Genomic DNA, 57,671 nt, shown 5'->3' on the forward strand with positions numbered 1-57,671 from the left:
GCCCAGCTGCGGGCCATCCGGTCGACCACCGCACCGAGTGTCTCGGTGTGCAGGGCGGCGTCCGGGCGATGGGCGGGTACCTCGTGGGCGATCCACTCGTCGATATCGTCCACGAGTTCTGTGCGCCTACAGTCGATTTCGGCCACCAACCGGACGTCGGCCAGTTCCGCGCGACGGGCGTGCAGCTCGGCGAGCGCGTGGGCGGACCGCAGCAGTTCACGATCCTCGTAACGCCGCCCCTGGAAGGCGCACAGCAGCTGCGGGGCCGTCGGCAGGGCCCCTACCGTCGGCGCGCTCATCCGATCACTCCGACGCCGGCTGTGAACGTTGCAAAAACCACCATGATCGGTCTCGATTCGATTGTTTCCGTGCCCTCGATGTCGGGGGGTCACCTCCCCGACAGCTGGATCATGCGCGTGCAGATGCAAGGACGCAACGCCGAACGCAATAGTGCGTTCTATCTAGTGCGCGTTGCTGGCACATTGCCAATTTCGAATACCGGGGCCACCCTGCGCGGACGTGTCCCCGATCACGATTCGATACAGGAAGCCATGTGTAAGTGGGCTTTCCAAGAACTTGACGAAATGGTTCATCCGCGCTGCGCGGTGTGCAGCCGGGCCGCGGCCACCGCGCGCCGCCCGTCATCCGCGGCGAGCAATTCGAGCGCGTGCTCGTGGACCTCGATGTCGGCGGGCACGCGCTCGCCGTACCGCAGAGCGTGCTCGGGGTCCGGGCTCGACAGCACCGCCGTGCGCACCCCCACTGCCAGGTGCTCACGCCATTCGGCCACCCCCGGCGCCTGCGAACCGGGCAGCAGCGGCCCCTGGTACAGCCGCACAGCCGTGTCGACGTCGCCGGATCCCAGTGCCGCGAGCAACTCGACAGCATCACAGGACAGCGGCGCAGCCAGCTGGTAGACGCGGCTGGTGATCGTCTCGCCGGTGACCCGGCGCAGATGCGAGACATCGGCTTTGACGGTGGTCAGCGACGCGGGCCGATCGCCGTAGATAGCCCATTGCAGGCGTTCCGGGGTGAACCCGTCCGGCTCGAGTGCCAGCAGGGCCAGGATCTCCACCTGCCGTGGCCGCAATCGCACCGGCTGCCCCGCCCGCACCAGCCGCCCGCCGCCCAGACAGGTCAGCCGCACCGCGTCCGCCGCGGCGGGGGCGGGCAGCCGGGCCTCCACGGCGCTGACCAAGGTACGCACCGTCGAGAGCACCAGCGGGTGGGCGCGGTCCCAGGTCGAGGACAGGTCGAGCACGCCGAGCGGACGCCCGTCCGGGCGGCGGATCGGGGCGCTGTAACAGACCCAGCCGTGCAGGGCCGCCACCAGGTGCTCGGCGGAGAACACCGTGCTCGGGCGACCGGTGCGCAGCGACAACGACAGCGCGTTGGTGCCCATGTGCGTCTCGTCCCATCGGCCGCCGGGAGCGAAATTCACCCGTTCGGCGCGCCTGCGCATCACCGGCCCCCCGTAGGACCACAGGATGGTGCCGTCTTCGTCGGTCACCGCCGCGACGAAGCCGGCGTCGTGGGCGATGTCGTGCAACTGGTCGGCCAAGCCGATCAGGGGCGCGCGCAGCGGAGAGTCGCGCCAGCGCGCGCCGATGTCGTCGCCGCCCACGTGGGGCGCGCTGTCCCGCGCGGGGTCGACGGTGGCCAGCGAGCGCCGCCACGACTCGGCGACCTCGGCACGGACGGCGGGCGGTTCGGAGGCCGACGGCCCCGGCACACGGCGTGCCCACTCCTGTTCCAGCGCGCTTCTGCGCTGGGAAAGAGTGTCAGCCGGCGCCTCGCGCGCCGTCGTCTGCCCGGATCGTCTCACTTTCCTGGTCTTTCTCGTCACCCCCGTGCGAAATCTCATCATGCCTCACCGACACGGTGAGCGGTTCGGGTTCCGGCAGCAGGCGTTCGCCCGCACGTTGTCCCCGCCGTGCCCGTGGGCAAATGTCGGGCACTCCGCCGCGTCGCGGCGTTCTGTTCCGGCCCGGCCCGAAGCCGCTGTCGGACAGGTAATCTGCCCCGAAACAGGCACTACCCGAGTACCGCCTCGCGGGGGCGACGGCCCGAGGCAAGGGAATCACCGGGGTGGTGCGAACGCAGGGGTGAAAGGAAATCCGGTCATGGCTGGCAAGCGCACCGTGCTCACGGCGGGCCTGCGACGGCTCGCGGCGTTGTTGTCCGAGATGCGCGAGAACGTCGGGCTGAGCAAGGAAGAGGTGAGCGGGCGCACCGGTATCAACGTCACCACGCTCTACCGGATCGAGGCGGCCCAGGCCCGCCCGCAGCGGCGCACCCTGATGGCGTTGCTGGAGCTCTACGCGGTGGACGACGAGCGCCGCAAGTACGCCCTCGACCTGCTCATCGACGCCCAGAAACCCGGTATGTCCAGGCCGTGGGAGGCCAACCTCACCGAGGTCTACGCCGCCTACATCAATTTCGAGTCCGAGGCGCTTTCGGCCAGGCACTACCAGACCTCGTTCATCCCCGGCCTGCTGCAGACCCCGCAGTACGCGATGGCGGTGATCGATACGTCCATGCCGAAGGTCGAGGCGGCGGTGATGGAGTCGCGCGCCCAGGCCAGGATGAACCGGGCCGCGGTGCTGACCAAGCACGAACCGCTCGAACTGTGGGTGGTGATGGACGAGGCCGCGATCCGGCGCGTGGTCGGCGGCCCGGAGACCATGGGCGGGCAGCTGGAGAAGCTGCTCGAGATGAACAAACTCAAGAACGTGATCCTGCAGATCCTGCCGTTCGACGCGGGCGCTCATCCGGGCATGGCAGGCTCGTTCACGCTGCTGGATTTCGCCGACCCCAACGATCCCGAACTGGTCTACGTGGAGGGCATCGCAGGCGACGAGCTCGTGGAAGGGCACGCGGAGGTGCGCCGGTTCGGGATCATCTTCGATCAGTTGCGCGCGATGGCGCTGAGCCCCCGCGATTCGATCGCCTTGATCGAGTCGGCCGCCGAAAGCATGCGCGCCCGTCGCTGATCGAGCGCGTAGGCAGACGAGCGCAGCGGGACACCGGAGCTCGGTATGTCGCGATAGCTACTGGTGAGGCGCTCGCACCCGATCGCGTGGACGCGAAAACCCGCGCGGGCGAGCACATCACGGCGACCGCCCGATCGCCGGGGACGTGACGGCGGGCAGGCGCATCGGTAGAGTGTGCGCCGATGACCAGCATGGAAGCCCGCCTCGGCGACGCGACCCGGACGGTGCCGCTGCCCGGTCCGTGGGATGTCAACGAGTACCTGGCAAGAGTGGCAGCGCATCGCGGACGCTCGATCTCGGTACGCGCGGTGCCCGCCGACATGCTCATCGAGAACGGTTGCCGGGGTGCGGGTCTGTGGGTCGCCCGCCGCTACGACGACATGATCGTCTTCGACTCCGAGGCCACCGGACGCAATGCCGACCACATCATCCTGCACGAGGTCGGTCACATGCTGCTCGGGCACGGTCCCTCCGACGCCGACATCGCCGACGGCCTGCTGCCCAGCCCGCTGCCGCCCGACCTGGCCGCGCTGCTCCCCGCCGTGGCGGGTCAGCATGTGCTGGGACACGCGCAATTCGGTCCGGAACGTGAGCAGGAAGCCCAGGTGTTCGCGGACATGATGATGGTTTATGCGACCCTGCCGCGCCGCAAGAGCCGCGGCATCAGATTCTTCGGCCGCGGTCGCTAGCTCGCCAGGCCGACGCGGCGCCCGCCGGGAACGGGCTCAGGCCGCGGGCGGTCTGCGGATGCCGGTGCGCAGTTCGTCGAGCAGGGCTTGATAGCAGTCGGCGAGGGCGACCATTCGCGGCGAGGACGGATAGGCGGGGTCGTCCGGGAGATAGGCCAGCACCGTGTGGTGGGCCAGCCGGTCCACCAGATGGCCGATCGTCTCCTCCTCCGGAAGGGCCTGCTCCCCCGGCACGGGCGTGGCCAGGGTGACCCAGCGGTCGATCGCCCGGACCAACTGGACCCGGCGCCGGTCCAGCGGGCCGGTCCTGCCCGAAGGCGTGCGTTCCCGGGTCGCGTGCAGGCGGGCGAGTTCACCGGCCGCCGCGAGCATCGGATGCCCGGCCGACGGACGGCCCCGGCAGGCCGCCAGCAGCGACCCCTTGCCGGGCAGCATCCAGTCGTCGATCGTGTCGGTCATCCGCCTCACCAGCCCTTCGCGCCCGATCATCTTCCATGCCCGAGCCCGGCAGGGGAAGACGGCGGACCCGGACATCCGGACCGCCGCCTTCGCCGCCCGGCTCCGCCCGCGTATTCTGTCCGCCGTGGTCGAATCATCGCCGCCCGTCCCCGTCCATCCCGATATCGCCGCGCTCGCGCCACTGCTCGGTACCTGGCGCGGAGCCGGGCACGGCGAGTATCCGACCATCGACTCGTTCGACTATCTCGAGGAAGTCCGGTTCGGACACCTCGGCAGGCCGTTCCTCACCTATCGGCAGCGCACCCGCGCCGCCGACGGCAGCAGGCCGATGCACGCCGAGACGGGCTATCTGCGCTGCCCACGGCCCGACCACGTCGAACTGGTGCTCGCCCATCCGACCGGGATCACCGAGATCTGCGAGGGCTCGCTCAGCGTCGCCGACGGCGAACTGCGCATGGAATTCAGCTCGACCACCATCGGCCGGACCAGCACCGCGAAGCTGGTCACCGCCCTCGGACGCTCGTTCCACCTGCACGGCGACACCCTCGACTACACGCTGCGCATGGCGGCCGTCGGCGAACCGCTGACCCATCATCTGGCCGCGAGCCTGCACCGCGTCGCCGAACTGCGTCCCGCCTGAGAACCACCGCCCCCGTGAGGGTGGTCAGTACTCCGGCGGCAGCACCGCGAACATGTCGCGGGTGACCGCGACCGCGTTGTCCGAGCTACCCCCCTTGACGAGCAGCGTCGCGAAGGCGATGTCTCCGCGGTAGCCGACGAACCAGGAGTGCGAACCGCCTTCGACCTCCGCCTCACCGGTCTTGCCGTAGACCTCGCCCTGGTCGATGATGCGGGTGGCTGTGCCGCCGGTGATCACCTTGCGCATCATCAGCCGCAAACCGTCGATCACCTCGGGGGCGATGGCCGGGCGCTCGCCGTCCACCACGGTCTCGCGCCCGGCGATCAGCCACGGTACCGGCGCACTGCCGTGGGCCACCGTGGCCGCCATCAGGGCCATGCCGAACGGGCTGACCACCACCTTGCCCTGGCCGATACCGTCCTCGGCCCGCTGGACCAGATTGTCGGCGGGCGGCACCGAACCCGAGGCCGTCGGCAGCCCGACCACGGTGTAGTCCGGGCCGACGCCCAGGCTCGCGGCGGTCAGGTGCAGCGCGTCGGTGGACAGTTCACTGGCCAGCTTGGCGAACGAGGTATTGCACGAGCGTTCGTAGGCGGTGGCCATCGGCACGCTGCCCACGCTGAACATGTTGTAGTTGGGGATGGTGCGTTCGCCGACCACGATCTGACTCGGGCAGGGCACGATGGTGTCCGGTGTCGCCGCTCCGGCAGCCATGGCCGCCGCCGCGGTCACCGTCTTGAAGATCGAGCCGGGCGGATACTGTCCGATGGTGGCCATCGGCCCGTCCCGGTCGGTCGCCTCGTTCTGCGCCACCGCGAGGATCGCGCCCGTGGACGGGCGGATCACCACCATCATGGTCTGCTCTTTCGGCACGTTCACCGCCTGCTGCGCGGCGTTCTGCACGTATCGGTCGATGCTGAGCGAGAACGACGGGGCGGGTTGGGCGGGCACCTCGGTGAGTACCCCGGTGTCGGCGCCATTGGTGTTCATGGTGACCACGCTCCAGCCCGCTTTGCCGTCGACCTCGGCGATGACGGTCCGGCGGATCTGGGTCATCAGGTCGGGCGCGAAAGCGCGGTCCGCGGCGACCATGTCCCACTCCTGGTTGAACCCGACCCCGGGCAAGCCGATCAACATGGCGCCGACCTGCTCGTATTCGAGTTCACTGAGCAGCAGCACGGTGTAGGGGCCGCCGGCCTCGCGGGCCGCTCTCAGAATCGCGTCCGGGGTGAGGCGCTTGTCGAAACGGATCAGCGCCGCCGACAGCGAACTCGCCACCTCGGCCGGATCGGTGGCAGCGGAGGCACTGAAGGTCACCCGGGTCACCTTGCCCGGAACCAGGACGTCGCTGCCGGACTGCTCGTTGACGCGGGCGCGCGGGGCGGGGGTGGCGCGCAGGGCCAGCGTCTGGGTGTCACCGAGCCGAGGATGGATGTTCGCCGAGGTCCAGCGCACCATCCAGCGACCGTCTGTGCGCCCCATCTGCAACTGCCCGGTGTAGGACCAGACCCGGTCCTTGGGCAGCCGCCATTCGTAGCTGTAGTCGACGGTCGCGGTATCGCCGGTGACCCTGGCCGCGCCCGCCTGCGCGGACAGTTCCTCGGCCTGCAGGTTCTCCCACACCGAAGCCAGTGCGGCGCTTGCCTTGTCGGGCCTGCTGGTGAACTCGGCGGCCCGGTCGAGATCTCCGGCGGCGAAGGCGGCCAGGAAGGCCTCCGCCAATCCCACCGGCCCCTTGGGCTCCGACGAGCACCCCACGACGGCCGCCGCGACCAAGAGCGCGACGACCACCGGGGTCAGCAGACGTCTCATCGCTGCCGATGGTAATGGCCACCATTCGGCAAGCGGATGCGGCGCACCGGAAAATCCCCTCGGACAACCGATTCCGCCTGCGTGTCGCGGCGGCGCGGCGAAAGAGCTCAGTCCAGCAGTACCGTGGCGAACGTGGCGACCTGCCGGAATCCGACCCGGCTGTAGGCGCGCCGGGCCGCGGCGTTGTAGTCGTTGACGTAGAGACTGGCAACGCGACCGGAGGCCACCACGGCATCGGCGACGGCCGCCGTGCCCGCCGTGCCCAGCCCGCGACCGCGCCGGTCGGGATGCACCCACACACCCTGGATCTGGCCGGTGTGCCTGGACAGCGAACCGATCTCGGCCTTGTACACCACCCGGCCGTCCTCGAAACGCGCCCAGGCACGGCCGGATTCGATGAGGCTGCGGATACGACGCCGGTAGGCGCGACCGCCGTCGCCTGCGCGCGGGTCGACCCCGACCTCCTCGATGAACATGGCGATGGCCGCCTCGAGGTAGCGGTCCAGCTCGGCGGGGACGGCGCGGCGAACCTCGGGATCGGCCCGGACCGCGGGCGTCTGGCTCAGCGCGAGCAGCGGTTGGGTGGCACGCAGATCCCGCGGTGCGCCCCAGTGATCGCTGAGCATCTCCCACAGCGGCAGCGCGAGTTCTCGCCTGCCGACGATCGAGGAACAGATCCGCGGCCATCGCCCGGCCCGGTCGGCGAAGGCGCGCAGCGCGTCCCGGTCGCCGAGCAGCGGGACCAGGTTGGCGCCGGAAAAGCACAGCGACTCCGCAGGACCCCGGCGAGTCCACATCTCGCCGAAGCCGTCGCGCGCGTCGAGACCGAACTCCTGCACGCGCGCGGCCACCATGCACGAGGCGACCGGATCGGCGTCGAGTACCCGAAGCACCTGAGCCAGTTCCCGGTTCGCCAGCGGACGCGCGGCAACTACCTTCGCCCGACGCGTCGGCTCCCGCAGACTCCGCACACCCAACAGCCTGCCACGAACCGGACCCGGACGGGACAAATCACCGGAAAGGCCAGGTCAGCCTACGGTGACCACCGGCTCACCCGAAGCAGTGGCCTCACCGCTCTCACCGATCTCCTCGGCGATGCGCATCGCCTCTTCGATCAGCGTCTCCACGATGAGATGTTCCGGCACGGTCTTGATGACCTCGCCCTTGACGAAGATCTGGCCCTTGCCGTTGCCGGAGGCCACGCCGAGGTCGGCTTCCCTGGCCTCGCCGGGACCGTTCACCACACAGCCCATCACAGCCACCCGCAACGGGACCTCCATGCCCTCGAGTCCGGCGCTGACCGCGTTGGCGAGGGTGTACACATCGACCTGGGCGCGACCGCAGGACGGGCAGGACACGATCTCCAGCTTGCGGGGCCGCAGGTTCAGCGACTGCAGGATCTGCCCGCCGACCTTGACCTCCTCGGCGGGCGGCGCGGACAACGAGACCCGGATGGTGTCGCCGATGCCCTCGCTCAGCAGCGCGCCGAAGGCCACCGCGGACTTGATGGTGCCCTGGAAGGCCGGGCCCGCCTCGGTGACGCCGAGATGCAGGGGGTAGTCGCACTGCGCGGCGAGCTGCCGGTAGGCCTCCACCATGATCACCGGGTCGTTGTGCTTGACCGAGATCTTGATGTCGCCGAAGCCGTGTTCCTCGAACAGGCCCGCCTCCCACAGCGCCGACTCGACCAGCGCCTCCGGGGTGGCCTTGCCGTACTTCTCCAGCATCCGCTTGTCCAGCGAACCGGCGTTCACGCCGATGCGGATGGGGATACCGGCCGCGCCGGCCGCCTTGGCGACCTCTTTGACGCGGCCGTCGAACTCCTTGATGTTGCCGGGGTTCACGCGCACGGCCGCGCAGCCCGCGTCGATGGCGGCGAAGATGTAGCGGGGCTGGAAGTGGATGTCGGCGATGACCGGGATCTGGCTCTTCTTCGCGATCGTCGCCAGCGCGTCGGCGTCTTCCTGGCGCGGGCACGCCACGCGCACGATGTCGCAGCCCGAGGCGGTGAGCTCGGCGATCTGCTGCAAGGTGGCGTTGACGTCGTGGGTCTTGGTGGTGGTCATCGACTGCACGGAGATCGGGGAATCGCTGCCCACGCCGACATTGCCCACCGTCAACTGGCGGGTCTTGCGGCGCGGAGCGAGCACGGCGGCCGGCGCCGCAGGCATCCCCAATCCGATGGTGCTGGTCACTGTCGCCTGCCTACTTTCGGTGCGTTCGTGCTGGCCGTATCGTCTCCGAGCTTAGTCACCGACGCGGGGCACCGTTGAGTGCGTGAGGTCGATGACACACCGCACGGTACCCGGGCCGGGGGAACCCGGCGGAACAGGAGTGCCCGGTGTGGCGGATGTGGCCGGTCGGCACCGGGTCGCGGGGCGATCGCGGTCAGGGGAACAGGCGGATGGGATTGATGATGTCGGCCGCCAGGGTCAGCACCATGTACGAGCCGCCGATCATGACCGCCACGTAGGTCAACGGCAGCAATTTCAGGAAGTCGACCGGACCGCCCGGGCTCAGCCCGCGCCAGCCGCGCACGGTGTTGCGTACCTTCTCGTAGAGCACGACGGCGATGTGACCGCCGTCCAGGGGCAGCAGCGGCAGGATGTTGAACGCGCCGAGGAAGAAGTTCAGGCTCGCCAGCATCAGCACGAAGACCTCCCACAGGCCCGCCTCCGCGCTCTCACCGCCGATCCGGCTGGCTCCGTAGATGCTGACCGGGGTCTCGGGATCCCGCTCACCGCCGGTCACCGCATCCCACAGCGCGGCCACCTTCGCGGGCATCTCGGCCAAGGCCTCGAAGGTGCGCACGAACAGCTCACCGGTGAAAGACACGGCGGCGGGGACGGCGGCGACCGGGCCGTACTCGGTCACCGCGGGAGGCGCGTCGAGGGTGATGCCGATCGCGCTCACCTGCATCGTCGACCCGTCGGTGGCATAGCGCAGGACCTGCTGCGGTTCCACCGTCACCTGCACGGACTCACCGGCACGGTCGACGGTGTAGGTGATCGGCCCGGTCTTCTCACGGGTCTTCTCGGTGAACTCCGCCCAGGTCGCGACGGCGGCGCCGTCGACCTCGGTGACCAGATCGCCCGGCAGCAGCCCGCCGCGCTCGGCGGGACCGGCGCCCGTGCATGCCTGCAGCGTGCCGTCGGGATTGGCATCGGCGACACACGCCAGGCTGCCGACGACGGGCTCGGGCTCGTCGAGGTTGGGCAGACCCCAGCCGATGGCGAGCACGACGATCAGTACGAAGCCGAGCACGAAGTTCATCACGATGCCGCCGACCATCACGACCAGGCGCTTCCAGGTCGCCTGCCGGTACATGGCGCGTTCGACTTCTTCGGGCGCGATCTCGTCGAGGGCGGTCATGCCGACGATGTCGCAGAACCCGCCCAGCGGCACGGCCTTGACGCCGTATTCGGTCTCACCCCGGTGGAAGGACCACAGCGTCGGCCCGAAGCCGATGAAATAGCGGCGGACCTTCATGCCGGTCGCCTGCGCGGCCCACATGTGTCCGCATTCGTGCAGCGCGACCGAGATCAGGATGCCGAGCGCGAACAGCGCGAACCCGACGGCGAACACCATTAGCTCTCCAGCCCTCCTGCGTTGCGCAGTTCAACGTCATTCCACGCACGCGCGCCCTTCGGGCCGCGAGCACTCGACCACACTAACGGTCCACTCCCCCGGCCCTCGTCCAGTCTGCCAGTGCCCGCCGCCGCTCGCGTGGCGATCCCGGCGCACGATCTCAGGCGCCGACCAGTCCGGCGGCGTAGGCGCGGGCCCACCGGTCGGCGGCGAGCACGTCCTCGACGGTCTCCGGCTCGGCGGTCCACCGGTCGGCGGCCTCGACCGCGCGGGCCACCGTGCGCACGATCTCGGGGAAACGGATGCGCCCGGCGAGGAAGCCGTCCACGGCCACTTCGTTGGCGGCGTTGTAGACCGCGGTCACGCTGCCGCCTGCCTGCCCCGCCTGCCGCGCCAGCTCGACGGCGGGGAAGACCTCGTTGTCCACCGGCTCGAAGGTCCAGGTCGACGCTGCGCCGAAATCGCAGGCCGCGGCGGCGCCGGGCACCCGGTCCGGCCAGCCGAGCGCCAGCGCGATCGGCAGTTTCATGTCCGGCGGGGAGGCCTGCGCCAAAGTCGAGCCGTCGACGAAGGTGACCATCGAGTGCACGATCGACTGCGGATGCACGGTCACGTCGATGCGGTCGTAGCCGATGCCGAACAACAGGTGCGTCTCGATCAGTTCCAGGCCCTTGTTCACCAGCGAGGCCGAGTTGAGCGTGTTCATCAGGCCCATCGACCAGGTCGGGTGCGCCTTGGCCTGGGCGGGGTCGACCGATTCGAGCTGCTCGGCGGTCCAGCCACGGAACGGGCCGCCGGAGGCGGTCAGGATCAACCGGTCCACCTCCTCGGCCCGGCCGCCGCGCAGGCACTGCGCCAGCGCGGAATGCTCCGAGTCCACCGGAACGATCTGACCGGGCGCGGCGGCTCGGGTCACCAGGGATCCGCCGGCCACCAGGGATTCCTTGTTCGCCAGCGCCAGCCGGGTCCCCCCGGCCAGCACCGCCAGGGTCGGCTCCAAACCCAGCGAGCCGACCAGTGCGTTGAGCACCACGTCGGCCTCGGTGCGGCGCACCAACTCGGTGACCGCGTCCGGCCCGGCCAAGGAGATATCCAGCGCCGCGCCCGCGGCGGGATCGGCGACGGCGACATTGCGGGTGCCGGTGGCGGCCATCTGCTCGGCGAGCAGCGCCGGATTGCCGCCGCGCGCGGCCAGACCGACGACCTCGAACTTGTCGGGGTTGGCGGCGATGACCTCGAGCGCCTGCGTACCAATCGATCCGGTGCTGCCGAGCAGCAGGACTCTCACAATGTCGGACACACCGCCATTGTGGCGCATGGCCCGACTTCCAACGACGCGGCGTCGTATGTCACGATATCGGTCAGCAAGCCGACTGCGTACCGTCCCTTCGGTACCCCACACAGCTGAGGAGCGATCGTGGCCGCCACGGAGATCGAACCCGCCAAGACCGAGCGCGCCGTCGTCACTCACGTCGACACCGCAGAGGTTCCCTCGGCCGAATGGGGCTGGAGCGGGGAATCGCCGCGCACCTTCCGCGCCGCCGCCATCGTCGTCGCGCTGATCCTGCTGGCCATGTTGATCGGCAACCACAGCGGCAACGTCGAGAACCTCTTCCTGATCGGCTTCGCCGCAACGCTTTTCGCGGCCGTGGGCTACGACTGGATCTACCGTCGCAAGCCGCGCTAGAGGCTCGCTGACCGACTGCTTCGCTGTCGGCGCCTCGGCGCGCGTATGGCTCACCGTCCCCGGCGTTTGACGTTCTTCCCGCCGGATCGGCCACCCGCGCGCGCCGAGGCGTTCTTCGGCTGAGCGCCCTTCGCCCCGGCGGTACCGCCCTTCTTCGCAGCCGTCGATTTCCGCTGCGCCCCGGAGACACTCGCCGCACTTTTCCCCGCCGAGGGAGATCGCGTGCTGCGAGCGGTCCGTCCGCGCACCACGCCGATGAACTCCTCGACCAGATCACTCGCCGTCGCCATCGGCCAGGCCAACGCGATCTCCGTGTCCGGGTGATCGGAGACCGTCCGATACACCAGATCGCGACGGGCATGCAGGCGCGCGATCGAATGCGGCACCACGGCCAATCCGACACCCGCGGCCACCATCTCGAACACCACGGCGGCCTGATCGAGATCGGATGCGTCCTGTAGCCGTTCGGCGGCCAACTCGGCGGCGCTCACCTGCTCGAACACCGAGATTTCGTGATCCTTGGGCACCACGACCACCGGAACCTCACGGTAGAGCGGAATAACTCCCAGGCCGTCCCGATCGATCGGCAGACGCACGAAACACATGTCGACCCGGCACTCGGCCAGCGCGGTGTGCTGGTCGGCCGCCGCGAGCGCGATCATCTCCAGCGGTGTCTCCGGGAAGCGCTCCCGCCAGATCCGCTCCCACTTCGACACCGTCACCCCCGGCACGAAACCCACCCGCAGCCCGGTGGTTTCCGGCGAGCCCGATTCGGGTTCGGCTGGGCGGGAAAGGATGTCGCGAGCCGCATGCAGCAGCCGCGTGCCCGTTTCGGTCAGCTGCGTGGACTCGGCGCCCGGCACGAACAGTTTCTCACCGAGTTCGGCTTCGAGGTCGATGACGGCGGCACTGAGCCGCTGCCGGGAAATGCCCAGCGACCGGGCCGCGCGCGCGAAGTGCAATTGCTCGGCCACCTCGGCGAACCAGCGCAGCCTGGTGGGGTCGATCGACTCGAACTGGCTCATTCCAGCAAGCGTATTGCACCGCCGACGGCGATCGAGCCGAGCCCGCCCGCTAGGCTGTCGCGGTGAGTCCGGACAAGAAATCGCAGATGATGAAGCCGCTGACGGCTGCCAACAAGCTCGGCATCTACCTGCCGGCCGCGCCCGCGCAATTCCGCGACTCGCCCATCTCCTTCGCCGAACTCGAGCGGCTGCGCGCCGATCCGCCGGAGTGGCTGACCGAACTGCGCCGCACCGGCCCCTTCCCGCGTGATATCACCGCTCGCAAACTCGGCGTCTCCAACAGCGGCCTGGCTCGCGCCGAGGTCTCCGACGCGCTCACCACCGACGAGATCGCCGCACTGCTGGCCGACCCGCCGGAGTGGCTGGTCCGCGAACGCGAGAACTACGCGCAGGTGCAGCGCGAGAACGAGCGGATCGCAACCAAGCGCGCCGAGCATCGGGCCGCGACCAACCGGCCGGCCAAGAACCGCTTCGGCACCGGCCGCGAGAGCTGAGCGCGGCTCCGGCTCGGGCCGAACCACCGGACGCCCCCGGCGGCGGCGTCAGCGGCGCCGCGCGCCGTTGGACCGGGCGTGGACCCTGCCTGGCTCGGCTAGCGAGTGGTCGGCCTGCCGAGCGTGCGCCGGCGATGGTCGCCGACGGACAGTGGGAGGTCGTGACGGTACGCGCCGTCGGCAGACCTTCCCCTACAGCGGAGCGCTGCGCACCGCGGCGACCAACTCCTCCAATTCGCTTTCACCGCCTGTGCGGTCGAAGACCAGAACCCATCGCTCCCGGCCGCGGTCGCTGAACGTCGAGACCACGATTGCCGATTCCGAACCGACCCGGTCCTCCGCGACGAACTTCCGGTCGGTGCGGGAGCCGACGGTGTCCGAACCGTGGTCCTCGCCGCGCGTGGCGAGCGCGGCCGCCGCACGCCCGGCCTCGGCCGCGCTCGGGTAGCTGTAGAAGGTGTAGGACATCGGACCGTCGAACCCGCCGACGCAATGCACCTTCGCCTGCCAGGGATCGAACACCGACTCGTAGCCCTCCGACTCGAGGAAGTCGTACCACCGGGAATAGGGAAAGCACGTCGCGCCCTGATAGCCGTCGCCTGATTCCGTCCCCGCGGGCAGCATCCCGGGAAACGCGGTGCGCATCGCCGCCAGATCCTCATCGCCCCGGGAGCGCCCGGTGGCCGCCCGCACGGCGTCGCTGTTCCAGGCCAGCACCGCCACTCCCGCGACCAGCAACAGAACCAGCCCGATGATCGCCGTCGCGATCTTCGCGCCCGAACCCTTGCGCCGTGCGGCCGGGGCTCGATTCGGCGGCGGATAGGCGGGTCTCGGGGTCGCCGGCCCCGCGACCCACCCCGGTCGCTGCTGTCCGTGCGGCCGGTACGGCGCCACCGGCGGCCGTGCCACGTGCTGGGCGGGGGCACGCGGGGTCACGGCAGGCGCGGGGACCTGGTTCACGAAGGATTGCGCCGGAGCCTGGGGCGTGGCGGGTGCGCTCATCGGCGCACGCTGCACCTGGGCGAGATGCGGTGCCGAGAGCCCCATCGCCTGCCGGACCGCGGTCGCGAACTCGACGCAGGAGTCGAACCGCTCGTCGATGCGCTTGGACAACGCCCGGTTCAGCACAGCGTCCAGCGCCGGCGGCATGCCGGGACGCACCGTGCTCAACAACGGCGGTCGCTCGCGCAGATGACCGTGGATCACCGCCACCGGCTGGGTGGCGGCGAAGGGAACCCGCCCGGTCAGCAACCAGAACAGCGTGCACGCCAGCGCGTACTGGTCTGTCCGGTGGTCCATGTATCCACCGGTGAGTTGCTCCGGGGAGGCGTAGGCCAGCGTCGCGGTCACCGTCCCGGTCTTGGTCAGGTGGGTGGTGTCCTCCTGCGGGCGGGCGATACCGAAATCGGTGAGGAACACTCGCTCCTGGCCCGCCGCCCGCGACAGCATGATGTTGGCGGGCTTGACGTCACGGTGCAGCACACCCATCCGGTGCGCGTAGTCCAGGGCGGTGGCTGTCTCGGCGACGATCTGCGCGGCGCGCTGCGGCGGCAGCGTCTGCGGGTCCAGCGACGAACCGTCCACACCGTCGACATACTGCATGGAGATCCACAACTGCTCGCCCTCGACACCACGGTCGTAGACCGACACGATGTTCGGATGGTCGAGCTGGGCGACCAGATTTCCTTCCCGCTCGAACCGCGCGCGCAGTTCGGGATCGGCGAAGGCTTCCCGGTTGAGCAGCTTCAGTGCCGTGCGCCGAGGCAGGCGGGGATGACGGGCCAGATACACCGCGCCCATCCCGCCTCTGCCGAGCAGCTTCTCCACGGTGTAGCCGGCGAAGACGGCACCCGGTTGCAGCACTGGTCCCCCGAATCATCGCGATCGCGTCGTTCAGTTCTCCGCCGCCAGCTGACCACAGGCAGCGGCGATCTCCTGACCCCTGGTGTCACGGACGGTACACGGCACGCCCTGGGCATTCACCCGGCGGACGAACTCCTGCTCGACCGGCTTCGGACTGGCATCCCACTGGCTACCCGGCGTCGGATTCAGCGGGATCACGTTCACGTGCACCCGCGACCCGAGCGCCTTGTGCAGTTTCGCGCCGAGCATGTCCGCTCGCCACGGCTGATCGTTGATGTCGCGGATGAGCGCGTACTCCACCGAGACCCGGCGACCGGTCTTGTCGGCGTAGTACCGTGCCGCCTCGAGCACCTCGGCGACCGGCCAGCGATTGTTCACCGGCACCAGGGTGTCGCGCAGTTCGTCGTCGGGGGTGTGCAGGGAGACCGCCAGCGTGACCGAGAGCCCCTCGTCGGCGAGCTTGCGAATGGCCGGCGCCAGGCCGACCGTGGAGACCACCACATTGCGTTGGGAGATGCCGAGCCCGTCGGGTGCGGGCGAGGTGATCCGGCGGACCGCCGCCACCACACGCTTGTAGTTGGCCAGCGGCTCGCCCATGCCCATGAACACGATGTTCGACAGCCGCCCGGCGCCGCCTGCCACCTCGCCGTCGCGCAAGGCCGCGGCCGCCGCGCGCACCTGGTCGACGATCTCGGCGGTGGACAGGTTGCGATCGAGCCCGCCCTGACCGGTCGCGCAGAACGGGCAGGCCATACCGCAACCGGCCTGGCTGGAGATGCACAGGGTGTTGCGGTCGGAGTAGCGCATCAGCACGCTCTCCAGCAGGGTGCCGTCACCAGCGCGCCAGAGCGTCTTACGGGTACTGCCGTCGTCGCAGGTCACATGCTTGACCACGCTCAACAGCGGCGGGAACAGCGCCTCGCCGACCTTCTCGCGCACCGGGGCGGGCAGATCGGTCATCTGCGCCGGATCGGCCTGCAGGCGGCCGTAGTACTGGCGGGCGATCTGGTCGGCCCGGAACTTTGGCAGTCCCAGTTCCTCCACCGCCGCTCGCCTGCCGTCCGCGTCGAGGTCGGCGAGGTGGCGCGGCGGCATACCACGGCGTGGAGCATCGAAAACGAGGGGCAGGGAGACGGCCATAATTTCTCCAGTGTCCCATCCGCTCGCAATGCCCGCCGACCCAGGTCAGGGGTCGCTCAATGTTTGGCCACCCGGCGCAACTGCATGATGCGCACCCCGCCCACCAGCGCCATCACCAGCGCGCCGCCGATCACCGACAGCAGCACCGCGACGCCGAGCGGCAGGTTGAACTCCCAGAAGAACAGGCTCACCTCGACCGAGGTCAGGTTCTGCAGGATGAACACCAGCAGCAGGATCAGGATGAGCGCGCCGGCGATCAGGCTCATCCAGGCGTAGCCGGTCCTGGACCTGAGGGACTTCGACTCGCCCGGCACCTCGGGTGCGACGGTGGGCGGCTCGAATTCGTCGTTCGCAGACATGGCTAGATCATGGCCGATGGCTATCGGCCATGACGGAAAATCGGAAACACGGCGCGCCGATCGGCCCGATCGGCGCACCTGACACTTCGTGTGGTGCGCCTCGCCGGCGTGTCTCGTCCGACGTGCCTAGACGAGCGTGCTCAGCACCAGCCAGGAGACGAACGCCGAGGGCAGCATGGAGTCCAGCCGGTCCATGATGCCGCCGTGGCCGGGCAGCAGCGTGCCCATGTCCTTGATGCCGAGCTCGCGTTTGATCTGCGATTCGATCAAATCTCCGACGGTGGCCACCACCACCAGGCCGACGCCGAGCACGACGCCGATCATCGAGTTGGCCTCCAGCAGCAGAGTGACCGTGAGCAGACCGCCGATCACGCTGAACACCAGTGAACCGCCGAAACCCTCCCAGGACTTCTTCGGGCTGATCGAGGGCACCATGGGATGCTTGCCGAACAGCACGCCCGCCACGTAGCCACCGACGTCGGAGCAGACCACCAGGATCATGAAGGTCAGCACCCGCAGGTTGCCGTCCTCCTCGAGCAGCAGCAGCGTGGCGAACGAGGCGAGCAGCGGCACCCAGGCCAGGGTGAACACGGTGATGGCGGTATCGCGCAGGAAGTTGCGCGGCGCGGTGCGCATACCGTGGTCGAACAGGCGCCACACCATGCAGGTCAGCGCGGTGAACGCGAACGCGGCGAGCACGCCCTCGGCGCCGAACGGCCAACCGAGCCAGAACACCGCCTGCCCACCCAGGATCAGCGGGATGCGCGGCACCAGCACATCGGCCTCGCGCAGCCGCTTGGCCACCTCCCAGGTCGCCACCCCGATACCGGTCGCGGCGAACGGGATGAACACCAGTGGCGCGAACAGCAGAATCGCGATGAGGGAGAGCCCGAGCCCGAAGCCGACGGCCAGCGCGGCGGGCAGGTTGCGTCCCGCCTTGGACGGGACCGGAACCGGCGCCCCCGCCGCAGCCCCGTGCGCGTGGATCGTTTCAGGTGTGCCGTAGGCCGGCATCGGCTCGTCGGCCGCACCCTCGGCGGCGGCTTTCTCGGCCACGATTGTCCCGTCGCTCACTCGTGTGTTCCGTTTCGTCCCCCGCCCGGGCGGGCCCTCGAGTCTTCCTCAGACCTCGAGAAGTTCGGCTTCCTTGTGCTTGACCAGTTCGTCGATCTGACCGACGTACTTCGCGGTGGTCTTGTCGAGCTCTTTCTCCGCGCGACCGACCTCGTCCTCACCGGCTTCGCCATCCTTCTGGATCCGCCCGAGCTCTTCCATCGCTTTGCGGCGGACATTGCGGATGGCGACCTTCGCGTCCTCGCCCTTGCCCTTTGCCTGCTTGACCATGTCGCGGCGGCGTTCCTCGGTGAGCTGCGGGATGCTGATCCGCAGGATGTCACCGTTGTTCGTCGGGTTCACGCCCAGATCCGAATTGCGGATCGCGGTTTCGATCGGGCCCAGCTGACCGGCTTCGTAGGGCTTGATCACCACCATCCGCGGCTCGGGCACGGTGATGCTGGACATCTGGGTGATGGGCGTGGGCGAACCGTAGTAGTCCACGACGACCCGGGAGAACATACCCGGATTCGCGCGACCGGTCCGGATGGTCCCGAGATCGTCCTTCGCCACCGAGACGGCCTTCTCCATCTTCTCCTCGGCGTCGAAGAGCGCTTCTTCTATCACGACCATTTCCTCCACAGCGTCGTCATCGTCATGATCCGCGGGGCCGCGGACTCAGGAACGAACCAATGTGCCGATCTTCTCACCGGCGACCGCACGGGCGATATTGCCCTTGACCAACAGATTGAACACCAGGATGGGCATCTGATTGTCCATACAGAGACTGAACGCCGTCGCATCGGCGACTTTGAGACCACGCTCGATCACTTCCTTGTGGGTGATCTCGCTGAACATGGTCGCGGTCTCGACGACCCTGGGGTCGGCGTCGAACACGCCGTCGACCGCCTTGGCCATCAGTACCACGTCCGCGCCGATCTCGAGGGCACGCTGAGCCGCCGTGGTATCGGTGGAGAAGTACGGCATCCCCATGCCTGCGCCGAAGATGACCACGCGCCCCTTCTCCAGGTGGCGCTTGGCACGCAGCGGCAGATACGGCTCGGCGACCTGGCCCATCGTGATGGCGGTCTGCACGCGGGTATCGACCCCCTGCTTCTGCAGAAAGTCCTGCAGCGCAAGGCTGTTCATCACGGTGCCGAGCATGCCCATGTAGTCCGAGCGGGCCCGCTCCATGCCGCGCTCCTCGAGTTCGGCGCCACGGAAGAAGTTGCCGCCGCCGATCACCACCGCCACCTGAGCACCGCCCGCGACGACCTCGGCGATCTGCTCGGCGACAGTCTCCACGACGTCCGGATCGAGTCCGACCTTTCCGCCGCCGAACATCTCACCACCCAGTTTGAGCAGTACCCGGCGGTATCCAGGACGCGCGGTACCCGGGTCGGTCATCGATGTATCTCTCCTTCGGCGATCGGGTCTGCTCACCGTGGGTGAGCCATCGGTCGGCGGGGTTCCGGCAGAGCTTGGAACCGCCCGGCAAAGCCATCTCATCCTGCCTTACGCCGACCCGGTCGAATCCGCAGACCCCCGGGAAAGGCGCCGAGACAGCGAACGGCCCCCCACGCGAGTGTGCTACTCGCGCGGGGGGCCGTCTCGTGGTCAGGTCAGGCCTGGCCGACCTCGAAGCGGGCGAAGCGGGTGATGGTGGCACCGGCCTCCTCCAGCTGCTGCTTCACGGTCTTCTTGCTGTCGGTGACCGACGACTGCTCCAGCAGGACGACGTCCTTGAAGAAGCCGTTGACGCGGCCCTCGGTGATCTTCGGCAGCGCGGCTTCGGGCTTGCCCTCTTCGCGCGCGGTCTGCTCGGCGATGCGACGCTCGTTCTCCACGATGTCGGCCGGAACCTCGTCGCGGCTGACGTACTTGGCCTTGAGCGCGGCGACCTGCATCGCGGCGGCACGCGCGGCCTCGGCCGCGGCGTCGCTCTCGCCCTGGAACTCGACCAGCACGCCGACGGCAGGCGGCAGGTCCGAGGCACGCTTGTGCAGGTAAGTGGCGACCGGGCCGTCCAGCGAGATCACCCGGCGCAGCTCGAGCTTCTCGCCGATCTTGGCGGCCAGCTCCTGCAGGGCGGAATCGGCGGTGCGACCGTCGCCCAGATCAAGCGCCTTGAGGGCGTCCAGATCGGCGGGCTTGGCGGCGGCGGCCGCGGTGACGATCTGGTCGGCGAGCGCCTGGAACTCGGCGTTCTTGGCGACGAAGTCGGTCTCGGAGTTGATCTCGACCATCACGCCTTCTTTGGCCGCGACCAGGCCCTCGGCGGTGGTGCGCTCAGCGCGCTTGCCCACGTCCTTGGCGCCCTTGATGCGCAGCAGCTCGACGGCCTTGTCGAAGTCACCGTCGGTCTCGGCCAGCGCGTTCTTGCAATCCATCATGCCGGAGCCGGTCAGCTCGCGGAGTCGCTTCACATCGGCAGCGGTGTAGTTCGCCATCGGTGGCGAGCCTCCTCGTTTGTCAGGTTCGAGAATGTCTGGGTCGGGTGGGAAAACCACCTTGCCGACCGCTCCTGAACGCAGAAGGGTCGGCAAGGTGAACTATCGGCGCCGTACGGCTCAGAAGTCGGCCGGGGTCTGCGCGGCCGGGGCCTCTTCGGCCGGAGCGGCGGCGTCGGCCTCGGCAGCCTCGGCCGGAGCGGCTTCGGCAGCGGTCTCGGTGGCCGGGCTCGCCTGGGCCAGCAGCTCCTGCTCCCACTCGGCCAGCGGCTCACCCGCGCCCGCTTCGGGCTTGGCGTCACCGGAGGCCAGACCCGCACGAGCCTGCACGCCCTCGGCCACCGCGGAGGCGACGACCTTGGTCAGCAGAGCGGCGGAACGGATGGCGTCGTCGTTACCCGGGATCGGGTAGTCGACCAGGTCGGGATCGCAGTTGGTGTCCAGGATCGCGATGACCGGGATGTTCAGCTTGCGCGCCTCGCCGACGGCGATGTGCTCCTTGTTGGTGTCGACGACCCAGATGGCCGAGGGCACCTTCTGCATGTCGCGGATACCGCCGAGGGTGCGCTCCAGCTTGGTCATCTCACGCGTGAGCATGAGGATTTCCTTCTTGGTGCGACCTTCGAAGCCACCGGTCTGCTCCATCGCCTCGAGCTCCTTGAGGCGCTGCAGACGCTTGTGCACGGTGGAGAAGTTGGTGAGCATGCCGCCCAGCCAGCGCTGGTTCACGTAGGGCATGCCGACGCGGGTGGCCTCGGCCGCGATGGACTCCTGAGCCTGCTTCTTGGTGCCGACGAAAAGGACCGTGCCGCCGTGGGCGACGGTCTCCTTGACGAACTCGTAGGCCTTGTCGATGTAGGTCAGCGTCTGCTGCAGGTCGATGATGTAGATGCCGTTGCGGTCGGTGAAGATGAACCGCTTCATCTTCGGGTTCCAGCGCCGGGTCTGGTGTCCGAAGTGCGCGCCGCTGTCGAGCAGCTGCTTCATTGTTACGACAGCCATGGCTCTCGTATCTCTCTTTCGTTGCCGGTTGCCGCAGGCGGTCGGTGACCGTCTGCCCTGGCGCCGCCGAATCACCGTCAACCCGCTCGAGAATCCGATCGGGACCAGCCGGCGATACCCTGCCCGCGGGCGTCACGCGAAACGAGGACACAGTGTGTGGGCTCGGATTCACGAACGACGCCGGTGACGAACAAGCACGGGTGGCGCGCGAAGTCGGTTCATGCCGAGCACGAACCGCTCGACCAGTCTACGATCCTGGTGGCCTCTGGAACGAATCGGGTCTGTCCACAGGCTCGGAGTTGTCCACAATCGGTCGTTCGGGCATTCCGCGCCCGCCCGGCCGGCGGCAGGCTCGACGACATGTCACGACTGTCTTTCACGATCTCGTTGCCGGTGCCACTGCTGTTCGCATCATCACTGATGGCGGCCTACTTCGCCGCCCCGGCGAGCGCGGTCCGGCCCAGCCCGGGCGTCGAGGTCCCGCGTCCGGCTGTCACCGTATCGGGGGCCTCGATACCCGGCGCGCTCCCGATACGCCTGATTCCTTGGCCGGACACTTCGGGCGGCGTTCCGGCGCCGATCGAAGGGGCCGAGGTCATCGAGTCCTCGACCGAGCCGCCCGGGCATCCCCTTCGCGGGCTGCTACGCAGGGCGCCGCTACCGACCGGGTCGGCGACGGCCGTCTCCGGAGGCGCCGCTGTGGCGCCCGGGTGACCGATGGACCGGCATCGCGCATCCGTGGCCGTCGTCCGATCGCGAATCTGCGTGCTCGTCGTTGTGCTGCTGGTCGCGGTGGCGGCGTTCGCGGGCGGGGCCGGCGCCTTCGCCGCGCCGACCGGGGAGTTCGACTGGCCGCTGCGCCCGCGCCCCGCTGTCGAACGGCGCTTCGACAAGCCCGAACAGGACTGGCTGCCCGGGCACCGCGGCGTCGATCTCGCGGGAACGTCGGGTCAGGCGGTGCTGGCGGCCGGGGAGGGCATCGTCGTGTTCGCCGGAACGGTGGCGGGCAGACCGCTGGTCTCGGTCGACCACGAAGGCGGGCTTCGCACCACCTACGAACCCGTCGAGGCAACGGTGTCCGTCGGCGACCGTGTCGGCCGCGGCGCTGTTCTGGGCACCCTCGACGCCGGTCATGCGGGCTGTGCCGCTGCGGCGTGCCTGCATTGGGGGTTGCGCCGGGAGTCCGGGCACCGCGGCCGTCCGGAGTATCTCGATCCGCTCGGCGCGCTCCGCCTCGCCCCCCTGCGCCTCCTCCCGCTCGAGGACGGGGAGAGCCGCAACAGGTCATCGGCGGGCAGATGAGTGCCCGGCATTCGTCCGTCGCCTCGACTCATCCCCCGATGCGACGATCAGGACACAGGCTCCAGCGACACAGGCTCCAGCTCCGACCGGCGCCACATCCCCGACACCAGCCACCAGCCCCGACACACCGACAGGCCCCGACACCGCCGACCAGCTCAGGAGAACGACATGGGAGCGTCCGCGCCGCTGCTGGAAGTGCTCGTGCGATCCGTCGACACCCTCATCGGCGATTTCGATGTCGTGGAACTCGCGCAGCAACTGGTCGACTCCTGCGTCGCACTCACCGGCGGGACCGATGCCGGCCTGTTCGTCGGCAATCATCTCGGCGAGCTGCGCATGCTCGCCGCCACCGACGAGCGGGCCCGCGCTCTGGTCGAGGCGCTCGACGGTCCCGCTCGGCACACCTACTCCACCGGCGCACCCGCTGTGATCGACGACATCGCCGCAGCGGGGCTCGTCTGGCCGGACTTCGCCACCCACGCGGGCAACCGGGGTTACCGCTCCGCCTACGCGCTGCCGTTGCGCCTGCGCAGCGACACCCTCGGCGCTCTCGCCGTCCTCGGCGACGGCCCGAAGACCCTCAACCGCGCGCAACTACGTGTAGGCCAGACTCTCGCCGACATCGCCGCCATCGGGGTCGCCCAGCATGTCCTGCGCCCCCGCGTCGAACCGATTCAGGACCGCTTGCCGGTCGCTCTCAACGACAGGGCCACCGTCGAACACGCCAAAGCCGTTCTCGCCGAGCACGGCGGCCTCGACCACGCCGAGGCCTTCGCGTGCTTACGCGCCCACGCGTTGCGGACCGGACGCCGACTCGCCGAACTCGCCGGCGGCATCGTCTCCGGCAGCATCGACGCGGGCACCGTCCTCACGGTCCCGGCCCGTGGCTGAGCGTTTCCGCGTCGGGCGTCCGTGGCGGTGTCTGTCCTCGAACCGCGGTCCCCGAAGCCGCTAGGGGGTGACGATCGCGAAGTTCGGGTCGGGGGTGTCGAGGACTGCGACCAGTGAGGCGAGTTTGGTGGGATCGCCGTCGATGGCGATCTCACCCGCGCCGACCACGACGCCGAAGTCCTCCCCCGCCAGCAAGACCCGCACCAGGGCCGCACGGGAGAGGGTGAAGGTCGCGTCCGCGTCGGGCAGCGCGCGGTCAGCGGGGCGCTCGTAGTGGGTGAGCACGCCGTTGCGTAGTTCGACCCGATGGATACGGTCGGTGTCGATGATCTGCCAGTCGGTGACCAAGTGCTGGTCCCAGGCCTTCGGGCCGTCCACCCGGAGCGCGACCGAGTCGAGAATCTGTTCGACGGACATGGTGATCGGCGCGACCGGGGAGCCGGCGGCAGTCGGGGTGCCGAAGATGCCGTAGCGCAGTTCGTAGGCGCCGCTGAGATAGATATTGCGCCGGGTGGCTTCCGCAGAGCCGTAGGCGAGTTGCTCGAAGGCGCTCGCCTGCAGGTGTCTGGCCTCCTCGTCGGCCGGGTCGGCGAAGACCACGTAACCGGCGACCTGGGCCACCCAGCGGTAGTCACCGGCTTCGTAGGACTCGCGTGCCTTGCGCAGCACCTCCTCGGCGCCACCCATGAACTCGACGTGCCTGCGCGCCGCCTCGACCGGCGGGTGTTCCCACAGGTGCGCCGGGTTGCCGTCGAACCAGCCGAGGTAGTGCTGGTGGATCGCCTTGACGTGATGACCGAACGCAGCGGAACCGCCGCGCCCAGGGCCGAGGTGCTCGAGGGCGGGCGGTAGTTCGAGCCGTTCGGCGATCTCCGCGCCGACGTATCCGAGATCGAGCAGCCGCACGGTCTGGTCGTGCAGATATCCGTAGAGATCCCGATACAGAGAAAGCGTTTCCGCGACGCGGTCGGCTCCCCAGATCGGCCCGAGATGGGCAGCCAGGAGCACGTCCGAGGAGGTGGCGAACCGGTTGATCGTCTCGGTGAGCCGACGCGCCCGCTCCTTCGGGGCATCGCTGTGTGCGCCGGATGGAGGAAGATCCGTCAGCGGGTGATCGAGGCTTTCGGCCAGATACAACACCCGGTGTCCAGGCAAGTGGATGTTCATCGCGGCGGGCCCGCCGGCACCGGAGACGATCTGGAATACCAACGGCACGCCGTCGAGTACCTCTCGGTGCCCGGTGGTCGCGATCTCGACGGTCGGCGGAAGCAGACCTACGGTGCCCAGCGAAGTGGTCTGGCCGAGCCCGGCTCCGACGCTGCCGAGCGGTCCACGGGGCAGCACCACGCCGTACCCGTAGGCGGCTCGGCGGGCGGCGGCAGTGCCCGCGTATCCGCTCACCGCGGGCGCATGGGTCCGGAAACCGATGGGCGCGAGCACCGGGCAACGGCCCGCGAGCACCTCGTCCTCGGTGACGACGCCCGGCCCGCCACCGAAGTGATCGATCCGCGAGTGCGTGTAGATCAGCCCGGTGACCGGGCGATCACCACGGTGTTCACGGTAGAGCGCGAGCGCCGCGGCGGCGGTCTCCACCGACATCAGCGCATCGATCACCACCACACCGCAGTGCCCTTCGACCAGCGTCATATTGGACAGGTCGAGACCGCGCACCTGGTAGATCCCCTCGGCGACCCGGAACAGTCCCTGCCGACCGGTGAGCCCGGCGTGCCGCCACAACATCGGATGCACCGACGGCGGACACGGTTCCCGCACGAAGCTGTAGGAGTCGCTGTCCCACACGACGGTCCCATCGGCCGTGGTGACCACACCGGGCTCGCGGGCCGCGACGAATCCACGGTCGGCGTCCGCCTCGTCGCGGTGATCGAGGTCGCCGGGGCAGTGCTCGTGGAACGCGGCCGCGGCGGAGGAGGCCGCGCGCCGATTGGCCGCGACGACCGCCGGGCTCGGATCGACCGCTGCGCTCATATCCATCGGTGACCTCCTGGCAACCATGACGGCCTGCGGTGCCGCGTCCCGCTGGCGAGGCCGTTCGCGGCCACGCCAGGGCGCCGGATGACTGCGCCTATCCCATCGGAAGCGGCTGAAAGCTAACTCTCCGCAACGCCAGGCTAGCGGCGGGCGGTGTCGTCGTCCACGAGCCGCGCTGGCTCGATGTCGCGGCTGCGACCCGGTATCTCACGAACGAGTCATGCCACGAAAATCGCCCCGAATCGCTGAACTCAGACGACTACCGCATCCCCGAAGACCATCGCCAGATTCTCCACCGACGAGGTCGAGATCGCGCGACGAGGCAGGCCGAGCGAGGCCAGTTCACCCGCCCACGGGTGATCACCGAGAACCAGATCCGCGCCGCCGAGCCGCGCGCGCATGCCGGTCGGAGCCATCTCCCATCGAGTGCACCTGGTGACGCCCTCGATGTGGGAGTAGGCATCGAACGAGGCGCCCGCGCTGCGGCGCGTCGGCGTCGGCAGGCCCGGCCGCACCGTGAGGTCGACCACCAGGGAATCGTTCTGACGGAGGCTGCCGTGCCGGATTCCCCGGTGGGTGACCTCGAACTCCGCGAGTTCCTTCGGGAAACCCCATATCCCGCGCCCGGCAGCGAGAGTGAACTCCCCGTCCACCGGCAGTCGGTGGATGAACACTCCGGCGGATCCCCCGAGCAGCGAGCGCAGGTCGGTGACCGCCGACCCCGCCTGCGCGGTGTGATGACCGACCATGAACGACACACCGAACTCGTGGTACGGCCCGAGATCGCCGTCCACGTACTGCACGAACACCAGCGTGCACAACGCGCGTCCGCCGGGCAGTCGCAGCACCCGCAGCCCGGAGTAGTCGATCAGCCGCTGCGCCTCGGTCGCGGGCACGAGATAGGTCGCCATGAAAGCGTGCGCCGCCCGGATGCGTACCGGCATCGTGATCCGCGTGCCGAGTACCTCGTGGGCACCCATCGCTCCGGCTGCACCGTGTCCAGCATCCGCCGCCATGCGCCATCCTCCCGAAACTGAAACCTGTTCCAACAAACAGTAGCGCCGGTTATGCGCGTGGGTGGGCCTGATCGTGCACCTTCTTCAAACGCTCGATGGAGACGTGCGTGTAGAGCTGGGTGGTCGCCAGGCTGCTGTGACCGAGCAGCTCCTGCACGACCCTCAGGTCGGCGCCACCTTCCAGCAGGTGGGTGGCCGCGCTGTGGCGCAATCCGTGCGGTCCGAGGTCGGGCGCACCGGGAATCGCGGCGACCACGTCGTGCACGACCGCCCGCGCCTGCCGTGGGTCCAGCCGCCGCCCGCGCCGACCGATCAGCAGAGCCCGACCCGACTCCGCCGTCGCGAATGCCGGCCGACCGCGCCGCAACCACTGTTCGACCGCCAGGTCCGCGGGCACACCGAACGGGGCGGAGCGTTCCCTACCACCCTTACCGAGTACCCGGACCAGCCGCCTTTCCCGGTCGACATCGTCGATGTCCAGGCCACACAATTCGCCCACCCGGATACCGGTGGCGTAGAGCATCTCGACGATCAACCGGTCGCGCAACGCCATCGGATCCTCCTGCCGAGCACCGGATTCCGCGGCGCCCATGACCGCCACCGCCTGCTGTCTGCCCAACACGGCAGGCAATGTCCGATGCGCCTTCGGCGAGGCGAGACGCAGCCCCGGATCGTTGTCCAGGCGCCCGGTCCTGGCCAGCCACGCGGTGAACGTCCGCGCCGAGGACGCCCGCCGCGCCAGCGTCGTCCGTGCCGCGCCATCGGCCGACAGCTCGGCAAGCCACGACCGCAACAAGGTCAGATCCAGCTCCCCGATCGCCGAATCCGCCGACCGCGCGTACAGATGCCCGAGCAGTGCCCGCGCGTCACCCACATAAGCCCGGACCGTGTGCTCCGACCGATTCCGGCCGAGCCGCAGATGCCGCGCGAACTCCTCCAGCAATGCGGACAGGTCCTCCGGCAAATCGTTCATGCCCCCACCGTCGCCCGCTCCGCCCCCTCCCGCAAGTCCCCGCGCCGCCCCGACACCGGCCCGCCCACTGCCGCAACCGCCCGACCGACGACGCCGGGCTGCATGCTCCAGCGTCGCTCTCCCGCTCGCCCCGCCTGTTGCCGCGAGTCGCCGCGCCGCTCCGTCACCCGGCCGCCCCCACCGGCGAGTTCCCGAGCCGCTGGGTTGCCCGACCGTCGATCTGCCCGCAGCACTCCCGATCACCCCACCAGCGAGTTCTCGCGCCGCCGGCTGCTCGACCGCCGATCCGCCCGCAGCACTCCCGATCACCCCACCGGAGCGGGAACACTCGCACACGCGGATCTACCGAACGATGTCGTGCGCGGCCCGGTCTGCGCGCCGTCCGAGTCGCCGTACATGCCTCCACCGTCCGGAGATCGGTGCGGCGTCCGAGCGGTTGCCCGCCGTCACCTGTTCCCAGCAGACGCGGTCCGCACGCCCGGTGACGGCCTCACCTCGACAGCGACCACGGCCGGCGACAGTCCGCACGCCCACCGCGCCGCACGGAGGCGACCGATCCGCCCGCCGCCGTGGCGGAGCCCGACGAAATCGGTTGTCACGACCTGGCAGATCTACGCCATCCGGTGTCCTCGGTGATGGCGAGACCTGCCAGTTCGAGAACGACGAGCACCGCGCGCACCGCCGAGATCGCGAGATCGGTGCGGACAGCGAGTTCGGCGGGTGAGCAGCCGCCAGAGGTGGGCAGTGCGGTGTACACCGTCGCTTCGTCGCCGATGAGCTGGTCTGCGACGACTGTCGCGGCAACGGTTGCGCTCGCCGCCGGAACAGTCGTTGCGGGGGCAGGCAAGCGCAAGGGGCCCGCTTCGGTGATCACCTCCTCGACGCGGGTGACGAGTTGCGCTTCTCCCTCCCGGATCATCTGGTGGCAGCCCGCGGACGCGGCGGAGGAGACCGGGCCGGGCACGGCGAGCGCGGGGCGACCGAGCCTGCGGGCCCACTTGACGGTGTTGCGGGCGCCGCTGCGCATCCCCGCTTCCACGACGAGCACGCCGTCGGCCAGCGCGGCGACCAGGCGGTTGCGGGCGAGGAAGCAGTGTTTGCGGGCGACGGCGCCCGGCGGGTACTCGCTGACCACCAGACCTGTCTCCGCGATCTCGGAGAGCAGCCGGTCGTGCTGGGCCGGATACGGGCGATCCACCCCGCAGGCGAGCACCGCGATGGTGGTACCGCCGACAGCCAGTGCCACCCGATGCGCCATCGCGTCGATGCCGAAGGCGGCGCCCGAGACCACGGTCCATCCCCGCGCGGCCAGGCCGCCGACGATCTCGCCGGTCACGTGATCGCCGTAGCCGGTGCTGCACCGCGCTCCCACCACCGCGAGCGCGCGTTCACTGGCGTCCAGCAACGACCGCGGGCCACGAACCCACAAGGCCAGCGGAACCGCGCTGTCCGGGTCCCGCCCCACCGCCAGTTGCCCCAACCCCAACATCCGCCACGCGGGCCACTCCGCGTCGTCAGGCGTCACGATCCTGCCACCGAGCCGCCGGACGAGATCGAGATCGGCGTCGGCCCGGTCGATATCGCGCCGCGCCCGGACCGCACCGCCGAACGCGTCCGGCAGCTCCCGCTCGCGTACTGCCCGCGCGGCCTCCAGCACACCCACCGACGCGATCAACGCCGACAGCGGCGCACAGGGGCCCTGCACGACGCGTGACAGATATGCCCAGGCCAGCCGCCGCCGCTCGTCGTCGGAGCGCGCCCCGGCATCATGAACCGTATTACGCCGCATATCTTTTCGATGGCGGTCATCGGCCGCGACGACGGCCCCTTCTCCCACCGCGTTGCTCGACGCGAGTTCCGCCGCACAACCCACCGAAGATCCGCCGGTGGCTGTGCCGGGATCGGCATCGGGGTGGCCGGGCTCGACGTCTCCCTGCGCCGCCGAGCCGCGGCCGTATCCCGCTCCCCCACCGGTGACCTCGTTCGCGTCCACCGGCGCCGGAAAACCGGAAACCTCTTGCCCTGGAATCGAATCCCCGACCGCACTCGAACCGTCGACAGCGTCCGCGCCACCGACCACGCCGGAAACACCTACAGCATCTGCATCACCGACAGCATTCGCATCACCACCGGCGGTCGGTCCACCGACCGCACTCGATTCACGAACGACGCTCGGGTCGTCGACAACTCCAGTACCCTCGACTGCGGCCTGGGCGCCCGGCGCGACCTCGATGTCGCTGGGTTCGTGAACTACGCGGCCGTTGCGCACCACGCTCGTTCGACGTGCCGGTGATTCTCCGGGCACATCGGAGATTACCTCGGGCACAGCCGCTCTCGTTTCGATTTCGCCGACATCCGCCGGGATGCCCGGCGTGTCCTTCCCCGGTCGTGTCATTGCGCGCTCCGGCGACGAAAGTTCAACGCCAGCATCACGTCCCGCGCCGACGGCAGCGCGCCGCCGCGCAGATCGCTGATCGTCCAGGCGACGCGGATCGCGCGATCGGCGCCGCGTGCGGAGAGCCTGCCCATCCGGACGGCCGCTTCCAACGGGGCGATGGTGTCCGGTGGCAACGGAAACCTGCGCCGCAGAATATGCCCGGGCACCTCGGCGTTGACGCGCCAGCCGTCGGCGCGCCAGCGCTCGGCGGCGGTCGCTCTGGCCAGGGCGACCCGTTCGCGCACGGCGGCACTGCTCTCGGCCGCCTCGGAGGTCAGCACCGGGCCGGTGTGACCGTGCATCCGCACCCACAGGTCGATGCGATCCATCAGCGGTCCGGACAGTTTGCCCAGATAGCGGCGTCGCGCCAGCGGCGGGCAGACACAATCGATGTCGCGTGCGGGTGCGCACGGGCACGGATTGGCCGCCAGCACCAGCTGGAACCGCGCCGGATAGCGCGCCACCCCGTCGCGCCGGGCGATGCGCACCTCCCCCTCCTCCAGGGGTGTGCGCATGGCTTCGAGCACCTTGGTGCCGACCTCGGCGCACTCGTCGAGGAACAACACACCGCGATGGGCGCGACTGACCGCACCGGGCCGCGCCGTGCCCGATCCGCCCCCGATCATGGCAGTGACCGAGGTGGAGTGGTGCGGTGCGACGAAGGGCGGCGCCGTCACCAATGGATGCTCGCCGGACAGGGCACCCGCCATGGAGTGGATGGCGGTCACCTCCAGCGACTCGACGTCGGTGAGCGGCGGCAGCAGACCGGGAAGCCGTTGGGCCAGCATGGTTTTGCCGATGCCGGGTGGCCCGGTGAGCAGCAAGTGGTGACCGCCCGCGGCGGCGACCTCCAGTGCCCAGCGGGCTTCCTCCTGCCCCACCACGTCGCTCAGATCGCCGGGCGGGACGGTCATGTCCGGCATCAGTCCCTCGGGTTCGGCGAGTGCGCCCTCCCCGCGCAGCCAGGCCACGAATTCGCGCAGGCTGCCCACGCCGAGCACCTCGATGCCCCGCACCAGCCCGGCTTCGGACAGCGCTTCGCGCGGCACCACCACGGTCGCGTAGCCCGCGCTGCGTGCCGTCATCACCGCGGGCAGGATGCCGCGCACCCGGCGCACCCGCCCGTCGAGGGCGAGTTCGCCCAGCAGCACGGTCTTCGCGAGCTTGGTCGCCGGGACCGCGTCGGCGGCGTCCAGGACCGAGGCGGCCAGGGCGAGGTCGTAGACGCTGCCCAGTTTCGGCAGCGTGGCCGGGCTGAGCGCGAGGATGACCCGGCCGTCGGGCCACTTCTCCCCCGAATTCGCGACCGCCGCGCGCACCCTGTCCCTGGACTCGGAGAGCGCGGTGTCGGGCAGGCCGACCAGATGCACCGAGGGCAGTCCCTGACCGATGTCGGCCTCGATCTCGACCAGCTGCCCGTCCACGCCGGCGACCGCGACCGAATGAGCTCGCCCGAGCGCCATCAGAAGACCGCCTCGAGATGGTCGATGATCGGCCGGTGCCCCGGCGTCATCAACACCGACACCACATCGAAGCGGATGTTCCGCCACGGGCCATCCTGCTCGGCCAGCCAGAGCAGGGCGAGCCGACGGATACGCTGCTGTTTGCTGAACGTGACAGCTTCGGCGGGCGTGCCGTAGGCCAACCCGCGGCGGGTCTTCACCTCGACGAAAACGGTGGTCACCGCGTCTCGCGCGATCAGATCCAGCTCGCCGTATCGGCACCGCCAGTTCCGCGCGACGATCTCCAGGCCCGCGTCCTGCAGGAACCGAGCCGCCAGTTCTTCCCCTCGTGCGCCGAGCGCCTGTTTGTCTCCCACGCGGCCCATCGTGGCCGCGTCCGGCGCCGGCGCCCGGAACGCGACCTGGGCTTCCACACCGCCCTGTGGACTACCGGGCGGCTGTGCACAACTACCCGGCTACTCGGGAAGCCGCAGGTCCGGCTTCTCCAGCTCCTCGATGTTGACGTCCTTGAACGTGATCACCCGGACATGCTTGACGAAGCGCGCGGGGCGGTACATGTCCCAGACCCAGGCGTCGCTCATCCGCACTTCGAAGTACACCTCGCCGTCGGCGTTCTGCGGACGCAGCTCGACGGAATTGGCCAGGTAGAAGCGACGCTCGGTCTCCACCACGTACGAGAACTGACCGACGATGTCCTTGTACTCGCGATACAGCGAGAGCTCCATCTCGGTTTCGTACTTCTCGAGGTCCTCGGCACTCATCGGGTGGGACGTCCTCCTTCTCGGCGCACTGCGTCGTATTCCGACATCATCCCGCATGCGCCGATTCGGCAGCCACCCGGCTGTCCTCCTCGGCACCGTCGGCGAGCACCCGACCCGCGTGGTCGACCGCGGCGGCGGGCCGCGGCGATCCCGATTCGTCGCGCACATTGCGCCAGGATCGGCGGTGCTCGGGACAGGGACCGAGCCGCTTCAACGCCGCGATGTGCTCGGATGTGTTGTAGCCCTTGTGGGCCGCGAAACCATACCCCGGATGGCGGCGGTCCAGTTCGACCATGATCCGGTCCCGGGTGACCTTGGCGAGAATACTGGCGGCCGCGATGCAGGCCGCGGTCGCGTCACCGCCGATCACCGGCAGGGAGGGCACCGCGAGCCCGGGTACCCGGAAACCGTCGGTGAGGACATAGCCCGGCCGCTGTCCCAGGCCCGCCACCGCGCGCCGCATGCCCTCGATATTGGCCACGTGGATGCCGATCGCGTCGACCTCCCAGGCCGGGATCACCACGACCTCGTAGGCCAACGCCAGCCTGGTGATCACCGGGAACAGCTGCTCACGCGTCGCCTCGGTGAGCTTCTTGGAGTCGTCGAGATCGGCCAGCCGGTCGTAGGCCTTGGGCGCGAGCAGACAGGAGGCGACCACCAGCGGTCCGGCGCACGGTCCGCGCCCCGCCTCGTCCACCCCGGCCACCGGACCGAGCCCACCGCGGATCAGCGCCGCTTCCAGCGTGCGCAAACCTCCCGCCTTGCGCATCACCATGCGCGGCGGCCACCCCGTTCGTCGTGTCACTCTTCGATCCTCCCCCGCCGATCAGTTCGCCTGCGGGTCCTCGGATCGGATCGGTCCGATCCGGCCGGGCGGCCAGATCTTGAACACCGCTTTGCCGCGCACATTGTCGATCGGCACGGTGCCCTGCCATTCGTCGCCGACGTGGGCGCGCGAGTCCGCGGACTGGTTGCGGTTGTCGCCCATCACCCACAGATGGCCTTCGGGCACGACGACCGGGCCGAAGACACGACCGGAGGGATAAGAGGCGTTCTGCTGGCCGGGAAGCCAGCGGAAATCGTTCTCCACGTACGGCTCGACCAGCGCCTTGCCGTCGACCATCACCCGGCCCTCGGCGTCGCAGCACTGGACGGTCTGACCACCGACCGCGATCACCCGCTTGACCAGGTCGTTCTCGTCCGGCGGGACGAGACCGAAGTAGGACATGAAGTTCTGCAGCCCACGCACCACCGCGTTGTCCGAGCGGATCGACTGGTAGCGGGTGTTCCATGATTCCGGACCGACGAAGACCACCAGATCGCCCGGCTTCGGGTCGCTGCTGTAGTAGCTGATCTTCTGCACGTAGATGCGATCGCCGATCTGCAGCGTCTCCTCCATCGACTGCGAGGGGATCACATACGGACGGCCGACGAAGGTGACCATCAACGCCGCGATCACCGCGGCGATCACGATGAGGACCGGTAGTTCCTGCCAGAAGGGCCGTTGCTGCTTGGCTTTTCGCTTCGCGTTGCGGCGGCCACGGCGCCTGCCGCCCGCGCCTTCATCGTCCGAATCGGACACTCGCACCGATCCACTTTCGTCTGCCACGCCGAACAGACTAGCCCGGCACCGGAACGTACGTCCGATGCCGGGCCAGTCGAAGATCAGATGTGCCCGTCGAGGGCGAGCGCTCAGCGCTTCTCCTTGATCTTGGCAGCCTTGCCGCGCAGGTCGCGCAGGTAGTACAGCTTCGCGCGGCGGACATCACCGCGGGTCACGACGTCGATGTGATCGATGTTGGGGCTGTGCACCGGGAAGGTGCGCTCGACACCGACACCGAAGGACACCTTGCGCACGGTGAAGGTCTCGCGGATGCCACCGCCCTGGCGGCGGATCACGACGCCCTTGAAGACCTGGATGCGCTCCTTCGAGCCTTCGATGACCTTCACGTGCACGTTCAGGGTGTCGCCGGGACGGAAGTCCGGGACATCGCTGCGCAGCGACTTTTCGTCGACGAAGTCAAGGGTGTTCATTTTCATCCTTCTGGAGTTCGCGCGAACAGAGGACCCTGGCGGCACACGTGTGCGCGACCGGTTCATGCTCCGAATTAGGGGATGCCCCCGGGGTCGGGAAAAGCGCCCAGGGCAACCCGAGCATTGTGCCAGATCGCGGGGGCGCGGAGAAAATCGGGTCTCTCCCTCAGGCACAGGGCACAGGGCACAGGGCTTCCCCTACCTCACTGCTCACGGTGGCGTCGTCGACTCGGCGCGCTCCCCTGCCCGCACACCGTCCCCGTTCCCGTCCTCGCCCGGCTCGGGGCGCCGCTCCGGGTCGGGACGGTCCGCGATCCAGGAGAAGTGATGCCGGTGCGGCGAGGGCGGAGCCGGCACCACGGTGCGGCTGAGCTCGGCCTCGGCGGCCGTCCGCACATGCTCGACGTCGGGCTTGCCCGCGACCATATCCTGCACGAAGATCTTCGCCCGGATGACCGGCCGACGGTAGCGACGTTCCCGCACGATCGCCCGCGCCATCAGCCGCCGCCGCTCGCCGTAGCGCCACCGGGCCCACGGCGCGCCCGGCCTGCTCAACCGCAGAGCGCCGACGAACAGCAGCGGCGGGAAGAACATGCCGAACAGGCCGGTCCAGATCTTGCCCTTGGCGATGACGATCGCGGCCATCGCCAGATTGGCCAGCGCGAATCCGACCGCGACCAGGTGTCCCCAGGTGCCCAACGAGTCACGGAAGTCGTTGATCTCGAGCAACGAGAGCGGATGGAAACCCAGCAACAACAGCCCGGTCACGGCCAACGCGACGAAGACCGCATCCACCGAGGTACGGCCCTGCTCTTCCCAATAGACATCGCGCAAGTAGTAGATGAGCGCGAACTCGTCGAGCACCAGCGCCGCGCCGACCCCGAACGCGGCGGCCAGCGCCGCGGCGACCGGGGTGCTCGCGTCGTCGAGGACCGCGACCATGCCGAGCCCGGAACCGAGCACCAGGACCACGCCGAACACCATGTGATGGATGTGCACGTCACCGGCGCGCAGGTTGCCCGGCCACCAGCGCACCTGCGCCCGGATCATCCGCACGCTGAGCCGGATGAACAGAAAGCCGAGTATGAACCCGAACAGGAAGCACAACAGCGGCAATCGGCCGGTCGCGATCACGTCCTCTTCGAGCCACCGTCGCATGACCGCCGATTCCTCCCCTCGTCGCCGGGTTCCCGGCTCGAGATCAGCTCCCGAAGCCGGCGCGGCGCAGAGCGTCTGCCATCGATCCGCTCGGCGCGGACGCGGGCCGCTTGCCCTGATTGCCCTTCTGCTGCCGCCCCTGACCATTCTGCCGTTGTCCGCCGCCCGCAGCTTGCGAACCGCCGCGACGAGCGCCGTCGCGATTGCCGCCGCGCTCGTTCTTGGTGGCGCCCGGCTCGTCGTCCAGGCGCAGCGACAACCCGATCCGCTGGCGTGCGACGTCGACCTCGAGCACCTTGACCTTGACGACGTCGCCGGACTTGACGACCTCGCGCGGATCTTTGACGAACGAGTGCGACATGGCCGAGACGTGTACCAGACCGTCCTGATGCACGCCGACATCGACGAACGCGCCGAAGGCGGCGACGTTGGTGACCACGCCTTCGAGCACCATGCCCGGCAGCAGGTCGGCGACCTTCTCGACTCCCGCGGCGAATTCGGCCGTCTTGAACTCCGGGCGCGGGTCACGTCCCGGCTTCTCGAGTTCGCTGATGATGTCGGTGACCGTCGGAACGCCGAACTTCTCGTCGGTGAAGTCCACGGGCCGCAGCGCGCGCAGGGCGCCGGTGTTGCCGATCAGTTCGCCCACGTCGCGACCGGTGGATTCGATGATGCGCCGCACCACCGGGTAGGCCTCGGGGTGCACCGCGGACGTGTCCAGCGGGTCGTCACCGCCGCGGATGCGCAGGAAGCCCGCGCACTGCTCGAATGCCTTGGGTCCCAGGCGCGGCACGTCGAGCAGCGCTGTCCGGGAACGGAACGGTCCGTTGCCGTCCCGGTGGGCGACGATGCTCTCGGCCACCGAGGTGGCGATGCCCGACACCCGCGACAACAGAGGCACCGAGGCGGTGTTGACGTCGACGCCGACGGCGTTCACCGCGTCCTCGACGACCGCGCCGAGCGAGCGGGCCAGCAGCGTCTCGGACACGTCGTGCTGGTACTGGCCGACACCGATGGACTTCGGGTCGATCTTGACCAGCTCGGCCAACGGGTCCTGCAGACGACGCGCGATGGAGACCGCACCGCGCAGCGAGACGTCGAGTTCGGGCAGTTCCTGGGAGGCGTAGGCCGAGGCCGAATACACCGAAGCGCCCGCCTCGGAAACCACGATCTTCGTCGGCTTCTTCGCGCCTTCGGTCGCGCCGATACGCGAGATGAGTTCGGTGGCCAGAGCGTCGGTCTCGCGCGAAGCGGTCCCGTTGCCGATGGCGATCAGCTCGACGTCGAAGCGCGCCACCAGCGCGCCGAGCACCGCCAGCGATTTCTCGGTCTGGCCCTGCGGTTTGTGCGGGTAGATCACTTCGGTGGCGACGACCTTGCCGGTGGCGTCGACGACGGCGACCTTCACACCGGTGCGGTAACCGGGGTCGAGGCCCATCGTGGTCCTCGTCCCCGCGGGGGCGGCGAGCAGCAGGTCGCGCAGGTTCGCGGCGAAGACGTCGACGGCGTCCTTCTCCGCGGCTTGACGCAGCCGCATCCTGGTGTCGATACCGAGGCTGACCTGCAGCTTGGTGCGCCACGCCCAGCGCACGGTGTCCAGCAGCCAGGAGTCGGCGGGGCGGCCGCGGTCGGCGATACCGAACTTCGCCGCGATGCGCCCCTCGTAGATGCTGCGCCGACCGGGCTCGAGTTCCTCGGTGTCCGGCTCGAGCTGCAGGCTCAGCACATCCTCCTTCTCCCCCCGGAACAGAGCGAGCACACGGTGGGAGGGCAGCGAACTGAACGCTTCGCTGAACTCGAAGTAGTCGGCGAACTTGGCGCCTGCCTCTTCCTTGCCCGGCCGCACCGAGGAGGTGAGCTGTCCGCGGTTCCACATCAGTTCACGCAGTTCGCCGACCAGATCGGCGTCCTCGGCGAATTTCTCGACCAGGATGGCGCGGGCGCCGTCGAGCTGCTCGGCGCTGTACTGTGCCGGATCCGTGGCGGGATCGCCCAGCAGCGCGTCGGCCACGGGTTCGTGGCCGGCTTCGCGGGCGATCTGGGCCTTGGTGCGTCGCTTGGGCTTGTAGGGCAGGTAGATGTCCTCGAGGCGGGCCTTGGTCTCGGCCAGCAGCAGGCTGCGGTGCAGCTCGTCGTCGAGTTTGCCCTGCGCGCGAATGGATTCGATGACGGCGGCGCGGCGCTCGTCGAGCTCGCGCAGATAGTGCAGGCGCTCGTCGAGCTGACGCAGCTGGGCGTCGTCGAGCCCGTCGGTCGCCTCTTTGCGGTACCGGGCGATGAACGGCACGGTCGAGCCGGCGTCGAGCAGTTCCACCGCCGCGCGGACCTGGCTCTCGCGCACGCCGAGTTCCTCGGCGAGGCGTCTGCCGACACTGGCCGGGGCCGCGAGCGTGGCCGTCGGTGCGGCGGCGGTCGTATCGGTGCTGTTCGTCTCTGAACCGGCGATCTCGGGCGCTGTCGTCACGAGCGGCAACACTAGCGGCTCACCCGTCGGCGATCTCGCTCCGCCTCGTGCGGGGTGTTTCCCGCCCGTGCGGGCCCCGGCCGCCAGCGTGGCCGGAACCCCCGGCCACGCTGGCGCGATCCGTCGTGCCCTCGCGGATCAGGTCCTGCCTCAGCGACCCTCGCGCTCGCGCAGAACGAAGCGCTGCACCTTGCCGCTGGGCGTCTTGGGCAGGCCGTCCACGAAATGCACCCGGCGCGGGTAGGCGTGCGCCGCGAACTTGGTCTTCACCAGCCGCTGCAATTCCTCGGCGAGGGCGGCGCTGCCGCTCGCCCCTGTGCGCAGCACTACGAACGCCTCGAGCACCTCGCCGCGCAATTCGTCGGGCAGGCCGACCACCGCCGCCTCGGCGACCTGCTCGTGCATGACGAGCACGCTCTCCACCTCGAAGGGGCCGATGCGGTAGCCGGCCATGATGATGACGTCGTCGTCGCGGGAGGAGAAGTGGTAGAAGCCGTCGGCGTCGCGCGAGCCCGCGTCACCGGTCAGGTACCACCGGCCGTCGGCGGTGAACCGCTGTGCGGTGCGTTCGGGCGCGTCGAGGTAGCCGGCGAACCACATCAGCTGACTGCGCTCGGCATCGATGGCCAGGCGGCCGACCACGCCGGGCCCGACCTCGACATCGGCGTCGTCGGCGAGCACTGAGCAGACCCAGCCGGGCAGCGGTCTGCCCATGGAGCCGATCGGCGCGACGGCGTCGAGTTGCTCGTGCCAGGCATTGCAGATCACCATGCCGTGCTCGGTTTGGCCGTAGTGGTCGCGCACCGGCACACCGAGGGCACGCGCCGACCAGGCCACCACGTCGGGGGTGAGCGGCTCACCGGCCGAGGAAGCGCGGCGCAGGGTGATCCCCTCGGGCGCTTCGGCGTCGCCGGAGCGCAGTGCCCGGTAGACCGTGGGCGCGGCGGCGAAGTTGGTGACGCCGAAGCTCTCCAGCACCCGCAGAGTCAGGGCAGGCGAGAACGGGGCGTGCAGCAACAGGCTGCGGGTGCCCGATGCCAGCGGCGCGAGAATCGCGTAGTACAAGCCGTAGGCCCAGCCGGGATCGGCGGCGTTCCAGAACACGTCGTCGGGACGGACGTCGAGCGCGAACTCCTGGTAAGCATGGAAGGATGCCAGCGCCCGCACCGGAATCGGCACTCCCTTCGGCGTACCGGTGGTGCCGCTGGTGAACAGCTGGACCAGCAGCCCGTCCCCGCCGACGGTGACCGCTTCCGCGCGTGGATCGTCGGCGGTGTAGTCCTCGAGCAGGTCCGCGAAGGCCCGCGGCTCGCGTACCGCCAGGCCCGGCGAGGGCTGCCCGGACACGATCAGCTGCCACGGCACCTGCGACGGGATGTCCTCGCCGGGCAGCAGCTTGGACGCCTGGTCGGCGTCGGAGATCACCACAGCGGTACGACTCGCCTCCAGTCGCATCGCGATGGCCGGCGGCGCGAACGCCGTGAACAACGGTACGTGCACCGCGCCGCGACGCCAGATGCCCAGCAGCGCGACCACCAGGTCCGCCGATTTGCCCATGAGGGTGGCCACCCGGTCACCGGGGCGGACGCCGAGCCCGGCCAGTGCCGCGGCGAATCGGGCGGAGCGCTCGCGCAGCATGCCGAAGGTGAGGTCGGTCGAGGACAGGTCGGATTCGATCACCGTGAAGGCGACGGCGTCGGCGGGATGCCGATCGCACAGCAATTCGGCAGCGCAGGCCCCGGGCCCGTCGTAGGTCCTCAGCAACTCGCGCACGCGCGAGTCCACGTCCACCAGCGTGTTCACGTCGATGGCCATTTCGGTCTCCTTCTCGGTCTCACTGATCCCCACGTCGAATAGGATGTGGGTCTGATCACGTCGGCAACTACCCCCGAAAAGGGGTGACAACTCTTGACAGGCACCCCCCTGCTGCGTCCCCGCGACGGCGACGCGCTGCGCGCGGAGGTCCGCTGGGTCGCCCGTGAGACGGCCGCACCGATCGTGTTCGGCGGCGAGATCCACCACGACACGCTGCTGCTCTCGGAGTTCGTCGGAACCAAGACCACCGGCCTGCGCGGGCTGCCGGTGTTGCGCAACTCCGGGCTGGGCGGGCGGGTCATGGACGTGCGTCGCCCGATCTCGTTGGCCGACTACCGCAACGCCGCCTCGATCACCCATCACTACGACGAGCCCGTCACCGGCGAGGGCATCCGCTCGGTGTTCGCGGTGCCGGTCGTGGTCGGCGAGCATTCGAGAGCAGTGCTCTACGCGGCCACCCGCGGCGGGCCGCTGGGCGGCCGGACAGCCGAGCTGATGGTGCGTGCGAGCAGGCGCCTGGCCACCGAGATCGCCGTCCGCGACGAGGTGGACCGCAGGCTGCGAATGCTGGATGTGGCGTCGCCGGTACATACGGCGGGCCCGGAGATGCTCGAGGAATTGCGGGGCATCCACGCCGATCTGCGCGAACTGGCCTCGGTGGCGGGGGACGCACCGACCAGACAGCGCCTGCACGAGATGTCCGCGCGGCTGATCCGGGTGCTCACCGGCGACCGCTCGGCGGACTCGTCGGCCCTGCCGCAATTGTCGCGGCGCGAGCTGGACGTGCTTGCCGCAGTCGCCCTGGGATGCACGAACTCCGAAGTCGCCCAACGCCTCTCGCTGAAGCCGGAGACCGTCAAGAGCTATCTGCGCAATGCCATGACCAAACTCGACGCGCACTCCCGGCACGAGGCCGTCGTCACCGCCCGTCGCCTCGGGTTGTTGATCTAGCCGACGTCGCGGGCCGGCCGTCTCGGACGCGGTTGTGCACAGTGCCGGGGTTGTCCACAGCGGCGGAGCAGCCGTTCCACAGTGGTCGCCGACCGTGCGATGATCGGTCCCGTCCGATTCCGGGAGGGGGAGTTTCGATGATGGGCTCGAACACGATTCGCGGCGCCGTCCGCGCTGTGACCGCTGTCGCACTGGCCGCGATGCTGGCCGCCTGTGGATCGGGTGCGGCCGAGACGGAAGGTTCGAGCGGACCACCGGACGCACCCATTCTGAACCTGTCCGGCATCGAGAAGATCGACGTCGGGGACTACCGCGACCTCGGTGTCACCGAGCACGGGCTCTACACCGTCACCGACGACGCGGTGATCGGCTTCGACCCGACCGGCGCGCAGCAGTGGACGATCCGCAAGGAGGGCGCACAGCCCGATTCCGAGCGCGTGGAAGCGGTGCCGTTCGAGCCGGTGCTGCTCGTCGGGTGGGAGAACGCACCGGGACTGGTCGCGTACTCGACCGAGACCGGCGAAGAACTGTGGAGCACGCCCGCGCGGGAATGGCTCCAAGGCGATATCGCTGACGGGCGGGTGAGCTTCGCCGACGCCTACAGCGGAGAGCAGCGCTGGTCGGTCGAGATGGCGTCGTTCGGGTGCCCACACTCCGACGATCCGCTCGTTCCTGTGTGGATTCGAGACGCCGTACTCATCCGGTGTTTCACCACAACCCGCTCGGACGGCAGCGGTGCCGACCAGTGGGCGGGTGCGCTCGATCCGGTCGACGGCACGGTGCTGTGGCAACGACAACTCTCCGGTGGCGAGCACGTCGCGGTGGAGTCCAGGAATACCCTGGCGATCAAGCACGACGGCGGGGAAACCGAAGTCGTCGACATCACCACCGGTGCACCGATCTCGTACCGGCCTGCCGCGCCCGGCTCCCGGTACCGGCTGCCGCGGCCGGACGGGATCTCACTGGTCATGGACAGCACGATGCTGTACGACAACACCGAGATGCGCCTGGAGGAGGCCGACGGCCGAGTGCGTTGGACAGCGCTGCTGGACGAGAGGGAAGAGGTGATCCCACTCACCACGGCGGTCAGCGGCAATGTCATCCTGGCCACGATGCAACGCAGGTCCGGCGACAGGACGGTTTCGCTGCTGGCCTATGACATGACCACCGGTGCGCGCACGCTCGTTGCCGGGCCGGGGCCGAGTGTGCGCGATGAGCAGCCGATCCTGACGATGTCGGTGCGACGGCAGAAGATATGGCCGGAATCCGCGCCCTGGGGTCTGCTGGTGCCGGACGAGGACGGCAGTGTGGCGGTCGTGCCCGCCGAGTGACCGATCAGTCCGGCGGCAGCAGGTCCGGGCGGCGCCGCCTGGTTCGTTCCACGGCCTGTTCGTGCCGCCAGGCCGCCACCTTGGCATGATCGCCGGAGAGCAGGACCGGCGGTACCTCGAGTCCGCGCCAGCTGACCGGACGGGTGTAGCTGGGGCCTTCGAGCAAGCCGTCGGAGAACGAATCCTGTTCGTGGGATTGCTGATTGCCGAGCACGCCGGGCAGCAGCCGGACCACCGCCTCGACCATGACCAGCACGGCGGCTTCGCCCCCGATGAGCACGTAGTCGCCGATACTGACCTCTTCGACGCGCACCCGGCGCGCCGCGTCGTCGAAGACGCGCTGGTCGATGCCCTCGTAGCGGCCGCAGGCGAACACCAGATGCTGCTCGCCCGCCCAGCGGTGCGCGGTGGACTGGGTGAACGGGACGCCGGCCGGAGTGGGAACGACCAGCAGGGCGTCGTCGGGGCAGACCTCGTCGAGCGCGTCGCCCCAGACGGTGGGCTTCATGACCATGCCGGGACCGCCGCCGTAGGGCGAGTCGTCGACGGATTTGTGCACGTCGTGCGTCCAGCGGCGCAGATCGTGCACGTCGACCGAGATCAGGCCCTTGTCGATGGCCTTGCCGAGCAGCGCCGTACGCAACGGCTCGAGGTACTCGGGGAAGATGGTGACTACGTCAAGCTTCATGCCGGACCGCGCTTCATGACAGGCCGTCCTCGCTCATTCGGGATCGAGCAGGCCCTCGGGCGGATCGATCACGACGAGTCCCTCGGCGATCGAGACCGTCGGCACGATGGCGGTGACGAACGGGACGAGGATCTGCCTGCCGTCCTCGACGGCGCGCACCGCGAGCAGTTCGCCCGCGGCCGAGTGCAGCACCTCGGTGACCGTGCCGATCTCCGTACCCGCGGTGTCGCGCACGGTCAGGCCCTCGAGTTCGTGATCGTAGAACTCGTCGGGGTCCTCGGAGGGCGGCAGATCCGCGCTGTCCACGACGAACAGCATGCCGCGCAGCGCGTCCGCGGCGGAGCGGTCGCCGACCCCGTCCAGCGAGACCAGGAGCCGGCCCGAGTGCTCTCGGGCCGACTCCACGGTGAACTCGCGGGTTTCGGTCGAGCGGGGCATCCGCCCGCGCAGCACCGTGCCCTCGGCGAATCGCGCGTCGGGATCGTCGGTGCGTACATCGACGACGAGTTCGCCGCGCACTCCGTGCGACTTGGCGACCCGTCCCACGACGAGTTCCATCGGTCGGCGTCTCCCGACTACTGGTCGGTGTCGACGACGTCGACGCGGATACCCCGGCCGCCGATACCGGCGACGAGGGTGCGCAGCGCGGTCGCGGTGCGACCACCACGACCGATCACCTTGCCGAGGTCGTCGGGATGCACGTGCACCTCGACGGTGCGCCCGCGTCGGCCGGTGATCAGCTCGACGCGGACGTCATCGGGGTTGGCGACGATGCCGCGCACCAGGTGTTCGACGGCATCGGCGACGACGGCGCTCATTACTCGGCAGCCTCGGCCTCGGTCGCCTCGGCGGCGGCCTCGTCCTTCTTGGCCTTCTTCTTCGGGGTGACGGCCTCGGCGACCGGCTCGTTGTCGGCGGCGGCCAGCGCGGCGTTGAACAGGTCCAGCTTGGACGGCTTGGCCGCCTTGACCTTCAAGGTGCCCTCGGTGCCCGGCAGGCCCTTGAACTTCTGCCAGTCACCGGTGATCTCCAGCAGGCGCTGCACCGGCTCGGTCGGCTGGGCGCCGACGCTGAGCCAGTACTGGACGCGCTCGGAGTCGATCTCGATCAGCGAAGGCTCTTCCTTCGGGTGGTACTTGCCGATCGACTCGATGGCCCGGCCGTCACGACGGGTGCGGGCGTCGGCCACGACGACGCGGTACTGGGGGTTGCGGATCTTGCCCAGACGGGTGAGCTTGATGCGAACAGCCATGCTGATCTGCCTCTTTCGGGTAAGCGGCCATCGTCTACGAGAGATGACGGCCAGAGTGGTCACCACGCAATTCAGCGACCCGCACGGTCTGCGAGCCCGGTTTCGCGCATGAAGTGTGTGACCGCCGCGCGGTACGTGACCGGAGACGGGCTGACACTGTCCTGAGTAGGACGGTGGTTCATTCTGCCAGACGGCTCGCCCGGCTCAGAAATCGGTCCGCGTCGCGGGGCCGGTCCGCTCGGGCCGATAGCGCGCCGGCACCACGCCCGAGCGGAACGGCTTCACCTCGATCAGCCGCGGTGCGGGTACCCGCGTGCCGTCGGGAAACAACACGTACTCGGTCATCTGATTCAGGTCGTCGGTGATCCCGGTCGTGTCACCGGTGGCCGGTGACCGGTGACGCCGAGGCGACCACCCGGCCGCGCAGCACCACCCACGCCGGTTCGGCGAGTACGGCGGGATGGGTGCGGGGGTCCTCGCGGTAGACCACGAAGTCGGCGGGGGCGCCGTGCGCGATGGCGGGCCTGCCCAGCCAGTCGCGGGCGGACCAGGAGGCGGCGCCGAGCGCGTCGTGCGCGGACAGCCCGGCGGCACCGAGCGCGGCGATCTCGTCGGCGATACGCCCGTGCCGGATCGAGCCGCCCGCGTCGGTGCCCGCGTAGATGGGCACGCCCGCGTCGTGGGCCTTGCCGACGGTGTCGCGGACACGGCGGTGCAGGTCGCGCATGTGGGCGGCGTAGACGGGGAACTTGCCCGCACTGTCGGCGATGTCGGGGAAGGTGTCGATATTGATCAGCGTCGGCACGAGCGCGGTGCCGTGCTCGACCATCATCGCGATGGTGTCGTCGGTCAGGCCGGTGCCGTGTTCGAGGCAGTCGATGCCGGCCGAAATCAGCCCGGGCAGCGCGTCCTCGCCGAAGACGTGCGCGGTGACGCGGGCGCCGTTGGCGTGCGCGGCCTCGATCGCCTCGGCGAGCACGGCATCGCTCCACAACGGCCGCAGGTCGCCCACGGAGCGGTCGATCCAGTCGCCGACGATCTTGACCCAGCCGTCGCCGCGGCGGGCCTGCTCGGCGACGATCTGCGGTAGATCGCGCTCGTCGTCGAGTTCGATGCCGAGTTCGCGGATGTAGCGCCTCGGACGGGCGATGTGGCGGCCCGCCCGGATGATGCGCGGCAGTTCCTCGTGGTCGTCGATGAAGTGCGTGTCGATCGGCGAACCGGCGTCGCGCAGCAACAGCGCACCCGCGTCGCGCTCGACCTCCGCCTGCGCGATCGCGCCGTCGTGATCCTCGTGACCGCCGCCGTAGCGGATACCGACATGGCAGTGCGCGTCGACCAGACCGGGCACGATCCAGCCGCTGTCGCACAGGGTGTCGGCGCCGGGCACCCGCTCGAAGGAGACGATCCCCTCGTGCACCCACAGATCGCGGATGTCGTCGTCGGGCAGCACGATTCCACGAAGATGCACGCGAACCTCCTCGGCGCGGTCGGGTGGCTTTCAACCTACCGTCCGGACGCGTGCCCGCGCCCGGCGATCAGCGCCGGGTTCCGGGGAACTACTGCTTGGGGAACTTCAGCTTCGACAGATCGAAGCCCTCGAGGCCCGGCGGCAGCTGGTCGAGACCAGGAGGCATGTCGGAGAGGTCGGGCATCCCGGCCGCGGGCATGCCGGGCAAACCGGCGGGCATACCCGGGAAGCCGCCGCGCATCTTCGGCGGTGTCGGACCGCGGCCGCCCTTCTTGCCCTTCTTGCCCTTCTTGGCGTTGCCGCGCCGCGAACCGGGCATGCCCATCTGGCGACCCATCATCGCCATCATCTTCTTGGCTTCGAAGAAGCGATCGACGAGCTGGTTGACCTCGGAGACCTGGACGCCGGAGCCGTTGGCGATGCGCAGCCTGCGGGAGGCGTTGATGATCTTGGGATTGGCCCGCTCGGCGGGGGTCATGCCGCGGATGATGGCCTGCACCCGGTCGAGCTGCTTGTCGTCGACCGCGGCGAGCGCGTCTTTCATCTGGCCCGCGCCGGGCAGCATGCCGAGCAGGTTGCCGATCGGGCCCATCTTGCGGATGGCCAGCATCTGCTCGAGAAAGTCCTCGAGGGTGAGCTCGCCGCTGCCGATCTTGCGGGCGGCTTCCTCGGCCTGCTGCGCGTCGTAGACCTGTTCGGCCTGTTCGATGAGGGTGAGCACGTCGCCCATACCGAGAATGCGGCTGGCCATCCGGTCGGGATGGAAGACGTCGAAGTCCTCGAGCTTCTCACCGGTGGAGGCGAACATGATCGGCGCGCCGGTGACATTGCGCACCGACAGCGCCGCACCGCCGCGGGCGTCGCCGTCGAGCTTGGTGAGTACCACGCCGGTGAAGCCGACGCCGTCGCGGAAGGCTTCGGCGGTGGCGACCGCGTCCTGGCCGATCATCGCGTCGAGCACGAACAGCGTCTCGTCGGGCTGGACGGCGTCGCGGATGCCCGCGGCCTGACGCATCAGCACCTCGTCGATGCCGAGGCGGCCCGCGGTGTCGACGATGACCACGTCGTACTGCTTGGCCCTGGCCTCGGCGACACCGCCGCGCGCGACCTCCACCGGATCGGCCGCGGAGATGCCCAGCGGGTTCTCGCCACCGCCGATCGAGGTGCCCGCGTGCGGGGCGTACACGGGCACGCCCGCGCGTTCGCCGACCACCTGGAGCTGGGTGACCGCGCCGGGTCGCTGCAGGTCACAGGCCACCAGCAGCGGCTGATGCCCTTGGCCCTTGAGCCATTTCGCGAGCTTGCCCGCCAACGTGGTCTTACCCGCGCCCTGCAGACCGGCCAGCATGACCACGGTGGGCGGGTTCTTGGCCAGATTCAATCGCCGGGTCTCGCCGCCGAGGATCTGGATCAGTTCCTCGTTGACGATCTTGACGACCTGCTGGGCGGGGTTCAGCGCGCCGGATACCTCGGCGCCCTTGGCACGCTCTTTGACCTTGGCGATGAAACCGCGCACCACGGGCAGCGCGACGTCCGCCTCGAGCAGAGCAAGCCGGATCTCCCGACAGGTGGCGTCGATGTCGGCCGGTGACAGACGCCCCTTACCGCGAAGATCCTTCAGGGCACCGGTAAGCCGGTCGGACAGGGATTCGAACACCGATCGCGCTCCTGATCTCGAGTGACGTCAATTGACTACCCAGGGTAATGGGCTCACTCGGGCTTTCGCGCACTCGGTCGTCGATATCGTCGTCGATATCGCCCTAGGTATCGCCGCCGCTACTCGACCTGCGCGTGGCTCGCCTCCCCCGCGCAGAGCAGATCGTGGTTCTCCAGCCGCACCAGGTGCACCGACTGCCTGCCGGTGAGCCCGACGCGCAGGGCGAGCGGATCCAGCGTGGACCATTGCGCGGGCGTGTCCATCTTCTGGGTGGCGACCGCTGCCGCGATGGTCATCGCCGCGACGGCCTGCGGTCCGGTCAGAGTGCGACCGGGCAGCCAGGAGACGACCCAGAGATCACCGCCGACACACCGTGCCATGTGTGAGGTGTCGTCACTGGTGATCATCGACGCCTCGACAACCTGAATTGCCATCGACCAGCTCCCATCGTCAGTGCGCGGGACGGACCGTTCTAGATCGTAGGTGCCACGCCGTTACCGAGGGACGCGTCTCAGCAAATTATCTGCAACATTCCGGTCGCGGTTCGCGGCACCGGTCAGACGGAGCTTGCGCTGTTCCCTTCCGGCGGCTTGGGAGCCGGCCGGGGAACCACCTGCAGGACCGCCTTCTCCACGGCCTCGCGGCGCTGTTGATCATCGCCCTGGCCGAGATCCAGGCAGAACGAGTCGACCACGGCCGAACCCATCGTGACGACCTTGGCCCAGCGCACGTTCACACCACACCCGGCCAGCGCGGCCGCGAGCCTGCTCAGCAGGCCGATGCGGTCCTCGGCGCGCAGCTCGAGGATGACCTGTCCCTCGGTGGCGGTCGGCGACCACAGCAACCGCGGCTCGGCCTGGGCGTACGGGCCGCGATCGGCCACGGTGGTCTCGCGCTCGCGTTTGGCGAGCACTCCGGGCAGATCCAGATCACCGGCGATGGCGCGGATGAGTTCCTGGCGCAGCAGGCCCGCGTCCGGCGGATCGCCGAACTTGGGGGTGACCACGAAGGTGTCGATCGCCGAATCACCGTGCACGCCCACCGAAGCCGAGAGCACCCGCAGCGAATGCAACGCCAGGACGCCCGCCGCGTCCGAGAGCAGACCGGGAGCGTCGGGCGCGATGACGGTGACCACGTGCGTGAATTTGCCCTCGCCCTGGGTCAATTCGACATGCACGCCGCCCGCGGCGGCCTTGACCAGCAATTCCGGCGCGACCTCCGCCGGGGACGGCAGTTCGTCACCGGCCATCATGGCGCGGCAGCGACGCACCAGATCCCCGATCAGCGAGGCCTTCCACTCCCCCCAGACGCCGGGCCCGGTGGCCAGCGAATCGGCCTCGGCCAGAGTGTGCAGCAGTTCCAGCAGTTGGGGGTCGCCGTCGAGCGCCTCGCTGACCGCCCGCACGGTCTCCGGGTCGGAGAGATCACGACGGGTCGCGGTGTCGGGCAACAGCAGGTGGTGACGCACCATGGCGCTGAGCGTGCGCACGTCCGAGGGCCACAGGCCGAGACGGTTGCCGATCTGCGTGGCCAGGTCGGCGCCGACGATGCTGTGATCGCCCTGCCTGCCCTTGCCGATGTCGTGCAGCAGCGCGCCGAGGGCGAGCAGATCCGGCCGGGCGACGCGGGTGCTGAGCGCACTCGCGTAGGCGACCGTCTCCATCAGGTGCCGATCGACAGTCCAGGTGTGCACGGCGTCGCGCGGCGGAAGATCGCGCACCGCACCCCATTCCGGCAGCAGCCTGCCCCACAGCCCGGTTCTGTCCAGCGCCTCGATCGCACTGATCACGCCCCGGCCGGCCCCGAGCAGCACGAGCAGGTCGTTGAGCGCGTCCTTCGGCCACGGCTCGCGCAGTTCCGGGGCCTGCTCGCCCAGCTGGGCCAGCGTGGTCGCCGACATCGGCAGCCCGGTCTGCGCCGAAGCCGCCGCCACCCGCAGTGTCAGCCCGGGATCGCGCTGTGGACGCGCGTCACGGGCCAGCACCACCTCGCCCGCGTGCTCGACCACCCCCTCATCGAGTGGTCGACGCACCGGCATCCTCCGCAACTTCGCCAAGCCGCGGCGGGGCAAGGCGTTGGCGGCGGTCCGCAACCCGACCTCGACGGAGTAGCTCACCGTCCTGGCCGAATCACTCAGTGTGCGAGCGAGATCGAACCGATCGCCGATGCGCAGCGCCGCGCCGATCTCGTCGGCGTCCTGAGCCCGCAACTGGTCGCGACCGCGTCCGGCAACGCGGTGCAGTTCGGTGCGGACATCGAGCAGCCTGCGGTGCGCCTGCTTCAACCCGCCGCCGGGCACATCAGGACCGAGCCCCGGCATGGCGTCGGTCAGCTGTGCGATGGCGAGCGCGTCGAGCAACTGGATGTCACGCAGGCCGCCGCGACCGTTCTTCAGATCGGGTTCGGCACGATGGGCGATCGCTCCGCTGCGCTGCCATCTCGCCTCCGCCTGGCCGACGAGTTCGTCGAAGCGGCGGCGGATTCCGTTGCGCCACTGCCTGCGAACTCCGCTGATGAGCAGGTTGCTCAGCTCCTCGTCGCCGACGATGTGCCGGGCCTCTAGCATGCCGAGGGCGGCGATCATGTCGTTGTCGGCGACCTGGAGCGCCTGGGCGACGGTGCGGACACTGTGATCGAGCTTGATGTGGGCGTCCCACAACGGATACCAGAGCTGATCGGCCACCTCGGCGACCCGCGCGGAGGCCCCGTCGTCGTGCAGCAGCACCAGATCCAGATCCGAGTAGGGCAGCATCTCCCGACGGCCCAGCCCGCCGACCGCGACCACGGACAATCCGCTGTCGGTGGTGATGCCCAGCTCGGCGCCCTTGTTGGTGAGCCAGAGTTCGTAGAGATCGACCAGCGCCAGACGCACCGATTCGGCGTCCAGGCGGGGATTGCGCGGCATTCCGCCTTCGAGCAACTGCTTGCGCGCCTGCACCAGACCGGCCGCGCCACCGTTGGGCGCCTTCGCCCCGCCGGCTTCCCTACTTCCACTACCCATGACCCACCACCCGTTTCATGAGTGCGGCCCCGCCCCGACCGGGCTATCCGATCGGAGCGGGGCCGCCGCTCGACTCGTTGTTCCGGCTACAGCGCGTCGGTGCCGCGCTCGCCGGTGCGCACCCGGATGATCGACTCGACCGGGGTGACCCAGACCTTGCCGTCACCGATCTTGCCGGTCCGCGAGGCCTCGACGATGATGTCGACGACCTTGTCCACCGAGGCGTCGTCCACGACGACCTCGACCCGGACCTTCGGCACGAAGTCGACCGAGTACTCCGCGCCGCGATAGACCTCGGTGTGCCCCTTCTGACGGCCGTAGCCCTGTACTTCACTGACCGTCATACCGAACACGCCTGCCTGTTCCAGACCGGTCTTGACGTCTTCGAGGGTGAACGGTTTGACGATTGCGGTGATCAACTTCATGTCGTCATGCCTCCTTGGACAGCGAGCGGGCGGTGGAACCCACAGCAGCGAAATCGTATGCGCTTTCCGCGTGCTCGGACTCGTCCAGGCCCGCTGCCTCGCCCTCGTCGTCGGCGCGCAGTCCGATGGTGAACTTGATGGCCAGCGCGATGACCGCGGTCGCGACCATCGAGTAGACGAGGACGGTGAAGGCGCCCACGGCCTGCTTGATCAGCAGGTCGAGACCACCACCGTAGAACAGCCCCTCGGCCGCCGCAGGCGCTTCCGGCGCGGCGACCAGGCCGACGAGCAGAGTGCCGACGAGACCGCCGACCAGGTGCACGCCGACCACGTCGAGCGAGTCGTCGTAGCCGAACTTGAACTTCAGGCCGACCGCCAGGGCGCACAGCGCGCCGGCGGCGATGCCGATGACGAGCGCGCCGAGCACGTTCACCGAGGAGCAGGACGGGGTGATGGCGACCAGACCCGCGACGATGCCGGAGGCGGCGCCGAGCGAGGTGGGATGTCCGTCGCGCAGCTTCTCGACCAGGAGCCAGGCCATCATGGCGGCGCCGGTGGCGATCGTGGTGGTCAGGAAGGTCGCGGCCGCGGTGCCGTTGGCGCCGACGGCGGAACCGGCGTTGAAGCCGTACCAGCCGAACCACAGCAGACCGGCGCCGAGCATGACGAACGGCAGGTTGTGCGGGCGGAACGGGGTCTGCGGCCAGCCCTTGCGCTTGCCGAGGATCAGCACGAGCACCAGAGCGGCGGCGCCCGCGTTGATGTGGACGGCGGTGCCGCCCGCGAAGTCGATGGCTTCGAGCTTGTTGGCGATCCAGCCACCCACCTCGGCGGTGGTTCCGTCGAAGGAGAACACCCAGTGCGCGACCGGGAAGTAGACAACGGTGACCCAGATGCCGGCGAACAGCAGCCAGGACCCGAACTTCAGCCGGTCGGCGACCGCGCCGGAGATGAGCGCGACGGTGATGATCGCGAACATCAGCTGGAACGCGGCGAACAGGGTCAGCGGGATGGTGCCGACGAGCGGGAGTTCACCCTCCTCGGTGGCCCCGAACATTCCGGCCAGGCCGAAGTACTGGGTGGGGTCACCGAACAGGTTGCCCTTGTCTTCGCCGAAGGTCAGCGAGAAGCCGTACAGCGCCCAGAGGATGGTGACCAACCCCATCGCGCTGACACTCATCATGATCATGTTCAGGACGTTCTTCGCACGGACCATGCCGCCGTAGAAGAACGCGAGTCCTGGGGTCATCAGCAGAACGAGTGCGGCACTCGCCAGCATCCATGCGGTATCGCCGGTGTCCGGCGTACCGATTACGGGAAAAGCCACCTTAATGTCCTCCTCATCTGGAGCCCAGCCGCCCTTGGCAAATGGACCTGCAGAGAAGAGTGTTCTTCCGGTGTTTCAACTGGACCGCCACGGTGTTTCACCTGAGTGAACGGATGCACAGGTTGTGTTTCCGCCAGGTTTCGCAAGGTGCACCGCATGTTTCGTCGCAGGTGTGAGCGCGTTTCCGGTCAATGGGATGAATCGCCCCGTGATCGTCGGCAGCCAGCCCCCTGGACGAGGTCGGACGAGGTCGGCGGCCGGGTGATTGCTCGCCCGGCCGCCGATAGGGGTTTCTCGGAAGGTTCAGCCCAGCAAGGCGTCCACGAACGCACCGGGCTCGAACGGCGCGAGATCGTCGGCGCCCTCGCCGAGGCCGACCAGCTTCACCGGCACGCCGAGTTCGTGCTGCACCTGGAACACGATGCCGCCCTTGGCCGTGCCGTCCAGCTTGGTCAGCACCACACCGGTGATGTCGACCACCTCGGCGAACACCCTGGCCTGCATGAGGCCGTTCTGCCCCACGGTGGCGTCGAGCACCAGCAACACCTCGTCGACCGCGGCCTTCTTCTCCACCACGCGCTTGACCTTGCCGAGTTCGTCCATCAGACCGGTCTTGGTGTGCAGGCGCCCGGCCGTGTCGACGAGTACCGCGTCCACCCCACGCTCGATGCCCGCGGCGACCGCGTCGAACGCGACCGCGGCCGGGTCGGCGCCCTCCTTGCCGCGCACGGTGTCCGCGCCGACCCGCTCGCCCCAGGTCTGCAACTGATCGGCCGCGGCGGCGCGGAAGGTGTCGGCCGCGCCGAGCAGCACCCGCCTGCCGTCGGCGACCAGGACACGCGCCAGCTTTCCGGTGGTGGTCGTCTTTCCGGTGCCGTTCACACCGACGACCAGCAGGATCGCCGGATGATCGGGGTGCGGCAGGGCGTGGATGGACCGGTCCAGCTCCGGGCGCAGAGCCTCGACGAGCACATCGCGCAGCACCTGACGAGCTTGTTCGGGGGTCCGCACGCTGCGGGCGCTGATCTCCTCGCGCAGCCGCTCCACGATCGCGGCGGTGCTCGCGGTGCCGAGGTCGGCCAGGACCAGGGTGTCCTCGACCTCTTCCCAGGAGTCCTCGTCCAGATCGCCGCCGCCGAGCAGACCGAGCAGGCTCTTGCCGACCGCGTTCTGCGAACGCGACAGCCTGCCGCGCAGGCGGATCAGACGACCGGAGGTCGGCTCGATCTCCTCGAGCGCCGGCCGGGCTTCGGCGCCTTCGGCGGTGGCGGGGATCTCGGGGGCCGAGACCTCCGGCTCGATGACCGGCGCGGTGTTGTCGACGACGGGAGCGGGTTCCTGCACGGCAGGCGCGGAGTCGACGACCGGGATGTCGGTCCCGGTCACGGGAACGTCGGTCCCGGTGACGGGAGCCTCGGCAACCGGGGGCGTGTCCTCCGTGCCGGTCGCCTCGGGGGCCTCGGGTTCCGCCACCGCGGCGCCGGAACCCGACGGCGCTTCGGCGACGTCGGCGTCGGGCAAGGCCACATTGGTGATGCCGCGCTTCGGTGCGTCCCGGGGAATCGCGGCGTCGTCACCGATGTGCGGCTGGCCTTCGGTGTCGGTGCGTTCCACGGGCTCCGGGCGCGTGGCCGTCGCCGTCGAGCCCTGACTGAAGGTGAATCCGCCCGCGGCGGTATAGCCGCCGGAGCGGTCGGTCAACTCCTTGTCGGGGGTGGGCGCCGTGATCGAGACGCGGCGGCGCTTGTAGAGGACGAATCCGGCGACGAACGCCACCAGCAGCAGGGCGGCGACCGCGGCTATCACAATCCAGGCTTGGGCACTCACGAGGTCCATCCTTGCAGAACGCCTCGTCTTCGCTGTTCATCGCGCCTGTTCGTGGCCGCGGGGCACCGGGACACAGCCGCCGAGATTTCTTGTCCTGCGGAAGTTATCGCGAAGGAAACATAGGATCGGCGACGTGACCGATCGAAACGTGCTTGGGGGGCCGCTGGAAGAGTGCGGCGCCGATCCTCTCACCGGGTTCTACCGGGACGGCTGCTGCAGCACCGGGCCGGAGGATCTGGGCAGTCATACCGTCTGCACCGTCGTGACCGCCGAATTCCTCGAGCATCAAGCCTCCATCGGCAACGACCTGAGCACCCCGCGGCCGGAGAACAACTTCCCCGGCCTGCAACCCGGCGACCGCTGGTGCGTGGTCGCGGTGCGCTGGCTGCACGCCCACGAGGACGGGGTGGCCGCCCCGGTGGTCCTGGCCGCCACCCACGAGAACGCCCTCGAGGTCATCTCGATGGAGATCCTGCGCAAATACGCCGTCGACGTCCCAGACGACGTCAGTGATCTGCTCTGAACTGCCGTCGGTGACCTGCCGATAGCCGCATCCGGGCTCACCTATACGCTGCTGCGTCCGGTCCGCTTCATGGAGAACCACTTGCCGCGCGACTCCCCGGTGGACGGCATCCACCACGGCGTGCACCGTCACCTGTTCCCACCGATCAGCCCATGAAGATGATCGCGCTCGCGGACATCGCCGATATCGCCGCGCCGGCCTTCGCGGACCCCGCGCGCTTCCACACCAGGGTGCTGCCCTTGGCCGGCGACGCCGTCCCACCGACCGAGGCGGCGGCCGCGATCAGCCGGGCGATCGGCCACCTGGTCGAATACCAGGAGATCGGCCGGGAGGAGGCCGCCACTTTCGGCCCGACACTGGCCGAGTCCTGGCGACGTATCCGGGATCACCACGGCTGGGTGGCGGATGTCGAGGAGACCCGCGCCGTCCATCCCGGTCTGCGTTCCTTCGACGTCTGGCCGGCCGAATCCGGAGCACACCGGATCAAGGCCGTCGTAGAGGCCGATCTCACGGGGCACTGAGTCCGGCAGGATCCCGACGCCCGTCGGATGGCCTCCGGGGTCGTTGGACCTCGGGGGACAGCACGGTCGTTGCCGCGCTCCGGCGGCCGGGGCCCGGTCTCCGGCGGCGCGCCGCGCCGCACGAGATGGTGACGCGCCTCAGGTGGCGGCGGCCGGGGCGGGCGCTTCCGTGCGCAGGCGCTGGGAGATCACCTGGGTGATGCCGTCGCCGCGCATGCTGACGCCGTAGAGCGCGTCGGCGATCTCCATGGTCGGCTTCTGGTGGGTGATGACGATCAGCTGACTCTTCTCCCGCAACTGCTCGAACAGGCCGATCAGCCTGCGCAGGTTGGTGTCGTCGAGCGCGGCCTCGACCTCGTCCATCACGTAGAACGGGGACGGCCGGGCGCGGAAGATGGCGACCAGCAGCGCCACCGCGGTCAGCGACTTCTCGCCGCCGGAGAGCAACGAGAGCCGCTTGACCTTCTTGCCCGGCGGGCGGGCCTCCACCTCGATGCCGGTGGTCAGCATGTCGGAGGGGTCGGTGAGCAGCAGCCTGCCCTCGCCACCGGGGAACAGCGCGGAGAACACCTGGACGAACTCGCGCTCCACGTCGGCGTAGGCCTCGGTGAAGACCTGCAGGATGCGCGCGTCGACCTCGGCGACCACCTCGAGCAGATCCTTGCGTGCGTTCTTGACGTCCTCGAGCTGGGTGGCCAGGAAGTTGTAGCGCTCTTCGAGCGCGGCGAACTCCTCGAGCGCGAGCGGGTTGACCTTGCCGAGGGTGGCCAGATCCTTCTCCGCGCGCTTGGCCCTGCGCTCCTGGGAGCCACGGTCGTAGGGCATCGGCTGCGGCGCGGTGACCTGTTCGCCGCGTTCCCTGGCCTGTTCGTACTCGGCCATCTCCAGTTCCGAGGGCGGCAGCGGCACGTCGGGACCGTATTCGGCGATCAGGTCCTCCAGCGCGATGCCGAACTGTTCGGCGATGGTGGTCTCGAGCTGTTCGATGCGCAACGCGGCCTGCGCCTTGGCGACCTCGTCACGATGCACGGCATCGGTGAGCTGAGCCAGCTGAGTGTTGAGGGCGCGTGCTCGTTCTTTGATCTGCTCCACCTGCGTCGCGCACTCGGTGCGGCGGCGCACCAGGTCGTCACGGCGGGTGCCGGCCTCCATGACCACCTTCTCCAGCTCTGCGGCAATCCGGGCACCGGACTCGGCGACGGCGGCGGCCACCGCGGCGGCGCGTTTGCGCGCGGCCTGGGCACGTTCGGCGCGGGCACGGGCCTCCCGTTCGGCGCGGGCGGCGCGACGCAGACCATCGGCCTTGCCGCGCACCGATTCCGCGCGTTCCTCGGCGGTGCGCACGGCCAGCCTGGCCTCGACTTCCATCGCCCTGGCTTCGGCGAGCGCGGCCGCGGCTTCCTCCCTTTCCCGACCGACCGCTTCGGTGCTCGCCGAGCCGAATCCGTCGTCGGCGGCGGCCTGTTCCAGTTCGGCGTTGCGCAGCCGTTCCTCGAGTTCGGCCAGACCGGCCAGGGTCTGCTCTCGGCCCGCTTCGGCGTCGGCGCGCTGCGTGGTCAGCCGCTCTGCCTCGGTCTGCGCGGAGCGCGCCGCCTGGCCGAGCCTGCCCAGCCGCTCGTAGATGGCGATCATCGCCTGGTCGGATTCGTGCAGGGCGAGCAGCGCGTGATCGACGGCGTCCTTGCGATCGGCCTGCTCCTCGAGCGCCCCCGCCAGCGCCGCTTCCAACTGCTCGGCATGACGCTGGGCGGCGACGAGTTCCGCCTGCGCGGCATCGATGTCGGCCTGGATCTCGAGCTGACTCGGCGCGCGATCGGAGCCGCCGAGCACCCACCCGGTGCCGGTGAGATCGCCGTCGCGGGTGACCACCCTGACCTCGGGATGCTCGGCCAGCACCGTCCCCGCCGCGGCCAGATCGTCCACCACGAGCACACCCGTGGTCAGCGCGAGCACACCCGCGCGCAGCTCCGGGGGGCATTCGACGACATCGGCCAACCGGTACGCACCCGCGGGCGCCGAGTCATCCGACAGCTCGCCGGTCTCGGACGCGACACCGAACACCAACGCGGCCCGGCCGCCGTCGGCCTCCTTCAACGCGTGGATCGCCGCGTGTGCGGACTCGCCGGTCGCGGCGGCGACCGCGTCGGCGATCGGACCGAGCACGGCGGCGACGGCGGCCTCGAATCCGGCACGGACCCGCAGCACCCCCGACAGCGGACCGAGCAGACCTTCCGGGCGATGCTCCACCAGCCACGCCGACCCGTCGCGACGCGCCAGCCCCATGCCGAGCGCCTCGATGCGCGCGCTCAGCGAGGCAACCCGTTTGCTCGCGTCCCGGTCCTGCGCCCGTAGTTCGTTCACTCGCTGGTCGGCGAGCTCCAGCGCTTGCACCGCGTGTTCGTGCTGAGCGTCGAGACCCTCCTCGCCCGCGTCCAGCTCACTCAATTCGCCCTGCACCGTGTCGAACTCGGCCTGCGCGGTCTCGCCGCGCCTGCGCGCCTCGGCGATGGATACCGACAGCCGCGCGATATCGGCGTCGACCGACTGTGCCCTGGTGCGCATGTTCTCGACCTGGCCGGACAGCCGCGCGAGGCCTTCCCGCCGGTCGGCGATGGCGCGCACCGCGGCCAGGTGCGCCTGTTCGGCGGCCTTCGCCGCGTACTCACGCTCGGCCAGCTGATCGCGCGCGGCCTCCAGCGTCTCGGCCGCCATCTCGACCGCTTCGCGCAGTTCGGCTTCCTCGGCCTCGATGCGATCGGCCTCGGCTTCGAGCTGATCGGGATCGCGGCCGGCGCCGACCGGGGTGTGGGTGTCGAGGTGGCGGGCGCGATCACCCGCGATGCGAATGGTGGCATTGACCCGCTCGGCGAGCGCGGACAGCTGGAACCAGGTCTGCGCGGCCGCCTCGGCTCCCGGAGTCAGCCGGGACAACTGGAACTCCTGCTGGGCCAGTGCCGCGTTGGCGGCGTCGAGCTCGCTCTGCACGGTGATCTGCTGCTCGCGGGCGTAGGCCTCTTTGCTCTGCTGACCCGCCAATTCGGCACGCCGGGTCACCAGATCGTCGGCGGCCAGGCGCAACCTGGCGTCGCGCAGGTCGGCCTGCACGGTCTGCGCGCGCCGCGCCACCTCGGCCTGGCGGC

At 69.4% G+C, this 57,671-nt stretch carries 55 protein-coding genes (2 of these 55 running past the window's edge); 12 read left to right on the forward strand and 43 right to left on the reverse strand.

Translation table 11 applies throughout. The annotated features are described in order from the left end of the window. Together NS3_RS04760 and NS3_RS04765 are read right to left on the reverse strand one after the other, a co-directional pair. Positions 1–299, reverse strand: partial view of a DUF4254 domain-containing protein gene (locus NS3_RS04760; protein WP_084495042.1) — the 5' portion only. It extends 145 nt beyond the left edge of the window; the window shows 299 of its 444 coding nt (coding positions 1–299); the start codon lies at positions 297–299; the stop codon falls past the left edge of the window. Positions 300–589: 290 nt separating this feature from the next. Beyond that, the gene (locus tag NS3_RS04765; RefSeq protein WP_245649464.1) at positions 590–1,732 is read right to left on the reverse strand and encodes a helix-turn-helix domain-containing protein; all 1,143 of its coding nucleotides are present in this window, start codon (positions 1,730–1,732) and stop codon (positions 590–592) included. Positions 1,733–2,123: 391 nt separating this feature from the next. On the opposite strand from NS3_RS04765, the gene NS3_RS04770 reads away from it, so the two are divergent. Both NS3_RS04770 and NS3_RS04775 read left to right on the forward strand, forming a co-directional pair. After that, on the forward strand, positions 2,124–2,993 hold the full coding sequence (locus NS3_RS04770; RefSeq protein WP_067854087.1) for a helix-turn-helix domain-containing protein: 870 nt from the start codon (positions 2,124–2,126) through the stop codon (positions 2,991–2,993). Positions 2,994–3,175: 182 nt separating this feature from the next. Further along, positions 3,176–3,682 carry a hypothetical protein gene (locus NS3_RS04775; protein WP_067854090.1) on the forward strand — a complete coding sequence of 169 codons (507 nt, stop codon included), beginning with the start codon at positions 3,176–3,178 and terminating at the stop codon, positions 3,680–3,682. 36 nt (positions 3,683–3,718) lie between these two features. Here NS3_RS04775 and NS3_RS04780 read toward each other — a convergent pair whose 3' ends face one another. Continuing rightward, entirely contained in the window at positions 3,719–4,141 is a 423-nt protein-coding gene (locus NS3_RS04780; RefSeq protein WP_067854093.1) for a hypothetical protein, read from the reverse strand. A 115-nt stretch (positions 4,142–4,256) separates the two neighbouring features. On the opposite strand from NS3_RS04780, the gene NS3_RS04785 reads away from it, so the two are divergent. Then, complete coding sequence (locus NS3_RS04785) at positions 4,257–4,781, forward strand: peroxynitrite isomerase (protein WP_067854573.1); 525 nt, start codon at positions 4,257–4,259, stop codon at positions 4,779–4,781. A gap of 24 nt (positions 4,782–4,805) precedes the next feature. On the opposite strand, the gene NS3_RS04790 is transcribed toward NS3_RS04785, so the two are convergent. The 5 genes from NS3_RS04790 to dxr form a co-directional block, all read right to left on the reverse strand. Next, on the reverse strand, positions 4,806–6,593 hold the full coding sequence (locus NS3_RS04790) for a penicillin-binding transpeptidase domain-containing protein (RefSeq protein ID WP_067854096.1): 1,788 nt from the start codon (positions 6,591–6,593) through the stop codon (positions 4,806–4,808). A gap of 107 nt (positions 6,594–6,700) precedes the next feature. Continuing rightward, positions 6,701–7,555: a GNAT family N-acetyltransferase gene (locus tag NS3_RS04795; RefSeq protein WP_067854577.1), complete on the reverse strand. Its 855-nt coding sequence runs from the start codon at positions 7,553–7,555 to the stop codon at positions 6,701–6,703. Between the two features lie 66 nt (positions 7,556–7,621). Continuing rightward, positions 7,622–8,788, reverse strand: a complete 1,167-nt coding sequence (gene ispG, locus NS3_RS04800) for a flavodoxin-dependent (E)-4-hydroxy-3-methylbut-2-enyl-diphosphate synthase (protein ID WP_067854099.1) — start codon at positions 8,786–8,788, stop codon at positions 7,622–7,624. Positions 8,789–8,981: 193 nt separating this feature from the next. Continuing rightward, positions 8,982–10,181, reverse strand: a complete 1,200-nt coding sequence (locus NS3_RS04805) for a M50 family metallopeptidase (RefSeq protein ID WP_067854101.1) — start codon at positions 10,179–10,181, stop codon at positions 8,982–8,984. A gap of 160 nt (positions 10,182–10,341) precedes the next feature. After that, on the reverse strand, positions 10,342–11,499 hold the full coding sequence (gene dxr / locus NS3_RS04810) for a 1-deoxy-D-xylulose-5-phosphate reductoisomerase (RefSeq protein ID WP_067854104.1): 1,158 nt from the start codon (positions 11,497–11,499) through the stop codon (positions 10,342–10,344). 99 nt (positions 11,500–11,598) lie between these two features. Between dxr and NS3_RS04815 the strand changes: the two genes are divergently transcribed. Next, positions 11,599–11,868: a DUF2631 domain-containing protein gene (locus NS3_RS04815; RefSeq protein WP_067854107.1), complete on the forward strand. Its 270-nt coding sequence runs from the start codon at positions 11,599–11,601 to the stop codon at positions 11,866–11,868. A 50-nt stretch (positions 11,869–11,918) separates the two neighbouring features. Here NS3_RS04815 and NS3_RS04820 read toward each other — a convergent pair whose 3' ends face one another. After that, the gene (locus NS3_RS04820; protein WP_067854110.1) at positions 11,919–12,893 is read right to left on the reverse strand and encodes a LysR family transcriptional regulator; all 975 of its coding nucleotides are present in this window, start codon (positions 12,891–12,893) and stop codon (positions 11,919–11,921) included. Positions 12,894–12,955: 62 nt separating this feature from the next. Here NS3_RS04820 and NS3_RS04825 point away from each other — a divergent pair, with 62 nt between their 5' ends. Beyond that, on the forward strand, positions 12,956–13,387 hold the full coding sequence (locus NS3_RS04825; RefSeq protein WP_067854112.1) for a DUF5997 family protein: 432 nt from the start codon (positions 12,956–12,958) through the stop codon (positions 13,385–13,387). Between the two features lie 192 nt (positions 13,388–13,579). Here the strand turns inward: NS3_RS04825 and NS3_RS04830 are convergent, their stop codons facing one another. The 8 genes from NS3_RS04830 to rpsB all read right to left on the reverse strand — a co-directional run bounded on the left by NS3_RS04830 (position 13,580) and on the right by rpsB (position 21,254). Then, positions 13,580–15,250, reverse strand: a complete 1,671-nt coding sequence (locus tag NS3_RS04830) for a serine/threonine-protein kinase (protein WP_067854116.1) — start codon at positions 15,248–15,250, stop codon at positions 13,580–13,582. A 30-nt stretch (positions 15,251–15,280) separates the two neighbouring features. Then, positions 15,281–16,390: a dual-specificity RNA methyltransferase RlmN gene (rlmN, locus tag NS3_RS04835; protein WP_067854119.1), complete on the reverse strand. Its 1,110-nt coding sequence runs from the start codon at positions 16,388–16,390 to the stop codon at positions 15,281–15,283. A 56-nt stretch (positions 16,391–16,446) separates the two neighbouring features. Continuing rightward, positions 16,447–16,749 (reverse strand): LapA family protein, encoded by a 303-nt coding sequence (locus NS3_RS04840; RefSeq protein ID WP_084495044.1) that lies wholly within the window; start codon positions 16,747–16,749, stop codon positions 16,447–16,449. A 126-nt stretch (positions 16,750–16,875) separates the two neighbouring features. Further along, positions 16,876–17,763, reverse strand: coding sequence for a phosphatidate cytidylyltransferase (locus tag NS3_RS04845; RefSeq protein ID WP_067854583.1), 888 nt, complete (start codon positions 17,761–17,763; stop codon positions 16,876–16,878). 108 nt (positions 17,764–17,871) lie between these two features. Beyond that, the gene (gene frr / locus NS3_RS04850; RefSeq protein ID WP_067854586.1) at positions 17,872–18,429 is read right to left on the reverse strand and encodes a ribosome recycling factor; all 558 of its coding nucleotides are present in this window, start codon (positions 18,427–18,429) and stop codon (positions 17,872–17,874) included. Between the two features lie 51 nt (positions 18,430–18,480). Continuing rightward, positions 18,481–19,209 (reverse strand): UMP kinase, encoded by a 729-nt coding sequence (gene pyrH / locus NS3_RS04855; protein ID WP_067854122.1) that lies wholly within the window; start codon positions 19,207–19,209, stop codon positions 18,481–18,483. 215 nt (positions 19,210–19,424) lie between these two features. Beyond that, positions 19,425–20,252 carry a translation elongation factor Ts gene (tsf, locus tag NS3_RS04860; protein ID WP_067854125.1) on the reverse strand — a complete coding sequence of 276 codons (828 nt, stop codon included), beginning with the start codon at positions 20,250–20,252 and terminating at the stop codon, positions 19,425–19,427. A gap of 120 nt (positions 20,253–20,372) precedes the next feature. Beyond that, positions 20,373–21,254 carry a 30S ribosomal protein S2 gene (gene rpsB / locus NS3_RS04865; RefSeq protein ID WP_067854127.1) on the reverse strand — a complete coding sequence of 294 codons (882 nt, stop codon included), beginning with the start codon at positions 21,252–21,254 and terminating at the stop codon, positions 20,373–20,375. Positions 21,255–21,971: 717 nt separating this feature from the next. Between rpsB and NS3_RS04875 the strand changes: the two genes are divergently transcribed. Both NS3_RS04875 and NS3_RS04880 read left to right on the forward strand, forming a co-directional pair. Next, entirely contained in the window at positions 21,972–22,556 is a 585-nt protein-coding gene (locus tag NS3_RS04875) for a murein hydrolase activator EnvC family protein (RefSeq protein WP_084495045.1), read from the forward strand. 168 nt (positions 22,557–22,724) lie between these two features. Next, a complete protein-coding gene (locus NS3_RS04880; protein WP_067854133.1) occupies positions 22,725–23,447 on the forward strand; it encodes a GAF and ANTAR domain-containing protein in 723 nt (240 codons plus the stop codon). Positions 23,448–23,507: 60 nt separating this feature from the next. Here the strand turns inward: NS3_RS04880 and NS3_RS04885 are convergent, their stop codons facing one another. From NS3_RS04885 to dprA, 4 genes are all read right to left on the reverse strand, one after another. Further along, a complete protein-coding gene (locus tag NS3_RS04885; protein ID WP_067854136.1) occupies positions 23,508–25,433 on the reverse strand; it encodes an alkyl/aryl-sulfatase in 1,926 nt (641 codons plus the stop codon). A 254-nt stretch (positions 25,434–25,687) separates the two neighbouring features. Further along, a complete protein-coding gene (locus NS3_RS04890; protein WP_067854140.1) occupies positions 25,688–26,416 on the reverse strand; it encodes an acetoacetate decarboxylase family protein in 729 nt (242 codons plus the stop codon). A gap of 85 nt (positions 26,417–26,501) precedes the next feature. Continuing rightward, positions 26,502–27,425 carry a tyrosine recombinase XerC gene (locus NS3_RS04895; protein ID WP_067854143.1) on the reverse strand — a complete coding sequence of 308 codons (924 nt, stop codon included), beginning with the start codon at positions 27,423–27,425 and terminating at the stop codon, positions 26,502–26,504. Between the two features lie 595 nt (positions 27,426–28,020). Continuing rightward, positions 28,021–29,214: a DNA-processing protein DprA gene (gene dprA / locus NS3_RS04900; RefSeq protein WP_067854593.1), complete on the reverse strand. Its 1,194-nt coding sequence runs from the start codon at positions 29,212–29,214 to the stop codon at positions 28,021–28,023. Positions 29,215–29,442: 228 nt separating this feature from the next. Between dprA and NS3_RS04905 the strand changes: the two genes are divergently transcribed. Then, positions 29,443–29,718, forward strand: a complete 276-nt coding sequence (locus NS3_RS04905; protein WP_067854146.1) for a hypothetical protein — start codon at positions 29,443–29,445, stop codon at positions 29,716–29,718. Between the two features lie 98 nt (positions 29,719–29,816). Here the strand turns inward: NS3_RS04905 and NS3_RS04910 are convergent, their stop codons facing one another. The 9 genes from NS3_RS04910 to NS3_RS04950 form a co-directional block, all read right to left on the reverse strand. Continuing rightward, positions 29,817–31,325 carry a YifB family Mg chelatase-like AAA ATPase gene (locus NS3_RS04910; protein WP_067854149.1) on the reverse strand — a complete coding sequence of 503 codons (1,509 nt, stop codon included), beginning with the start codon at positions 31,323–31,325 and terminating at the stop codon, positions 29,817–29,819. Then, on the reverse strand, positions 31,325–31,681 hold the full coding sequence (locus tag NS3_RS04915) for a YraN family protein (protein ID WP_373865276.1): 357 nt from the start codon (positions 31,679–31,681) through the stop codon (positions 31,325–31,327). Before NS3_RS04915 ends, NS3_RS04910 begins: the two co-directional genes overlap by 1 nt. Before the next feature lie 99 nt (positions 31,682–31,780). Then, positions 31,781–32,086, reverse strand: coding sequence for a DUF2469 domain-containing protein (locus tag NS3_RS04920; protein WP_011210678.1), 306 nt, complete (start codon positions 32,084–32,086; stop codon positions 31,781–31,783). 46 nt (positions 32,087–32,132) lie between these two features. Continuing rightward, positions 32,133–32,861 (reverse strand): ribonuclease HII, encoded by a 729-nt coding sequence (locus NS3_RS04925; RefSeq protein ID WP_157101187.1) that lies wholly within the window; start codon positions 32,859–32,861, stop codon positions 32,133–32,135. Between the two features lie 51 nt (positions 32,862–32,912). Further along, complete coding sequence (gene lepB, locus NS3_RS04930) at positions 32,913–33,695, reverse strand: signal peptidase I (RefSeq protein WP_067854159.1); 783 nt, start codon at positions 33,693–33,695, stop codon at positions 32,913–32,915. Positions 33,696–33,778: 83 nt separating this feature from the next. Then, on the reverse strand, positions 33,779–34,120 hold the full coding sequence (rplS, locus tag NS3_RS04935) for a 50S ribosomal protein L19 (RefSeq protein WP_011210681.1): 342 nt from the start codon (positions 34,118–34,120) through the stop codon (positions 33,779–33,781). Between the two features lie 210 nt (positions 34,121–34,330). Continuing rightward, complete coding sequence (locus tag NS3_RS04940) at positions 34,331–35,278, reverse strand: hypothetical protein (protein ID WP_245649466.1); 948 nt, start codon at positions 35,276–35,278, stop codon at positions 34,331–34,333. A 43-nt stretch (positions 35,279–35,321) separates the two neighbouring features. Then, positions 35,322–37,742, reverse strand: coding sequence for a Tex family protein (locus tag NS3_RS04945; protein ID WP_084495070.1), 2,421 nt, complete (start codon positions 37,740–37,742; stop codon positions 35,322–35,324). Positions 37,743–37,892: 150 nt separating this feature from the next. After that, entirely contained in the window at positions 37,893–39,557 is a 1,665-nt protein-coding gene (locus NS3_RS04950; protein WP_067854605.1) for an AMP-binding protein, read from the reverse strand. A gap of 93 nt (positions 39,558–39,650) precedes the next feature. Here NS3_RS04950 and NS3_RS04955 point away from each other — a divergent pair, with 93 nt between their 5' ends. After that, complete coding sequence (locus NS3_RS04955) at positions 39,651–40,508, forward strand: helix-turn-helix transcriptional regulator (RefSeq protein WP_067854162.1); 858 nt, start codon at positions 39,651–39,653, stop codon at positions 40,506–40,508. Positions 40,509–40,645: 137 nt separating this feature from the next. Then, positions 40,646–41,839 (forward strand): outer membrane protein assembly factor BamB family protein, encoded by a 1,194-nt coding sequence (locus NS3_RS04960; protein ID WP_084495049.1) that lies wholly within the window; start codon positions 40,646–40,648, stop codon positions 41,837–41,839. A gap of 4 nt (positions 41,840–41,843) precedes the next feature. Here NS3_RS04960 and trmD read toward each other — a convergent pair whose 3' ends face one another. The 12 genes from trmD to ftsY form a co-directional block, all read right to left on the reverse strand. Beyond that, positions 41,844–42,527: a tRNA (guanosine(37)-N1)-methyltransferase TrmD gene (trmD, locus tag NS3_RS04965; RefSeq protein WP_067854168.1), complete on the reverse strand. Its 684-nt coding sequence runs from the start codon at positions 42,525–42,527 to the stop codon at positions 41,844–41,846. Positions 42,528–42,560: 33 nt separating this feature from the next. After that, complete coding sequence (rimM, locus tag NS3_RS04970) at positions 42,561–43,085, reverse strand: ribosome maturation factor RimM (RefSeq protein ID WP_067854171.1); 525 nt, start codon at positions 43,083–43,085, stop codon at positions 42,561–42,563. A 17-nt stretch (positions 43,086–43,102) separates the two neighbouring features. After that, positions 43,103–43,345: an RNA-binding protein gene (locus NS3_RS04975; RefSeq protein WP_011210690.1), complete on the reverse strand. Its 243-nt coding sequence runs from the start codon at positions 43,343–43,345 to the stop codon at positions 43,103–43,105. Further along, entirely contained in the window at positions 43,345–43,779 is a 435-nt protein-coding gene (gene rpsP / locus NS3_RS04980) for a 30S ribosomal protein S16 (RefSeq protein ID WP_067854174.1), read from the reverse strand. The genes NS3_RS04975 and rpsP overlap by 1 nt, the downstream gene beginning before the upstream one ends. Positions 43,780–43,983: 204 nt before the next feature. Continuing rightward, positions 43,984–44,124 (reverse strand): hypothetical protein, encoded by a 141-nt coding sequence (locus NS3_RS28895; RefSeq protein ID WP_157101175.1) that lies wholly within the window; start codon positions 44,122–44,124, stop codon positions 43,984–43,986. Between the two features lie 31 nt (positions 44,125–44,155). After that, complete coding sequence (locus tag NS3_RS04985; protein WP_067854177.1) at positions 44,156–45,250, reverse strand: amidohydrolase family protein; 1,095 nt, start codon at positions 45,248–45,250, stop codon at positions 44,156–44,158. 88 nt (positions 45,251–45,338) lie between these two features. Continuing rightward, the gene (gene ffh, locus NS3_RS04990; protein ID WP_067854180.1) at positions 45,339–46,907 is read right to left on the reverse strand and encodes a signal recognition particle protein; all 1,569 of its coding nucleotides are present in this window, start codon (positions 46,905–46,907) and stop codon (positions 45,339–45,341) included. 119 nt (positions 46,908–47,026) lie between these two features. Then, positions 47,027–47,341 carry a hypothetical protein gene (locus NS3_RS04995; RefSeq protein ID WP_067854183.1) on the reverse strand — a complete coding sequence of 105 codons (315 nt, stop codon included), beginning with the start codon at positions 47,339–47,341 and terminating at the stop codon, positions 47,027–47,029. 122 nt (positions 47,342–47,463) lie between these two features. After that, positions 47,464–49,908, reverse strand: coding sequence for a [protein-PII] uridylyltransferase (locus NS3_RS05000; RefSeq protein ID WP_067854186.1), 2,445 nt, complete (start codon positions 49,906–49,908; stop codon positions 47,464–47,466). 86 nt (positions 49,909–49,994) lie between these two features. Continuing rightward, complete coding sequence (locus NS3_RS05005; protein ID WP_040797451.1) at positions 49,995–50,333, reverse strand: P-II family nitrogen regulator; 339 nt, start codon at positions 50,331–50,333, stop codon at positions 49,995–49,997. A gap of 4 nt (positions 50,334–50,337) precedes the next feature. Next, on the reverse strand, positions 50,338–51,660 hold the full coding sequence (locus NS3_RS05010) for an ammonium transporter (RefSeq protein WP_067854189.1): 1,323 nt from the start codon (positions 51,658–51,660) through the stop codon (positions 50,338–50,340). A gap of 303 nt (positions 51,661–51,963) precedes the next feature. After that, positions 51,964–53,496, reverse strand: coding sequence for a signal recognition particle-docking protein FtsY (ftsY, locus tag NS3_RS05015; RefSeq protein WP_373865277.1), 1,533 nt, complete (start codon positions 53,494–53,496; stop codon positions 51,964–51,966). Between the two features lie 124 nt (positions 53,497–53,620). Between ftsY and NS3_RS05020 the strand changes: the two genes are divergently transcribed. Next, the gene (locus NS3_RS05020; protein ID WP_040797453.1) at positions 53,621–54,010 is read left to right on the forward strand and encodes a DUF2237 family protein; all 390 of its coding nucleotides are present in this window, start codon (positions 53,621–53,623) and stop codon (positions 54,008–54,010) included. A gap of 152 nt (positions 54,011–54,162) precedes the next feature. Continuing rightward, positions 54,163–54,531, forward strand: coding sequence for an NmrA family NAD(P)-binding protein (locus NS3_RS05025; protein ID WP_067854192.1), 369 nt, complete (start codon positions 54,163–54,165; stop codon positions 54,529–54,531). Between the two features lie 138 nt (positions 54,532–54,669). Here the strand turns inward: NS3_RS05025 and smc are convergent, their stop codons facing one another. Then, positions 54,670–57,671: the 3' portion of a chromosome segregation protein SMC gene (gene smc / locus NS3_RS05030; protein WP_067854196.1), read on the reverse strand. Its footprint extends 616 nt past the window's final position; 3,002 of the gene's 3,618 nt are visible here — the last part of the coding sequence; its start codon lies beyond the right edge, outside the window; the stop codon is at positions 54,670–54,672.

The sequence above is a fragment of the Nocardia shimofusensis NBRC 100134 genome (genome assembly GCF_001613125.1).
Lineage (GTDB): Bacteria > Actinomycetota > Actinomycetes > Mycobacteriales > Mycobacteriaceae > Nocardia > Nocardia shimofusensis.

Bases quoted from the DNA above. Each gene is read 5' to 3' on its own strand.
- NS3_RS04770 (WP_067854087.1), top strand. From the start codon at position 2,124: ATGGCTGGCAAGCGCACCGTGCTCACGGCGGGCCTGCGACGGCTCGCG.
- NS3_RS04775 (WP_067854090.1), top strand. From the start codon at position 3,176: ATGACCAGCATGGAAGCCCGCCTCGGCGACGCGACCCGGACGGTGCCG.
- NS3_RS04780 (WP_067854093.1), bottom strand. From the start codon at position 4,141: ATGACCGACACGATCGACGACTGGATGCTGCCCGGCAAGGGGTCGCTG.
- NS3_RS04790 (WP_067854096.1), bottom strand. From the start codon at position 6,593: ATGAGACGTCTGCTGACCCCGGTGGTCGTCGCGCTCTTGGTCGCGGCG.
- NS3_RS04805 (WP_067854101.1), bottom strand. From the start codon at position 10,181: ATGGTGTTCGCCGTCGGGTTCGCGCTGTTCGCGCTCGGCATCCTGATC.
- dxr (WP_067854104.1), bottom strand. From the start codon at position 11,499: ATGCGCCACAATGGCGGTGTGTCCGACATTGTGAGAGTCCTGCTGCTC.
- NS3_RS04820 (WP_067854110.1), bottom strand. From the start codon at position 12,893: ATGAGCCAGTTCGAGTCGATCGACCCCACCAGGCTGCGCTGGTTCGCC.
- rlmN (WP_067854119.1), bottom strand. From the start codon at position 16,390: ATGGCCGTCTCCCTGCCCCTCGTTTTCGATGCTCCACGCCGTGGTATG.
- NS3_RS04840 (WP_084495044.1), bottom strand. From the start codon at position 16,749: ATGTCTGCGAACGACGAATTCGAGCCGCCCACCGTCGCACCCGAGGTG.
- NS3_RS04845 (WP_067854583.1), bottom strand. From the start codon at position 17,763: ATGCCGGCCTACGGCACACCTGAAACGATCCACGCGCACGGGGCTGCG.
- pyrH (WP_067854122.1), bottom strand. From the start codon at position 19,209: ATGACCGACCCGGGTACCGCGCGTCCTGGATACCGCCGGGTACTGCTC.
- tsf (WP_067854125.1), bottom strand. From the start codon at position 20,252: ATGGCGAACTACACCGCTGCCGATGTGAAGCGACTCCGCGAGCTGACC.
- rpsB (WP_067854127.1), bottom strand. From the start codon at position 21,254: ATGGCTGTCGTAACAATGAAGCAGCTGCTCGACAGCGGCGCGCACTTC.
- NS3_RS04875 (WP_084495045.1), top strand. From the start codon at position 21,972: ATGGACCGGCATCGCGCATCCGTGGCCGTCGTCCGATCGCGAATCTGC.
- NS3_RS04880 (WP_067854133.1), top strand. From the start codon at position 22,725: ATGGGAGCGTCCGCGCCGCTGCTGGAAGTGCTCGTGCGATCCGTCGAC.
- NS3_RS04885 (WP_067854136.1), bottom strand. From the start codon at position 25,433: ATGAGCGCAGCGGTCGATCCGAGCCCGGCGGTCGTCGCGGCCAATCGG.
- NS3_RS04890 (WP_067854140.1), bottom strand. From the start codon at position 26,416: ATGGGTGCCCACGAGGTACTCGGCACGCGGATCACGATGCCGGTACGC.
- NS3_RS04895 (WP_067854143.1), bottom strand. From the start codon at position 27,425: ATGAACGATTTGCCGGAGGACCTGTCCGCATTGCTGGAGGAGTTCGCG.
- dprA (WP_067854593.1), bottom strand. From the start codon at position 29,214: ATGCGGCGTAATACGGTTCATGATGCCGGGGCGCGCTCCGACGACGAG.
- NS3_RS04910 (WP_067854149.1), bottom strand. From the start codon at position 31,325: ATGGCGCTCGGGCGAGCTCATTCGGTCGCGGTCGCCGGCGTGGACGGG.
- NS3_RS04920 (WP_011210678.1), bottom strand. From the start codon at position 32,086: ATGAGTGCCGAGGACCTCGAGAAGTACGAAACCGAGATGGAGCTCTCG.
- NS3_RS04925 (WP_157101187.1), bottom strand. From the start codon at position 32,861: ATGGTGATGCGCAAGGCGGGAGGTTTGCGCACGCTGGAAGCGGCGCTG.
- rplS (WP_011210681.1), bottom strand. From the start codon at position 34,120: ATGAACACCCTTGACTTCGTCGACGAAAAGTCGCTGCGCAGCGATGTC.
- NS3_RS04940 (WP_245649466.1), bottom strand. From the start codon at position 35,278: ATGCGACGGTGGCTCGAAGAGGACGTGATCGCGACCGGCCGATTGCCG.
- NS3_RS04950 (WP_067854605.1), bottom strand. From the start codon at position 39,557: ATGGCCATCGACGTGAACACGCTGGTGGACGTGGACTCGCGCGTGCGC.
- NS3_RS04960 (WP_084495049.1), top strand. From the start codon at position 40,646: ATGATGGGCTCGAACACGATTCGCGGCGCCGTCCGCGCTGTGACCGCT.
- trmD (WP_067854168.1), bottom strand. From the start codon at position 42,527: ATGAAGCTTGACGTAGTCACCATCTTCCCCGAGTACCTCGAGCCGTTG.
- rimM (WP_067854171.1), bottom strand. From the start codon at position 43,085: ATGGAACTCGTCGTGGGACGGGTCGCCAAGTCGCACGGAGTGCGCGGC.
- NS3_RS04975 (WP_011210690.1), bottom strand. From the start codon at position 43,345: ATGAGCGCCGTCGTCGCCGATGCCGTCGAACACCTGGTGCGCGGCATC.
- rpsP (WP_067854174.1), bottom strand. From the start codon at position 43,779: ATGGCTGTTCGCATCAAGCTCACCCGTCTGGGCAAGATCCGCAACCCC.
- NS3_RS28895 (WP_157101175.1), bottom strand. From the start codon at position 44,124: ATGACCGAGTACGTGTTGTTTCCCGACGGCACGCGGGTACCCGCACCG.
- NS3_RS04995 (WP_067854183.1), bottom strand. From the start codon at position 47,341: ATGGCAATTCAGGTTGTCGAGGCGTCGATGATCACCAGTGACGACACC.
- NS3_RS05000 (WP_067854186.1), bottom strand. From the start codon at position 49,908: ATGGGTAGTGGAAGTAGGGAAGCCGGCGGGGCGAAGGCGCCCAACGGT.
- NS3_RS05005 (WP_040797451.1), bottom strand. From the start codon at position 50,333: ATGAAGTTGATCACCGCAATCGTCAAACCGTTCACCCTCGAAGACGTC.
- ftsY (WP_373865277.1), bottom strand. From the start codon at position 53,496: ATGGACCTCGTGAGTGCCCAAGCCTGGATTGTGATAGCCGCGGTCGCC.
- NS3_RS05025 (WP_067854192.1), top strand. From the start codon at position 54,163: ATGAAGATGATCGCGCTCGCGGACATCGCCGATATCGCCGCGCCGGCC.